Origin of the sequence: Curtobacterium sp. MCPF17_003, from assembly GCF_003224385.1 — a bacterium.
Lineage (GTDB): Bacteria > Actinomycetota > Actinomycetes > Actinomycetales > Microbacteriaceae > Curtobacterium > Curtobacterium flaccumfaciens.
Genome location: NZ_QKLC01000010.1, coordinates 57672 through 113976 on the forward strand (window position 1 = coordinate 57672; position 56305 = coordinate 113976).

Here is a 56305-nt window from a genome sequence, read left to right on the forward strand (position 1 = left end):
TCGATGAGCCGACCGGCCAGGAACACCTCCATGGTCGGCGCGAGCATGACCACGGCGGTCCCCACCGCGAAGAACGCCGCCGACACCCACGCCACGATCCGGCCACCGGCGCGATCGGTCCAGTTGCCCGCGAGCACCATCCCCGGCACCCCGGCGGCGAGCGGGGCGGCGAAGGCGAGCGCGTACAGGGTCTCGCCGTCGAGGTCACGGCTGATCACCGGCATGATCGTCGTCATCGCCAGGTTCTGGAACGCCGCGACGCCGACGATCGCGACCATGCCGATCGTCGCGAGGGCGTACGGCCCGCTCAGCAGACTGGTCCGCGACGCCGTTGTGCTCACCTGGGACATCGTAGGGGCGAGGGGTGACGCTGTGGCAGCGTCAGCAGGTCACGCGTCAGCGCGCCAGCGCCTGCTCCAGGTCCGCCACCAGGTCGCCGGCGTCCTCGATCCCCACCGACAGCCGGACGACGTTCTCCGGCACGGCCAGCTCGGTGCCCTTCACCGACGCGTGGGTCATCTCGCTCGGGTACCCGATGAGCGACTCCACGCCACCGAGCGACTCGGCCAGGGCGAACAGCTCCGTCGACTCCGCGAACCGCTTCGCCGCCTCCGCGCCGCCGGACAGCGCGACCGAGAGCATCCCGCCGAAGCCGCGCATCTGGCGGGCGGCGACGTCGTGCCCCGGGTGGTCGGGCAGGCCCGGGTAGTAGACCCGCTCGACGCCGGGCGCGACGACGAGCGCCTCCGCGACGGCCTGCGCGTTCCGCGAGTGCCGCTCCATCCGCACCGCGAGCGTCTTGATGCCACGGGTGGTCAGGTAGGCGTCGAACGGCGACGAGATCGCCCCCGCGCCGAACTGCAGGAACTGCACCTTCGCCGCGAGTTCCTCGTCCGCCAGCACGACGGCTCCGCCGACGACGTCGGAGTGTCCGCCGAGGTACTTCGTGGTCGAGTACACGACGACGTCGGCACCGAGCGACAGCGGCTGCTGCAGGTACGGCGACGCGAACGTGTTGTCGACGACCACCAGGGCGCCCGACTCGTGCCCGAGGGTCGCGAGCGCGGCGATGTCGGCGATCTTCATGAGCGGGTTCGTCGGCGTCTCGACCCACAGCACCGTGGTGGCCGGCGCGCCCTGCAGCGCCGCGCGGACCTGGTCGAGGTCGCTCATGTCGACGACGACGAGCTCGACGCCCCACGGCACGTGCAGCCGACTCACCAGGCGGTGGGTGCCGCCGTACACGTCGTTGCCCATCACGACACGGCCACCCGGGACCAGCGCGGCGCGGAGCAGGGCGTCCTCGGCGGCGAGCCCGGACGCGAACGACGACGCCGCGACGCCACCGTCGAGGTCGGCGAGGAGCACCTGCAGCGAGTCGCGCGTCGGGTTGCCGGCGCGCGAGTACTCGTAGCCGTTGCGCATGCCGCCGACGCCGTCCTGCACGTACGTCGACGTCAGGTGGATCGGCGGGATGACGGCGCCGGTGATCTCGTCGGGCTCCTGGCCGGCGTGGACGGCCCGGGTGCTGAACTCGGTCATGCTCGGTGGTTCCTTACTCGGAGAGGTAGGTGAGGAGGTCGTGCCGGGTCAGCACGGTGACGGGCTTGCCGTCCTCGACGACGAGGAGCGCGTCGGCCGACTCGAGCGCACGACGCGCCGCGGAGACCGACTCGCCGACGCCGATGAGCGGCAGCGGGTCGCCGACGAAACCGGTGAGCGCGTCCGACATCTTCGCGGCGCCGGTGAAGACCTGCTCGAGCAGCGCCTTCTCCTCGACGGCGCCGACGACCTCGCCGATGACGACGGGCGGTTCCGCGCTGAGCACGGGCATCTGCGAGACGCCGTACTTGGTCATGATGTCGACGACGTCGCGCACCGTGTCCGCCGGGTGCGCGTGCACCAGGTCGGGCAGGCGGCCGTCCTTGCCGGCGATGAGCGAGCCGACGGTGCGCTCGTCATCGGTCTCGGCGAAGCCGTAGGAGCGCATCCACCGGTCGTTGAAGATCTTGCCGAGGTAGCCGCGGCCGCCGTCCGGCAGCAGCACGACGACGACGTCGTCCTCGGTCAGGTCCCCGGCCGCGCGGAGCGCCGCGACGACGGCCATGCCGCTCGAACCGCCGACGAGCAGTCCTTCTTCGCGCGCCAGGCGCCGGGTCATCGCGAAGGAGTCGGCGTCGGACACGGCGATGATCTCGTCCGGCACGCCGGCGTCGTACGCACTCGGCCAGAAGTCTTCGCCGACGCCCTCGACCAGGTACGGGCGACCGGTGCCGCCGGAGTACACGGAGCCCTCGGGGTCGGCCCCGACGATGCGGACGCCGCCGTCGGACGCCTCCTTCAGGTACCGTCCGGTGCCCGAGATCGTGCCGCCGGTGCCGACGCCCGCGACGAAGTGGGTGATCTTCCCATCGGTGTCGCGCCAGATCTCCGGACCGGTGGTCTCGTAGTGGCTGCGGGGACCGTTCGGGTTCGCGTACTGGTTCGGCTTGTAGGCGCCGGGGATCTCCTGCACGAGCCGGTCCGACACCGAGTAGTAGGACTCGGGGTGCTCCGGCGCGACCGCGGTCGGGGTCACGACGATCTCGGCGCCGTACGCCGTGAGCACGTTGCGCTTGTCCTCGCCGACCTTGTCGGGCAGCACGAAGACGCACCGGTAGCCGCGCTGCTGTGCGACCAGGGCCAGACCGACGCCGGTGTTGCCGGAGGTCGGCTCGACGATGGTGCCGCCGGGGCGCAGGTCGCCGGAGGCCTCGGCCGCGTCGATGATCCGGGTGGCGATGCGGTCCTTGGACGACCCACCGGGGTTCAGGTACTCGACCTTCACCAGGATGGTCGCCCGCACCCCCTCGGTCACCCGGTTGAGCTTGACGAGCGGGGTGTCGCCGACGAGGTCGACGACGGAGTTCGCGTAACGCACGCCGTCGAGTCTAGGACGCGGTCACCGCGTCCCGCTGGGATGTGTCGTGTGCGGACAACGCACCGGGATCCCGCGGCGGGCGACGTGCCCTGGTCGCGCTGCGCGCCGGACGGGAGGCCCGTGCGGGCGCCGCCACGGGCCTCCTGTCCGGCGCCCGGTCGCGACCACGACCGTCAGGGGCGGACGACGTCCGCCGACGTGTTCTGCTGCCGGTGCAGCTGCGCGTACGTGCCGTCGAGGGCGAGGAGTTCGTCGTGCGTGCCCTGCTCGACGATCTGGCCGTGGTCGAGGACGAAGATGACGTCGGCGTCGCGGATCGTCGAGAGCCGGTGCGCGATCGAGATGGTGGTCCGGCCGGCCGCCGCCGTGTCGAGCGCCGTCTGCACGACGTGCTCCGAGATGGAGTCGAGCGCGCTGGTCGCCTCGTCGAGGACGAGCACCGGCGGGTCCTTCAGCATGACCCGGGCGATGGCGATGCGCTGCTTCTCACCACCGGACAAGCGGTAGCCGCGCTCCCCCACGACGGTGTCGTAGCCGTCCGGGAACGACGCGATCGTGTCGTGGATGTTCGCCGTACGGGCCGCACGCTCGAGCTCGTCGTCGGTGGCGTCGGGCTTGGCGTACCGCAGGTTCTCGCCGATCGTGGCGTGGAACAGGTACGTCTCCTGGCTGACGATGCCGACGTGCCGCATCAGGTCCTCGTGCACCAGGTCGCGGACGTCCTGCCCGGCGAACCGCACCGATCCCTCGGTCGCCTCGTACAGCCGGGGCACCAGGTAGGACACCGTCGTCTTGCCCGCGCCGGAGGGACCGACGAAGGCCGCGAACTGCCCGGGGCGGAGCTCGAACGACACCCCGCGCAGGGTCGGCTTGTCGGCTTCGCCGTCGGGGTAGGTGAAGACGACGTTGTCGAAGGCGACGTGGCCGACCTTCGACTCGTCCACGGGCCGGGCGGTCGGCGAGTCCGTGATGGCCGGCTCGAGGTCGAAGTACTCGAAGATGCGGGCGAAGAGCGCACCGGAGGTCTGCAGGTCGAGGACCACGCGCAGCAGCCCGACCGTCGGGAACAGCAGCCGGGACTGCACCGTCGTGAACGCGACGATCGTTCCGGCCGTGATCGGGACGTCACCGATGATCAGGTACGCGGCGACGACGTAGATGATCGCCGGGATGATCGACAGGAAGATCTGCACGATCGCGAAGAACCACTGCCCGGACATCTGCTGGCGCACCTGCAGGGTGATCTGGTTGCGGTTCTCGTCCCCGTAGCGGCGGGTCTCGCTGGCCTGCTGGTTGAAGCTCTTCGCGAGCAGGATGCCCGAGACGCTCAGCGCCTCCTGCGTGATGGCCGTCATGTCGGACAGCGACTCCTGCGTCTGCGCGGCGATGCGGGCCCGGACCTGGCCGACGCGGCGCTGCGCGATCACGAGCAGCGGCAGCAGGACCACGGCGACCAGCGTCATCTGCCAGCTCAGCAGGAGCATCGCGACCACGGCGGCGATCACGGTCACGGTGTTGCCGAGCACCGACGAGATCGTGTTGTTCAGCACGCTCGCCACGCCGCCGACGTCGTTCTGCAGGCGTGACTGGATGACGCCGGTCTTGGTGCGGGTGAAGAACGCGAGCTCCATCCGCTGCAGGTGCGCGAACAGGCGCATCCGCATCGCCCCCATGACCTTGTTGCCGACCGTCGCGGTCAGGTACGTCTGCCAGACGCCGACCCCGGCGCTCGCGATCCAGAGCAGGACCATCGCGGACACGAGCTCGACCAGCACCGGGACGTCGGGGCGACCCGACGGCGGGAACAGCCCCCGGTCGAACGCCTGCTGGGTGAGCAGTGGCGGCACGACCGAGATGGCCGCACCGACCAGCACGAGGACGACCGTGAGCATGATCGCCCGGCGGTGCGGCTCGAACAGCGCGGCGATGCGCCGGACCAGGTGCGGGATCTTCGGCGCCTCGGCGTTGGCGGCCTTCTGCGCGCGGAAGTCGCCGCTCGAGATGCGCCCACCCCCGCGCGGACCGCCGCCTCGCCCGCCGTGTCCCATGCTCATGGAGCCACCGTAGCCCCGCGCTCGGACATCGACCGCCACTCCACAGCACCGCAGTATTTGACCCCGTTCAGGGGGCGTGCGAGCATGTGCCGTCCCCGTCCCCGCACCACCGAGGTCCCATGTCGTCCGCGCCGTCACGTCCCACGTCCCTGGGGGCGCAGCTCGCCCGCCGCAAGCCGATCGAGCAGCTGCAGGCCGAAGCCTCCCGTGGTGTGAACGGTGAACCGCTCCGTCGGTCGCTCGGCGTCTGGCAGCTGACGATGATCAGCGTCGGGGCCACGCTCGGAACCGGCATCCTGGTCGTCCTCGGCACCGCGGTCCCGCTCGCCGGTCCCGCCGTCTGGATCTCGTTCGTCGTCGCGGGGATCGCCGCGCTGCTGTCCGCGCTGTCCTACGCCGAGATGGCGGGCGCCGTCCCGACGTCGGGGTCCAGCTACTCGTACACGTACGCCACGATGGGCGAGGGCATCGCCTGGATCTGCGGCTGGTGCCTCGTGCTCGAGTACGCCGTCTCGGTGGCCGCGGTCGCGGTGGGTGCGAGCGAGTACGTCGACGAGACCCTCCGCGTGTTCGGCCTGCACCTGCCCACCGCACTCTCCGCTCCCCCGGTCGACGGCGGCGTGGTCAACCTGCCCGCGGCGGTCCTGGTCCTGCTCGCCACCGTCGTGCTGCTGCCCGGTGCCCGCGAGAGCGCCTGGGTGAACACGGTCATGGTCATCGTCAAGATCGCCCTGCTGGTCTTCTTCGTCGTCGTGGCGTTCACGGCGTTCCGGGCGCAGAACTTCGAGCCGCTGGCCCCGATGGGCGCCGCCGGGGTCACCGCCGCCGCGTCACGGCTGTTCTTCTCGTACATCGGCTTCGACGCCGCCTCGACCGCCGGTGAAGAAGCCAAGAACCCCCGCCGTGACCTGCCCCGGGCGATCATCGGCTCGATCGCGCTCATCACGGCGCTGTACATCCTCGTCGCGATCGCCGCCGTCGGGGCCCGCTCGTGGACGGCGTTCTCGTCGTCCGAAGCGTCACTCGTCCGCATCGTCGTCGACGTCACGGGGCAGCCGCTCGTCGCCCTGGTGTTCTCGATCGGCGCCGTCGTCGCGATCGCGAGCGTCGTCCTCACCGTCCTGTACGGCCAGACCCGCATCCTGCTCACGATGTCCCGCGACGGCCTGGTACCGAAGGTCTTCGGGCGGGTCTCCCGTCGCACCGGCACCCCGATCGCGAACACGCTCATCACCGGGATCGCCGTGACGATCGTCGCCGCACTCGTGCCCCTCGGTGAGCTCGCCGACGCGACGAGCATCGGCACCCTCGTCGCCTTCGCCCTGGTGAACGTGTCCGTCATCGTGCTCCGCCGCTCGCAGCCCGACCTGGAGCGCTCGTACCGGGTGCCGCTGTTCCCCGTCGTGCCGATCCTCGGCACCCTGAGCTGCGTGCTGCTCGCGGTGTTCCTCGGCGCCACCACCTGGATCGCCTTCGGCATCTGGATGGCCGCCGGCGCCCTGCTCTACCTGGCCTACGGCCGCCGCCACAGCACGCTGCGCTGACGCGCCCGCCGCGCCGCGCCCACCCGCGCCGCGCCGCGCCGCGCCGCGCCGAGTCTCGGCCAGGCGGACTCTTCACTGCACACGAAGGCGCGAAAGTGTCTGCCCAGGCGAGACTCGGCACCTTTTTCGAGACAGTCGTGCACTCCCGCTCTCCACAGATCCCACCGGAGGGCACACGGCACAGATCCGAGTCTGCACACTCGCATCATGCAACTGCACCGGACACGGCCCGATCTCCTCCGCGCCGAGCCGTCGGATCCATCGCGAGCACGACAACTCCGACGGCTCCATGCCGCTGGGCGAGTCGTCCGGCTCCGTGCGGGTGTCTACCTGGACAAGCGGGTGTGGGATTCACTCGACACGTCGGACAAGCACCTCGCCATGGCTTGGGCTGTCGCTCCCGACCTGAGTCCGACCAGCGCGTTCTCCCACGTCACGGCTGCACTCATCCATGGCTGGCCGTTGATCGGGCCGGCTCCCGAGCGGATTCACGTCGTCGACTGGGAGCTGGTCGGTGTCGAACACCGGGTCGGGCTCATTCGACACGGCATCGACCCCGCTGGCCTGCGCCTCGGCCCCAGCCGATTCGACGGCGTCCCCGTGGTCGATGCGCTCGGAACGGCGATGGCCGTCGCGCGAACGTGCGACCCGGCGGTAGCCTCCGTGGCCATCGACCACGCGGTACGCATGAAGGCGATCGACAGGAAGGTGTTCGAGGAGCACCTGCCTCCGCCCGCATCGCGTGGTGGCCGGAGGGCTCGGCTCGTCGCCGCTGCGCTCGATCCGGCACACGAGTCACCCGGTGAGTCCTACTCTTCGATCCGACTCGTGCAACTGGGAGTGACGAACATCCACCCGCAGCATGAGTTCGTCACGAACGGGTTCCGCGACCGCGTCGACTTCTGGTTGCCCGACGCCGGAGTCGTCGTCGAGTTCGATGGCAAGCAGAAGTACGTCGACCGCGAGATGCTCGCAGGTCGGGATCCCGGCGACGTCCTATGGCAGGAGAAGCGCCGCGAGGACCGCATCCGTACCCGCCGAGAAGTTCGGTCCGTCATCCGAGTGACCTGGTGGCACCTCGAGAGCCTCGACCGGCTTCGTGCGCTGCTTCGATCGCACGCGGTGTTGATCACTCCGTGAGCGGCTCCTGCGCCGGGTCGAGTCTCGGCCCAACGGACAACTTCCCGCTTCAGAGGCCGGCAAGATGCCCGCTCAGCCGAGTCTCGGCGAAAGGCAAAGCGCCCCGCACACGACGAAGGCCGCCGCCCCGAGGGGCAGCGGCCTTCGTGACCGGAACGGTCGAGACTACGCGAGCTCGATCGTGGCGCCAGCGGCCTCGAGGGTCGCCTTCGCCTTGTCGGCGGTCTCCTTGTTCGCACCCTCGAGGATCTTGGCGTCGGCGGTCTCGACGAGCGCCTTGGCCTCACCGAGGCCGAGCGACGTCAGGCCACGGACCTCCTTGATGACCTGGATCTTCTTGTCACCAGCGGACTTGAGGATGACGTCGAACTCGGTCTTCTCCTCAGCGGCCTCGGCCGGAGCAGCTGCGCCGGCGGGGGCGGCAGCGGCGACCGGGGCGGCCGCGGTGACCTCGAAGACCTCTTCGAACTTCTTCACGAAGTCCGAGAGCTCGATGAGCGTGAGCTCCTTGAAGGCCTCGATGAGCTCGTCCTGCGAAAGCTTCGCCATGATTTTCTCCTACTACTAGCTAGTACGTGTGGTTGATGAACGCGAGCCTGATCAGGCCGCGGACTCCTGCTTCTCGCGAAGGGCGTCCACGGTGCGGACGGCCTGCGAGAGGGGTGCCTGGAACAGGTACGCAGCACCGAACAGCGAGGCCTTGAGTGCGCCGGCGAGCTTGCCGAGCAGCACTTCACGGGACTCGAGGTCGGCGAGCTTGTCCACCTCGGTCGCGGTGAGCGGGTTACCGTCGAAGTAACCGCCCTTCACCACGAGCTCGGGGTTCGCCTTGGCGAATGCACGCAGCGACTTCGCGACGGCGACGGTGTCACCGTGGACGAAGGCGAGAGCGGACGGACCGGCGAGCTCGTCGTCGAACGACGAGATGCCGGCGTTGTTCGCCGCGATCTTGGTCAGCGTGTTCTTCACCACGGCGTACGTGGCGTGCTCACGGATCGAGTTGCGGAGCTCCTTGAGCTGCGCGACCGTGAGACCGCGGTACTCGGTGAGCAGAACGGCGTTCGAGCTACGGAAGAACTCCGTGAGCTCGGCGACCGCAGCTTCCTTGTTCGCCATGGTTCTCCTTGGGGGTCTTGCCGGCAGCCCCAGGTCCACGAACGAAAAAAGCTCCGGCGCAGAGGCTCGGAGCTGCTCCCCCGAGAACGGGAGGAGTGGTTCGGAACACCTGCGCGGGATGCCTCACGAGTGAGGACCTTCGGTCACGATGTTCACAAACACGTTGCGAGCAGCACGACATCCGGCGGTCTTTGGCTTCGAGAACTGTACCAGACGCCGTGGGCGTCACCAAACACCCCCACTGGAGGCGCGGGGCGGCCCCGCCCCGCGCCTCCCGACCGTCAGTGGGTGCCGTCCACCGCAGCGGGTGTCGCCGACCAGTCCGCGGACCCGGCCGGGTCAGCCGACGACGACGCGACAGCCCCTGCCGCGGCGGCAGCCGCAGCCGGGTCGCGGGGCAGGTGCACCGTGAACACGGTGTCCCCCGGCTCGCTCGTGACCTCGACCCGGCCGCCGTGCGCCTGCACGACCGCGTCCACGATGGCGAGCCCCAGGCCGGTCGACCCGACCGTGCGGGACCGCGAGCTGTCTGCCCGGGCGAAGCGCTCGAACAGCTTCGGCAGGAACTCCGGGTCGATCCCCTGGCCGGTGTCGCGCACGGTGAGGTCCACGCCGCCGTCGACCGGGGCGAGGCCCACCGTGATGCGGGTGCCCTCGGGCGTGTGGGTCCGGGCGTTGGTGACGAGGTTCACGATGACCTGGTGCAGGCGTGCGGCGTCGCCCGTGATGGTCACCGGCTCCGGCGGGACGTCGACCTCGATGGGGTGTTCCGGTGAGGCGGCGTGTGCGTCGTTCACGGCGTCGAGCACCAGCCCGGTCAGGTCGACCTCGGCGAACTGGATCTCGCGGCCTTCGTCGAGCCGGGCCAGGAGCAGCAGGTCCTCCACCATCGAGGTCATCCGGATGGACTCGGACTCGATGCGGCTCATCGCGTAGACCACGTCCTTCGGCAGGTCGCCGCCCATGCGCCGGGTGAGCTCGGCGTACCCGCGCACCGAGGCGAGCGGGGTCCGGAGCTCGTGCGAGGCGTCGGCGACGAACTGCCGCACCTTCTGCTCCGAGCGTTCCCGCGCCTGCATCGCACTGCCGATGTGCCCCAGCATGCGGTTGAACGCGCTGCCGACCCGGCCGACCTCGGTCCGGGGGTCGGTGTCGGGCACGCGGACGCCGTCGAGGGCGTCGCTGCGGTCGAGCGGCATGCGGGCGACGGTGGACGCGGTCTCCGCGACGCGCTCGAGCGGTCGGAGCGACTGCCGGACCACGAACGCGGCGACGACCGAACCGGCGACCAGTGCGGTCGCCACGACGGAGAGGACGACCCCGAAGAGCTTCCAGACGCTGTCGTAGACGGGGGCCATCGGGAGCCCCACGACCAGGACGGCCGGGCCGACGTTGACGGCGGCGAGGCGGTACCGCCCGACGTCCGACCCGAGGTCGATCGTCTCCGGGTCGGCGTCCACCCGGACGGACCCCAGTGCCTCGGCGCTCGTCTGCGGGACCCCGCTCGGGCGGCCGTAGTCGTCGAGCACGTTCGCGATGACGACCTGCCCGTCGACGAAGTACGCGGTCAGGGTACCGGCGGCCTGGCCGGACGGTCGGGACAGGTCGATGCTCGGCTGCCCCGACTGGTTCTGCTGCAGGTACCGCTGCGCCCGGTGGGTGGCGCCGGTGATCTGCTTGTCGATCGCGCTGGTCTGGATCGAGGCGAGCGCGATGATGCTGGCCGCCCCGATCACCGCGCTGACGGCGACGACGAGGGCGACGATGCTCAGGACGAGCCGACGCCGCAGGGTCACGAGGTCGGCTTGATGACGTACCCGACGCCGCGCACCGTGTGGATCATCGGGGTCTCACCGGCGTCGATCTTCTTGCGCAGGTAGGAGATGTAGATCTCGACGACCGACGACTTGCCACCGAAGTCGTAGGACCACACGCGGTCCAGGATCTGCGCCTTCGAGAGCACCCGACGGGGGTTGCGCATCAGGAACCGGAGCAGCTCGAACTCGGTGGCGGTCAGTTCGATCGGCCGGCCGGCGCGGGAGACCTCGTACGACTCCTCGTCGAGCACCAGGTCGCCGACGACGATGCGGGAGTCGCCGGCCTCGGAGATCGAGATCTGCGAGCGGCGGATGAGCCCGCGCAGGCGCGCCACGACCTCCTCGAGGGAGAACGGCTTGGTGACGTAGTCGTCGCCGCCAGCGGTGAGCCCGGTCACGCGGTCCTCGACGGAGTCCTTCGCGGTGAGGAACAGCACCGGGGTGTCGTCGTTGTTCTGCCGCAGCCGGCTGAGCACCTGCAGGCCGTCGAGGTCCGGCATCATCACGTCGAGCACCATCGCGTCGGGCTTGAACTCCCGCGCGGTCGTCAGGGCGTCCTGCCCGCCGTTCGCGCTCTTGACGTCCCAGCCCTCGTAGCGGAGCGCCATGGACAACAGGTCGGTGAGGCTGGCTTCGTCGTCGACGACCAGGATGCGCAACGGGGTTCCGTCGGCACGCGTGAGGCGCGGGGCTGCTGCGGGCTGGGAGATGGTCACGTCTTCGAGTATCGAGAAGTTCCTATGAGTCGTCTGTGGCACGGCCCAGTGCGTTCTGTGGATCGAGGACACGTCCCCATCTACCGCTCCGTACGTTGGGAGCATGTTGCGATCTGCAGCCTGGCCCCCGTCGGCCCGGCACCTGGACACCGAGCGGATCGAACGGACGACCGGGAGGCCCGGCTCGTCACCGACGGAGCGCCTCGCGGTCGCGCGGGCGGTCGCCGTCACCACCCCACCCCTGTCCGCCGGTGCGGCCGGCGGGTTCTTCGGCACGCTCGCCGCGGTCGCCGCGGCGGACGTCGCCACCGCCCGCACCGTCGAACCGCACCTGGACGCGCTCGGGATCCTGGCACAGGCCGGGGTCGACGCCCCGGACGGCTCGACCTGGGGCGTCTTCGCCGCCGAGGGGCCGGGCCTCCGGCTCGACGCAGCGCCGCAGCACGACGGCACGGTCCTGCTGCACGGCACGAAGCCGTGGTGCTCGCTCGCCTCGACGCTCTCGCACGCCCTGGTCACCGCACACCTGGGCGACGAGCGGGTCCTCGTCGCCGTGGACCTGCGACAGCCCGGGGTCACCGTGCACGACGACGCCTGGGTCGCACGCGGCATGCCGGACGTGCCGAGCGGACCGGTCGACTTCGACGGCGTCCTGGCACGACCCGTCGGCACTCCCGGTTGGTACCTGCGCCGTCCGGGCTTCGCCTGGGGTGGCATCGGCGTCGCGGCCTGCTGGTGGGGCGGTGCGGTCGGGCTCGCCCGGGTGCTGCGTGACACCGCGTCGGCGCACCCGGAGTCCGAGCTGCTGCAGGCCGCCCTCGGAGCCACCGTGGCCGACCTCGCCGACGCCGAGGACGCCCTCGCCGACGCCGCCGCCCGGATCGACGGGTCCGACCCGGGTTCCGACGACACCGACTGGCGGCTGCTCGCCCAGACCGTCCGGTCGCGGGTGCGCCGTTCGGTCGACGCCGTGCGCGAGCGGGTGGTCGCCACGATCGGCCCGGCTCCGCTGACCGCCGACCCCGCCGTCGCCGCGCGGGTCGCCGACCTCGAGCTCTACGTCCTGCAGGACCACGGCGCCCGCGACCTCGCCCGCATCGGCCGGATGGTGCTCGAGCGCGGCGGCGTGGCGTGGTGAGCTTCGACCACCGCGAGCCGGGCACCGACCCGGCGGCGTGGACGGGGTTCCTCGACGGCCTGGACGCACCGGCGATCGACCTCGCCGGTACCGGATCGGTGGTGGTCGTCGCACCCCACCCCGACGACGAGACACTCGGCGCCGGTGGGCTGATCGCGGCCGCTGCAGAGGCCGGCGTCCCCGTGCACGTACTGCTCCTCACCCGCGGCGAGCGCTCCCACCCGGACTCCCCCACGACGACCCCGGAAGCACTCGCCGCCGCCCGTGACGACGAGTTCGTGGCGGCCCTGAGCGCCCTGCGCCCCGACGTGACGTCGGCCTCGGTGGGGATCCCGGACGGCGCGACCCGCGAACACCGAGACCGTGTCGTCGACGCCCTCGACACCGTGCTCGCAGGCGCCGCCCGCCCCGTGCTGCTCGTCGCGCCGTGGCGAGGGGACGGGCACCGCGACCACCGCATCGCCGGCGAGGTCGCCTAGGCCGCCGCGGCGAGCGCCCCCGACGTCGACCTGCTCGCGTACCCGATCTGGGCCTGGCACTGGGACGACCCGGACCACTCGGTCGCCCCGTGGGACGACGTTCGGGCACTGTCGCTGCCCGACGACCTCGTCGCCCGGAAGCGTGCCGCCCTCGTCGCCTACCCGTCGCAGACCCGGCCCCTCTCGCCCGCGCCGGGAGACGAGGCGATCGTCGACGACCGGCACGCCGCCCACCACCTCCGGACGACGGAGTGGTTCTTCGCGCCGGGTCCGGCCCCGTCGCGGTCTCGCGAGTCGTTCGACGCCCACTACGACCGGAAGCCCGAGGGGTGGGACTTCGACGGGTCCTGGTACGAGCAGCGCAAGCGGGCCGTGACGCTGGCGGCGCTCCCCCGCCCGCGCTACCGGTCGGCGCTCGAGCTCGGCTGTGCGACCGGCGTCCTGACCGCCGCCCTCGCCGAACGCGCGGACGACGTGCTCGGCACCGACATCTCGGCGGCGCCGCTGGAGCGTGCCGCCCGCCGCGCCCCGGCCGCGCGGTTCGTGCAGGCGGCCCTGCCGTCGGAGTGGCCGGACGGGCGCTGGGACCTGGTGGTGATGTCCGAGGTCGGGTACTACCTGTCGCCCGCCGACCTCGACGCGACGATCGACCGTGTGCTCGGATCGCTCGACGACGACGGCGTGCTCGTGGCCTGCCACTGGCGGCACCCCGACGACGAGGCCGTGTCGAGCGGTGACGCGGTGGACGCGCGGCTGACCGAACGGTGGCCGCGTCCCGCCCTGCTCCGACACGTGGAGGAGGACTTCGTCCTGAGCGTCCTGCCCGGCCCGGCGGTCACCTCGGTGGCCCGGGCCGAGGGGATCATCCGGTGACCCGACCGGAACCGCGTGCACGCGTCGACGTCGTCGTCCCCGCGCACGACGAGGCGGACCGGATCGCCGCGTGCCTCGACGCGCTCCTGGTGGCCGTCGACCGGCTCGCCGCGGAGCGACCCGGAGTCGACGCCGCCGTCACGGTGGTGCTCGACGGCTGCACGGACGGCACCGCTTCGGTGGTCGAGCGGTACCCGGTCGACGTCCTGACCACGGACCGTGTCGGGGTCGGTCGGGCACGGACCATCGGGGCGACGCACGCGCTCCGGACGCACGACGGCGACCCGGCGGCCCGGTGGCTCGCCCACACCGACGCCGATTCCCGGGTGCACGAACGGTGGCTCGTCCAGCAGTCCGACGCCTTGGCGTCCGGTGCGCAGGTGCTCGTCGGCGCCGTCGTCCCCGACCCGGACGACCTGGCGCCCGCGGTGCTCGACCGGTGGACGCAGGCGCACCCGCCCGGTGCTGCCCTCGGCCACGTGCACGGCGCGAACCTCGGCGTGCTCGCCGCGGCGTACGTCAGCCTCGGCGGGTTCGACCCCGTACCCGAGCACGAGGACGCACGGCTGGTGGCCCGGGCGCGGGCGCTGGGCCTCCGGGTGGACGCCACCGTCGACCTGCCGGTGGTGACGAGCGGGCGTTTCGCCGGCCGGACCCCCGGCGGGTACGCGGAGCACCTACGCCAGCGGTACGGCGACGTCGGCTGATGCGGCCTTGGTCGCTTCATAGGTGAGCGATGGGTCGGTCATCGACAGCGTGCCTAGGTTCTCCTCCGTCGGCCCCGCCGCGTGCTCTGCGCGGCCGGTGACCCCAGCCGGCCACCACCGAGGAGAACCATGTTCCTGACCTACCTCAGGCGCGAACTCACGAACCGCAAGAAGCAGACGGTCATCATCGCGATCGGGATGGCCCTGGCCATCGCCCTCGTGGTGATCGTGTCGTCGATCTCGGGTGGCGTGCAGGCAGCGCAGTCGAGCGTCCTGCAGTCCGTCTACGGCGTCGGCACCGACATCACCGTCACCAAGACCGCGACGGCGTCGACGAACGGCGGGCGTCCGAGCTTCGACTTCGGCAGCCAGGGCGACAGCGACGACGACGGCGGTTCGACCGACCTGTCGCAGTCGCGGCTCGCGGTCGCGCGCGGCACGAGCACCCTGGACGCCGCGAACGTGTCCACGATCACGAGCACCGACGGCGTCAAGGCCGCGACGGGTGTGCTGACCCTCGAGAACAGCACGTTCTCCGGCCAGGTCCAGCAGCAGTCGACCGACGACAGCAGCACGGACAGCAGCAGCGACTCCGGCGGCGACAGCACGACCCAGCAGGGCCCGCCGAGCGGGGACACCGGCGGTGGCGGCGGGTTCGGCGGTGGGTCGTTCAGCGTCGACTCGTTCACGGTGACCGGCATCCCGGTGTCCGGCGCGGCGGTCGGTCCGCTCACGAGCACCGAACTCACGAAGGGGCGCACCTTCGCCGCGAAGGACGCGGGCAAGGACGTCGTCGTGCTCGATGCGTCGTACGCGAAGAGCGAGTCCGAGGCGGTCGGCGACACCGTCGACATCGGCGGCACCGACTTCACCGTCATCGGCATCGTCAGCTCCACCGGCTCGGCCTCGACCACGGGCTCGAACACCTACATCCCGCTCGACACCGCGCAGGCGCTGGCCGACCTCGATGGCAAGGTCACGTCGATCTACGTCTCCGCGGAGTCCTCCTCCGACGTCAGCACGATCAAGTCCGCACTGCAGGCGAAGCTGACGAGCGCCACCGTCTCCACCGAGGCCGACCTGGCCTCGAGCGTGTCCGGGTCGCTCAGCACCGCGTCGAGCCTGGTCTCGAACCTCGGCAAGTGGCTGTCGATCGTCGTGCTCGCCGCGGCGTTCCTCATCGCGATCCTCTTCACGATCTCCGGCGTGACCCGCCGCACCCGCGAGTTCGGGACCCTCAAGGCGATCGGCTGGTCGAACGGCCGCATCACCCGACAGGTGGCCGGTGAGTCCCTGGTGCAGGGCCTGATCGGCGGCGTGCTCGGCGCCGCGGCCGGCCTGATCGGCATCCTCGTCGTGAACGTCATCAGTCCGACGATCTCGGCGAGCGCCTCGAGCACGACCGGCGGGGGCGCCGGTGGCGGTGGTGGCATGCCCGGAGGCGCAGCGACCGCGGCCGCGGGCAGCGGCACGACGGGTGGCGCACCGGCCGGAGGCTTCGGCGGTGGCGCGAGCACCGCGTCGACGACCGACGTGGTCCTGCACGCCCCGGTGACCGTCGAGATCATCCTGCTGGCCATCGGCCTGGCGATCCTCGGCGGCCTCATCGCCGGCGCGCTCGGCGGCTGGCGCGCGAGCCGGCTCCGTCCGGCCGAGGCGCTCCGGAGCGTCGCCTGATGCCCGGCCGCACCGACACGACCGAACCGACGACAGGAGCAACCGTGACCAGCACCGACACCGCGACCGGCGAGGCGGAGGCGAGCCGCGCCTCCAGTCCGATGTACCGGCTGACGAACGTGAGCAAGACCTACGAGCAGAAGAACCGGACCGTCACCGCCCTGACGAACGTCCACCTGGCGATCCCGCAGGGGCAACTCGTGGCCGTCCAGGGGCCGACCGGCGGCGGGAAGTCGACGCTGCTGCAGATGCTCGGAGCACTCGACCGGCCGAGTGCCGGCTCGATCCACCTCGGTGGCGACCGCGACGTGGCGAAGCTCGGCGACGGCGCGCTGACCGACCTGCGGGCGACCGAGATCGGCTTCGTGTTCCAGAGCTTCAACCTGATCCCGACGCTGACCGCTCTCGAGAACGTCGAGACGGCGTTCGCGGGGTCGCTCGCGAACCGGCCCCGGAGTGAGGTCCGCGAGCGTGCGGTCGCTGCCCTCCGCGAGGTCGGACTGGGCGAGCGGATGGAGCACCTGCCGGCCGAGCTGTCCGGCGGACAGCAGCAGCGCGTGGCGATCGCCCGGGCGCTGGTGAAGAACCCGAGCGTGCTGCTCGCCGACGAGCCGACGGGTGCGCTCGACGAGTCGACCCGCGACGAGATCATGGCGCTCATCGAGAAGCAGTGGCGGGAGCGCGGACTGACCGTCGTCATCGTCACGCACGACTCGTGGGTCGCGAAGCGTGCCGAGCGGCGCCTGCACATCAAGCAGGGGCAGGTCCGCGAGGTCTAGCTGAGGCGGGCGGCGGGCGGGGCGTCCTCCCGCGTTTCGCGCTGAGCGACAGTCCACGCGTCCGGCGGCGCGTGGACTGTCGCTCAGCGCGTGAGGACGCCGCAGGCCCCGGCGCCGCAGGCCCCGGCGCCGGCGCCGGCCGCTACCGGGCCACCGGGTAGTCGCAGTACGCGAACCACGACGAGTCGGAGGCCCACGGCGGCACGTTGACCGTCCCCTGCCCGCCGTCGAGTGCCACCAGGGTCTCGGGCTGGACCGCGATCCGTGCGCCGCGGACGAGCGAACCCGGCAGCAGCCGGAGCTCGACGCGGTGGTCGGCCGGGTGGCCCTGCACGCCGGGTTCGTACGACAGGTAGAGCAGGTGTGCACCGTCCGGCGACAGGTGCGGGAACCAGTTCACCCGGTCGTCGTTCGTCAGGCGGACCGGGCCGTCGTGCCCGGGCCAGCGCACGGCCAGCTGCGCGGTGCCGGGGGTGAACCGCTCCGTGTTCCAGAGCAGGATCCCGCCGGCCGGACTGATGGTGCAGCCGTCGTCGGGGTGCTCGTCCCGCGTGACGAACGTCGGCTCGCCGGTCTCCGGGTCGACCATCGCGACGTCGGTCGTCCAGACGCCGTCTTCGGACAGCTCCCCCACGATCGCGGCGAGGGCGCTGCCGTCGGGGGCGATGCCGTGCAGGTAGAACTTCCGCTTGGTGGGCAGGACGGACGTGACGTCGGTGATCCGGGTCGCGGCGCCGCCCTCGGGCAGCGGGACGCGGTAGAGCTCGCCGTCACGGGCGCTCACCACGACGGAGCTGCCGGACGGGTCGAGCACGTGGTCGTTGTTGATCTCGTCGACGCCGTCCATCGGCACCGGCACGAGCGCGGTCTCGTCGAGGACGGTGCCGCTGTCGGCCGACGGCAGCCGCAGCAGCCACAGGTCGCCGTCGCCGTTGAGCACCAGGGTCTCGGCGTCCAGCACGTTCGGCGCCTCCACGAGCACCGTGGCCGACTCGAACACGAGCCGCGAGGTGCGGGACTCGACGTCGTACACGTGCACGCGGCTGGTCTGTCCGGGCAGCAGCTGCCGCCCTCGGGTCTCGTCGCTCATGCTTCCATCCTGTCGGTCGTCGGGTCGTCGGGTGGGGAACGGCAAGACACCGGTGTTCACGCTGCGCACCGCGTCATGCGGGGGCGTCGAGCGCGAACACCGGTGTCTTGCGGAAGGGGGCCGTGCGGAAGGGCGACCTCCTACTTCACGGCACCCGCGGTCAGGCCGGCGACGAACTGGCGCTGGACCACGAGGAACGCGGCCACGACCGGGATCGACACGACGAGCGACGCCGCCATGACCTGGTTCCAGTACACGTTCGTCTGCGTCGAGTACTGCTGCAGACCGACCGCCAGGGTCGAACCGAGGCCGTTCGTCATGACCGAGGCGAAGAGGACCTCACCCCAGGCCGTCATGAACGAGTAGATCCCGACCGCCACCAGACCCGGGCGGGCCGACGGCAGGATGACCCGGAACAGGGCACCCATCGGACCCGAACCGTCGACCATCGCGGCCTCGTCGAGCTCGCGCGGGATGGTCTCGAAGTACCCGGCCAGCATCCAGATCGAGAACGGCAGCGTGAACGTCAGGTAGGTGATGATCAGGCCGAGCCACGATCCGACGAGCTGGATGCCCAGGGTGTTGCCGAGGTTCGTGAAGATCAGGAACAGCGGCAGCAGGAACAGCACGCCGGGGAACATCTGCGTGGAGAGCACCGCGGTGGTGAAGGTGCTCTTGCCCTTGAAGTTCCAGCGCGAGACACCGTAGGCGGCGAACGTCGCGATGATCAGCGAGAACACCGTCGCCACCGTGCAGACGACGAGCGAGTTGATGAAGTACCGGCCGAGCGGCACCGTCGACCACATGTCGATGAACGGCTGGAAGGTGATCCTCGACGGAATCCACGTAAAGTTGTCCTGCACGTCGCCGAGGGGCTTGATGGCCGTGGTGATCATCACGTAGAGCGGCACGACCGTGAACAGCGTCAGGACGACCAGGGTGATGATCTTGAAGGACTTGGCGCCAGTTGTCTCACGCACGGACGGACCTCCGGTTGGTCACGGCGAGGTAGATGCCGGTGACGACGAGCAGGAAGAGCAGGAGCAGGACGCTCATCGCGGCACCGGAACCGAAGTTCCAGGTGATGAACGACGCGTTGTAGATGTGGAAGCTCAGCAGGTCCGCGGCGGCCGGCTGGGCGGTCGAGCCGAACAGCACGAACGGCGTGTTGAAGTCGTTGAACGTCCACAGGAACATCACGAGCACGAGCGTCACGTTGACTGGGCGGACCATCGGCAGCGTGATCGAGCGCCACTGGCGGAACGGCTTGGCGCCGTCGACCGAGGCGGCCTCGTACACGTCGTTCGGGACGGACTGCAGACCGGCCATGAGCATCAGGAACGCGAACGGCCAGGTCTTCCAGATCGCCACGACGACGACGGCGACGAAGGCGTTGTTGCCGATGAGCCAGAACGGAGCGTCCCCGCCGAACAGCCCGAGTTGGTCGACGAGCAGGTGGTTCAGGGCCCCCGAGTCACGCTGGAACATGAACTTCCAGGTGATGACGCCGGCGTACATCGGCAGCGCGTAGGGCACGAGGAACAGGGTGCGGAAGAGCCCGCGTCCGGCGAACGGCTTCTGCAGCGCGACGGCTGCGGCCATGCCGAAGGTCCAGGAGAGCCCGACCACGAGAACCGTGAAGGCGCACGTGATGAGGAACGAGTTGAGGACCCCGCGGCCGATCGCCTGGTCGAAGTCGACGACGACCTGGTAGTTCCGGAACCCGGCGAAGGGCGCGGCACCCCAGTTCGCGATGAAGTACTTGGTGAGCTGGATGAACGAGATCCAGATGCCGGTGAGCATCGGGACGATGTGGATGAGCAGCTCGAACAGGATGGCCGGCGCGACGAGCGCGTAGGGCAGCCAGTGGGTCTTGCGCTTGCGACCTGGCGGACGGCCCGACATCGTCGGGCCCTTCGTGTGCGTCAGGTCGATGCGCTCCGAGTCGGGCAGGACCGTCGTGGACATCTGGTGGGGCCTTTCGGCAGGAGGGGCGTGCAGGTGCGGTCCGCGCGGGCCGTGGCAGCGGCCGGGAGGCGCGGGGTGCGTGGGGCGTGCGCCTCACGGCCGACGGGTGGTCGGCCCTGGGGCGTGCGCCTCACGGCCGACGGGTGGTCGGCCCTGGAACGTCAGGGGCGGAGGCCCGGGCGCGTCCGGCGGACGCGACCCGGGCCTCCGGGGTGGATCAACCGGCGGCCTGGGACACCTGGTCCTGGGCGGTCTGCAGCGCCGACTTGATGTCGGCCTCGGAGACCTTGGAACCGGTCGCGATCTTGGCGAACATGTCGTTCATCGCCTTGCCGACCGTGGACTCGAACTGGTCCTCGGCGGGCACCAGCGGGAGCGGCTTCGCCTTGTTGTTGTAGATGTCGAGGAACGTCTTCGTCTGCTCGTCCGTGACGGAGTCAGCAGCCTCGGCGAGCACCGGCAGGGCCGAGTACGGCTTGTCCAGCGTCGTCTGCGTGTCCATGCTCGTCATGTACTTGACGAACTTGAGCGCGCCGTCCTTGTTCTTCGTGTTCTTGAAGACGGACAGGTTGATGCCGGCCGGGAACGACGCGATCTGCTCGCCACCGCTGGGGGCGGGCAGTGCCACGACGCCGTACTCGGACGACTTCATGCCGAGGGACTCGATGGTCGCGTTCGCGTTGTTCTGGTTGAGGATGAACGCGGCCTTCTTCTTCGCGAAGTCCGTGGTGGACTGCGTCGCGTTGTCGTACTGCGCGTTCGACGGGTTCGCGACCTTCGAGTCCTGCATGAGGTCGAGGTAGCGCTTGATGCCGTCGACGTTGGCCTTCGAGGTGAAGGTCGGCTTGCCGTCCTCGTCGAACCACTCGCCACCGTTCTGCGCCGAGTTGATGAACGCGAAGTGCGAGTTCTCGGTGTACGAACCGCCCGCGAGGCTGAAGCCGTAGGTGTCACCCTTGGTCAGCTTCTCGGCGGCCGAGACCATCTCCTCCCACGTGGTGGGCGGGGTGATGCCGGCGTCCGACAGCATCTGCTTGTTGTAGTACAGGCCGTAGGCGAGGCCGTAGAGCGGGACGCTCGTGACCGTCTTGTCGGGCGCGCCACCGGTGGACAGGGCGACCTTGCCGAACTTGTCCTCGCCGCCGATCGCCTTCATCTCGGCGTCACCGAACTCCTGGAAGGCGCCGGTGGCCTGGAGCGAGGTCGCCCAGGTGTTGCCGATGTTGACGACGTCCGGGCCCTGGCCCGAGGTGACGGCGGTCTGGATCTTGTTCTGCAGGTCGTTCCAGCCGATGACCTGGAGGTCGACCTTGATCCCGGTCTCCTTGGTGAACTTCTTGAGGACGGGGGTCAGCACCTCCTTGTCGTTCTGCAGGGACGTGCCCTGGTTGGACGCCCAGTAGGTGAGCGTCTTGGAGTCGCCGGAGTCGCCGGACGATCCGGAGGAGCAGGCTGCGAGGCCGGACACGGTGAGTGCGGCGGCCGCGGTGATGGCCAGTGCGCGGATGGCAGTGCGCATGACTCTCTACTTTCTCGTCGTTGAGATGGTGCAGGGGATGGTGCAGAGGTGGAGCTGGTGCTGCGGATGGTGCTGGTCGGGTGCTGCTGTGTGTTGCGGGCAGCCCCCTGGCGGTCAGGCCAGGGTGCGTTCCGCGGGGTCCCAACCCTCCGGGAGGGTCGGGGAGGGCGACACGGTGCTCTCGACGAGCACCGCCTCGCCACGTTCTGCCGCCTCGGCGATGGAGACCATCACGTCGAGGACGTGGAAGGCGAGCGCACCGGGGACGCGGTTCTCGTCGCCGGCCCGCAGCGAGCGGGCCAGGTCGACCACGCCGGTGCCGCGCGAGTAGGTGGAGCCGACCGCGGGGATCGTCTCGGGCTCTTCGGAACCGAGGGCGTACAGCTCGGTGTCGCCGTCGAAGTTGTTCGGATCGGGGAACACGACGGTGCCGGTCTCCCCCGCGATCTCGACGAAGCCGGTGCGGCCACGGTCGGACTCGAACGAGAAGACACTCTGCGCGCTCCCGCCGTTCTCGAACTCGATCAGCGCGGAGTGGTTCGTCGGGACGTCCACCGGGAACTCGGTGCCGGCCTTCGGCCCGGAGCCGATGGTGCGGGTGGCGCGGGACTTCGATGCCGTCGCCGTGACCTTCTTCACCGGTCCGAACGTCTGGACGAGGGTGGTGATGTAGTACGGGCCGATGTCGAACAGCGGACCGGCGCCGTATGCGAAGAGGAACTCCGGGCTCGGGTGCCACGACTCGGGGCCGGGGCTCTGGAAGAGCGTCAGGCCGTTCAGGGGCGTGCCGATGCGGCCGTCGCGGATGGTGCGGAGCGCGGTCTGCAGGCCGGCGCCGAGGAACGTGTCCGGGGCGACGCTGACGGTCTTGCCGGCGGTGGCCGCGGCGTCGCGGAGCTCCGCGGCGCTGGCACGGTCGAGGGCGTAGGGCTTCTCGCCCCAGACGTGCTTGCCCGCGTCCAGGGCCTGCAGCGCGACCTCGACGTGAGCGGCCGGGATCGTCAGGTTCACGACGATCTCGATGTCGTCGTCGGCCAGGAGCTCCTCGACGGTGCCCGATCCGGGGACGCCCCACTTCTCGGCCTGGGCGGCGGCGCGTGGCAGGTCGATGTCGGCGATGAAGCGGACCGTCACGTCGGGGAAGACGGTGAGGTTCGACAGGTACTGGTCCGAGATGACCCCGGCGCCGATGACGCCGACGCCGACGGGGCCGGTGCGCGTGGCGCTGTCGGTTGCCGTTGCAGCAGCGGTCGTGGTGTCGGTCATGCGCGGGCCCCCTCGAGGAACGTGTAGGAGTCGGCGACGGCCTGGAAGACGTCACCCTCGTGGTCGTCGAGCTCGACGACGTGCAGTGCGTCGGGCGCGGCGGCGATGATGTCGCGGATCGGCATGATGCCGTTGCCGACGGCGACCTGCTGCTTGTCGTCGTGCGAGCCGTCGCCGTCCTTGACGTGCAGGAACTGGACCTTGTCGCCGTACTTGCCGATGACCGCGACCGGGTCGTCCCCGCCGACCTGCACCCAGTAGGTGTCGAGCTCGAGCACGACGTCGTCGGACAGGGCGTCGGCGAAGACCTCGTAGGCGCTGACGCCGTCGATGCGGTTCGAGAACTCGAACGCGTGGTTGTGGTAGCCGAGCACCAGCCCGTGGTCGGCGGCGCGGGGGGCGAGGGCGCTGAGTTCGCGGGCGATCGCCTCGACGTCCTCGCGGGTGGTCCAGCGGGACTCGTCGATGTGCGGGTCGATGAGGGTCCCGAAGCCGAGGGTGGTGGAGGCGTGGAAGATGCGCTCGAGGTCCTGCTCGCCGGCGTCCAGCAGACGGGCGTGGCCGCTCGGGGCGGCGAGGCCGGCGTCGCGGAGGGCGGCGGCGAGTTCGTCGGCGTTGTCGACGAAGCCGAAGGCCTCGACGTTCGTGTAGCCGATGTCGGCGATGCGCTGCAGGGTACCGGGCAGATCGGCACTGAGGGCATCGCGGACCGTGTAGAGCTGGACCGAGAGCGGTTGGGTCACCAGGGGTTCTCCTCGTCGAGATGGTGCGGTCGTCACTGACCGATCGTCACACTACGAGCACTTTTGTCGGCGGTCAAGCAGAAGTCCGAGGAATGTCGACGGACTTCATTGCGTGGCGCGAACGATGTGTGCTTCACTCCCCACATGGTCGACTTGAACCGGACGGCAGCGTCGCCTCCGGTCGGGACGAGCGAGCTCTTCCAGATCCTCCGCGACGGCGTGCCGCGCACCAGGGCCGAGCTCGCCGCACTGACAGGACTCGCACGCTCCACCATCGGCGTGCGCCTCGACTCCCTGATCGACATCGGGCTGGTCGGCGCCGTGGACACCGCCGTCTCCACCGGCGGCCGTCCGCCCGCCCAGGTGGCGCTGAAGCCCCGTGCCCGGCTCGTGATCGCCGCCGACCTCGGCGCGTCGCACGGTCGCGTCGCCGTCACCGACCTGGTCGCGGCACCGCTCGCCACCCGCGAGGCCCGGATCGACATCGCCGCCGGTCCGGTGCCGACGCTGTCCTGGCTCGTCGAGACGATCGACGACCTGCTCGCCGAGGTCGGGCGCAGCCGGCAGGACGTCATCGCGATCGGGATCGGCGTCCCCGGGCCGGTCGAGTTCTCCACCGGCCGCCCGGCCAACCCGCCGATCATGCCCGGCTGGGACGGCTTCGACGTGCCCTCGTGGCTCCGTCAGCACATCGCCGCCCACGTGCTCCTCGACAACGACGTCAACATCGCGGCCCTCGGTGAGCGGGAGCACGGCTGGCCGGACGTCGACCACCTGCTGTTCGTGAAGGTCGCCACCGGCATCGGGTCCGGCATCGTCTCCGAGGGCCGGCTGCAGCGCGGCGCCCAGGGAACCGCGGGTGACATCGGACACGTGCGGGTCTCCCGCGCCGGGGACGTCCCCTGCCACTGCGGCAACACCGGCTGCCTCGAGGCCGTGGCCTCCGGTCCGGCCATCGCCCGCGCGCTCCGCGCGAAGGGGCACGACGTGCACACCGGTGCGGACGTGATCGACCTGGTGAACCGGTCGGACCTCGACGCGATCTACGCCGTCCGACAGGCCGGTCGGGACATCGGCGAGGTCCTGGCGACCTGCATCTCGCTCATCAACCCGTCCGTCATCGCACTCGGCGGATCGATCACGCAGGCCGGTGAGCACCTGCTCGCCGGCGTCCGCGAGGTCGTCTACTCCCGTTCGATGCCCCTGGCCAGTGAGCACCTCGTCATCGTGCAGTCCCGCGCCGGGTCCCTCGCCGCGCTGCAGGGAGCTGCGGCCCTCGCCATCGGCTACGCCCTCTCCCCCGTCGGGGTCGACGAGCTGGTCGCCTTCGCCGAAGGTCGCGAACTGGTCTCCTGACGCACACCGCCGGCCGTGTGAGCGCGTCGGTTTCGGTCTTGCCGGTGGTCGGGGGGACAATCGTCGGGTGACGATCGTGCAGCCCACCCTGTGGGGCGACCTGGACCCCGGTCTGGAGGCCCTTCCCGGGTCGTCCGCGCCGGTCCCGGCTGCGCGTGATGCGTTCACCGCCCTGCGCGGCCACACCGAGCGCATCGTCGCGCACTCCTCGGACCGCGTCGCCTGGCTCCGCGCCCGCGCCATGGGCATCACCGCCACCGACGTCGCCCGGCTCGCCTCGCTGCGCGCCGTCGAGGCCGTCGTCACCGAGAAACGCTACGGCTCCCGGTTCTCCGGCAACGCGTTCACCGAGCACGGCAAGGACCGCGAACCGGTCATCGCCGCCTGGGTGGCCGCCACCCACGGCATCCAGCCCTCGGCGCACCTGTTCCACGCCGCCGCGAACCGCGCCCACCTCGCCACCCCGGACGGCGTCGGGGTCGACGAGTCGTCCCGCGTGGTGCTCGCCGAGATCAAGACCACCGGCAAGGCCTGGCGGAGCATCCCCCGGCACTACCTCCGGCAGATCTGGTGGCAGCAGTACGTGCTCGGTGCCGACCGCACCCTGTTCGTCTGGGAACGCCACGACGGGTTCGTGCCGGTCGCCGACGAGCCCGAGTGCCGCTGGGTCGACCGCGACGACGACCAGATCCGCGGGCTCGTCCAGCTCGCCGATCTGGTGCTCGACAAGCTCCGCGGCTTCCGCTCCTAGACAGTCCGCTGGACCGCCACCAGCTAGACCTTCACCAGTCGCAGCCGGCTCATCCCCACGACGAGGATGCCGAGCAGCGTGATCGAGACCGCGATGCCGACGACGTAGATCGCGACGACGCCGTAGCCCTGCGCCGGGTCGAGGAACGGGTACGGCACCCACCCGTCGGTCGCACCGCGGACGAGCACCACGGTGGTCCAGACCGCCGGGTAGAGCAGGAACCACCACACGTGGCGGAGCAGCAGCCGTGCGCGATCCGAGAACAGCAGCCAGTCGAGCACCGCGTACACCGGGATGATCTTGTGCACGATGTCGTTCGACCACGGCACCGAGGCCGACACGTTCGCACCCGTGAGCAGTGTGTTGTAGACGATGCCGGTCGTCGCGATGTACACCGTCGCGGCACCACGGAGCACCGAGACGGCGAGGTCCCCCCGCTTGCGACGGGCCGCGGCCACGAGCGTCACCGCGAGCGCCACGGCGACGATCAGGTTCGACTGGATCGTGAAGTAGCCGAAGAAGTTCCAGAACGAGTAGGTCGGGGTCTGCGAGCTCTCGAGCCACTGCGCCACGACCGCGACGACGATGGCGATGACGGCGATCAGTCGGAGCGAGTTCACGAGGGTGCGCACGGTTCCACGCTATCGGGACACGACCCCGACGTGCAGGAAGGGCCCGCACCGTTGCCGGTGCGGGCCCTTCCACGAGTCAGGGGACTCAGATGCTGTTGACGTCCAGCGGGATGGCACTGGGAGAACGCAGTGCCGAAGGTCGTCAGATGCTGTTGACGTCCAGCGGGATGCCGGGGCCGAAGGTCGTCGAGACGGCGCCCTTCATGACGTAACGGCCCTTCGAGGACGACGGCTTGAGGCGGTTGATCTCCTCGAGCGCGGTCGAGATGTTCTCGTCGAGCTGCTCCGGCGTGAACGAGGCCTTGCCGACGACGAAGTGCACGTTGGCGTGCTTGTCGACGCGGAACTCGATCTTGCCGCCCTTGATGTCGTTGACGGCCTGCGCCACGTTCGGGGTCACGGTGCCGGTCTTCGGGTTCGGCATGAGGCCACGCGGGCCGAGCACCTTACCGAGACGACCGACCTTGCCCATGAGCTCCGGGGTCGAGACGGCGGAGTCGAAGGAGGTGTAACCCTCGGCGACCTTCGCGATGAGCTCGTCGCCACCGACCTCGTCGGCGCCGGCGGCGATGGCGGCCTCAGCAGCCGCACCCGTCGCGAAGACGATGACGCGGGCGGTCTTGCCCGTGCCGTGCGGCAGGATGACCGTGCCGCGGACCATCTGGTCGGCCTTGCGGGGGTCGACGCCGAGCTTCAGCGCGACCTCGACCGTGGAGTCGGTCTTCGAGGAACCGGTCTCCTTGGCCAGGGCGACCGCCTCGGTCGGGGTGTAGAACTTGTCGGCCTCGATCTTCGCGGCCGCGGCCTGGTAGGCCTTGGACTTCTTCGCCATGGTGGTCTCCTTGCGAGATACGTGGTTGGCGAGCCGGCGAGGCTCTCCCACGGAAAGGTGTCTGGTGGTGGGCCGGAGCCCGATCGGTGCTTAGGCCTCGACCGTGATGCCCATCGAGCGTGCGGTGCCGGCGATGATCTTCGCGGCCTGCTCGATGTCGTTGGCGTTCAGGTCGGCCTGCTTGGTCTCGGCGATCTGACGGACCTGGTCCATCGAGATCTTCGCGACCTTGACCGTGTGCGGGGTCGAGGACCCCTTCTGCACTCCAGCAGCCTTCTTGATGAGCTCGGCGGCCGGCGGGGTCTTGAGGACGAACGTGAACGAACGGTCCTCGTAGACGGTGATCTCGACCGGCACGACGTTGCCACGCTGCGACTCGGTCGCCGCGTTGTACGCCTTGCAGAACTCCATGATGTTGACGCCGTGCTGACCGAGCGCCGGACCGATCGGGGGGGCCGGGTTGGCGGCTCCCGCGTTGATCTGCAGCTTGATCAGGCCCGTGACCTTCTTCTTCGGTGCCATGACTTGTCTTCCTCCTGGAATCGAACACACGGGGATCCGTGCACTCTCCCGCTGGTCCGGCCGTTCCGGACAGCGGTGAAGGCCCGCTCGCACGAGGCGCGCGGGCCCAAACCCGTTCAGTGTAGTCGATCTCGGTGATCGCTACAGCTTGGTGGTCGCTAGAGCTTCGTGACCTGGTCGAAGCTGAGCTCGACCGGGGTCTCGCGCTCGAACAGCGAGACGAGGACGGTGAGCTTGCCGCTCTCCGGCTTGATCTCGGAGATCGAACCCGGCAGGCCCGCGAACGAGCCTTCCTTGATGGTGATCGTCTCGCCGATCTCGAAGTCGACCTCGGCTGCGGGCTGTGCCTGCAAGCCGCTGCCCTTCGCGCCACCCTTGGTCGGGGCGGCCTCGGCGACCTGCACGAGGGACTTGAGCATGCCGAACGCCTCGTCGAAACGGAGCGGGGTCGGGTTGTGCGCGTTGCCGACGAAGCCGGTGACGCCCGGGGTGTGCCGGACGACGGACCACGAGTCCTCGTTGAGGTCCATGCGGACGAGCACGTACGAGGGGATCCGGACGCGGGTGACCAACTTGCGCTGCCCGTTCTTGATCTCGACGACGTCCTCCATCGGGACCTCGACCTGGTAGATGTAGTCCTCCATCGACATCGAGACCATGCGGTTCTCGATGTTCGACTTCACGCGGCGCTCGAAGCCCGCGTAGGAGTGGATGACGTACCACTTGCCCGGCTTCATCCGCAGCTCGGCCTTGAAGGCCTCGTACGGGTCGACCTCGGCGGGCTCGTCGTCCTCGTCCTCGGCGTCGAGTGCCTCGTCGGCGGCGAGGGTCTCGTTCGCCTCGGCGGCGGTCTCGGACTCGAGCTCGACTTCTTCCTCGTCCTCGACGGCCTCGACGGCGGCCTCGGCCTCGTCGGCGGAGTCGATCTCGAGGGCGTCGTCCACGACGGCGTCGGCCTCGGGGTCGCGGGCTTCCTGCAGGGCCGTCAGTGCTTCGTCGAGGCCGGCGTCGACGGTGCCGTCGTCGGGCTCGGAGCTGAGGCCGAGGGACTCGTCGTCGTCGCCCTCGATCGAGATCGCACGCTCTTCAGCGGACTCGACGGAGCGTCCTTCGCCGGTCTCGACGTCGCCTTCCTGGTTCTCCTCGACCTCGGAGGACTGCTCGGCAGCCGTCGCGAGGTCGATGTCATCGCGGGAGTTGTCAGACACAGTCGATTCTTTCCGTTCGGTGGTTCGGGTCGGGGTGGCGTTCGTTCATGGTCACGAGCGACGCCGTCACGATCGACGCCGTCTCGGGCGACCGTACTCCTCGGAACGACCGCACACGGCAGTCGACGTCGGGGTCAGGCCGTGGGCCCGTTGCCGAAGACGTACCCGACGCCGAGACCGAACACGAAGTCGAGGATCGACACCAGGATCATCATGACGACGACGAACACGAGCACGACGCCCGTGTAGCTGAAGAGTTCCTTGCGGGTCGGCGTCACGACCTTGCGCAGTTCGCCGATCACCTGGCGGATGAAGAGCACGATGGCAGCGATGGGCCCGCGGCGCTCGGCCCGGTCCTGCTTCGCCTTGGCGACAACGTCGTCCGCCGTCGTCTCCATGTCTTTGCTCGCCAACTTCTACCCTTCCAGAGTTGCAGGGCGGACAGGACTCGAACCTGCAACCTGCGGTTTTGGAGACCGCTGCTCTACCAATTGAGCCACCGCCCTTCGCAACACGGTTCGTCACCGATCCGCGTTCCGGTGGACGAGTCTACGGGAGTCCGTCACACGGTGTCCACTTGGCCCCTTCCACGGCGTGCCGCGCCGGTAGGCTGGGCCCCGTGAGCACCGCAGCCCCAGGCCCCGAGTCCACCGCCCACGTGTCCGTCGACACCCTCGCCACCGCGCCGGCCGATCGCCCGCGCATCGCGTCCCGCATCGCGGCCATCGCCGAGTCCGCGACGCTCAAGGTCGACGCGAAGGCCAAGGCGCTCAAGGCCGCCGGGCGTCCGGTGATCTCGTTCGCCGCCGGCGAGCCCGACTTCGCGACCCCGCAGCACGTGGTCGACGCGGCCGTCGCTGCCGCGCAGGACCCGAAGAACCACCGCTACACGCCCGCGACCGGCCTGCCCGAACTCAAGCAGGCCATCGCCGACAAGACCGCCAGGGTGTCCGGCGTCACCGTCGAGCCGTCGCAGGTCATCGTCACGAACGGTGGCAAGCAGGCGGTCTACCAGGCGTTCCAGACCATCGTCGACGCCGGCGACGAGGTCCTGCTGCCCGCGCCGTACTGGACCACCTACCCCGAGGCCATCCGGCTGGCCGGCGGCGAGCCCGTCGAGGTCTTCGCCGGCAGCGACCAGGACTACCTGGTGACGGTCGACCAGCTCGAGGCCGCCCGCACCCCGGCGACCAAGGCGCTGCTGTTCTGCTCGCCGTCGAACCCCACGGGTGCCGTGTACTCCGCCGAGCAGACCCGGGCCATCGGCGAGTGGGCGCTCGAGCACGGCATCTGGGTGATCAGCGACGAGATCTACCAGGACCTGGTGTACGACGGGGTCCGCTTCGCCGGCATCCTGGCCGAGGTCCCCGCCCTCGCCGACACCACGATCCTGGTGAACGGCGTCGCGAAGACCTACGCGATGACCGGCTGGCGCGTCGGGTGGTTCATCGGCCCGACCGACGCCGTCAAGGCCGCGTCGAACCTGCAGTCGCACCTGTCGTCGAACGTCTCCAACGTGTCGCAGCGCGCCGCGATCGCCGCCCTCACCGGTCCGCAGGAGCCCGTCGCCGCCATGCGCGAGGCCTTCGACCGCCGACGGAAGGCCATCGTGGACGGCCTCAACGCGATCCCGGGCTTCCGCACGCCGACCCCGCAGGGCGCCTTCTACGTCTACCCGGACGTCACCGCACTGCTCGGTCGCGAGTGGGCCGGCACCACACCGACGACCACGCTCGAGCTGGCCGACCTGATCCTCGAGCACGCCGAGGTCGCGGTCGTGCCGGGTGAGGCCTTCGGCCCCTCCGGCTACCTGCGCCTGTCGTACGCGCTGGGCGACGACGACATCGCCGAGGGCGTCGCCCGGCTGGCGGAGTTCTTCGCGTAGCCCCTTCGGATCCGCAGAACGGGCCACCTCGCCGAGGTGGCCCGTTCGCACGTTCCGGGAGGCCCGTGGTGCGCGGTGCGCATCCGTCCCGTCGCGCGGACGATCAGCCGAGCAGGTCCCCCACCACGACGGGTTCCGGGACGAGCGAGACACCGAACCGGTTCAGGACGGTCACCTGCACGAACCGTGCGAGCTCGGCCACCTGCGCGGCCGTCGCCCCGCCGCGGTTCGTCAGCGCGAGGGTGTGCTTCGACGAGATCGCCGCACGGGAGCCCGGCACCGCGTAGCCACGGTGGACGCCGGCGTGCTCGATGAGCCACGCGGCACTGAGCTTGACGTCGTCGCCCGCGGGCCAACGGGGCGCATCCGCCGGCAGGGTCTCGGCGAACGCCGGCGAGACGATCGGGTTGGTGAAGAACGACCCGGCGCTCCAGGTGTCGTGGTCGTCCCCGTCGAGCACCATGCCCTTCGAGCCGCGCAGCCGCAGCACCTCGTCGCGGACGGTCGTGGGCGGCACGAGCGCACCGAGCTCGACCCCGAGCGAACCGGCGAGCTGCGCGTACCGCACGGGCACACCGTGCTCCCCCGCGAGCCCCAGCCGGAACTCGACCGTCAGCACGACACCGCGCCGACCGTGCTTGAGGGTCGACGTGCGGTAGCCGAGCGCCAGCTCGGCTGCCGGGACCCACGTGCGCTCCCCCGTGACCGCATCGAGGAACTCGACGCGGGTGAGCACGTCGGCGAGTTCGACCCCGTAGGCGCCGATGTTCTGCACCGGGGACGCACCGACCGTGCCCGGGATGCCGCTGAGGGCCTCCAGGCCGGTCCAGCCGTTCGCGACGGTCGTGGCGACGAACGGGTCCCACGGTTCCCCCGCGGCGACGCGCACGGTGACGCCCTCGGCGTCGCGGTCGGCGTCGACGCCCGTCGTCCGGACCAGCACGACGGTGCCGTCGAAGCCCTGGTCGGCGACCAGCAGGTTGCTGCCGCCCCCGAGGACGAGCCACTCGTCGTCGTCGAAGGCGTCGAGCGCGTGGGCGACGAGCTCGTCGGTCGTCGTGGCCGTGAGCAGCCGGGTGGCGGCCCCGCCGACGCGGAGCGTCGTCAGGTCGGCCAGCACCGGCTCGGACACGGTCAGCGGAACACCACCGTGACCTGCGCCTTGCCGAGCACGGTCTGCCCGGCGGCGGTCACGGTGAGGTCGATGCGCTTCGGCCGGCCGTCCTCGTCGACGGTGCCGACCTTCGCGACGATGCCGACGGTGGCACCCTGCTCCGGGTCGACGACGACGGGGCGCGTGAAGCGGACGCCGTAGCCCGTGACCCAGCCGCTGTCGCCGAGCCACTCGGCGACCGGCTGCACGGCGATGCCCATCGTGAGCATGCCGTGGGCGAGGACACCGGGCAGGCCGACCGAGGCGGCGACGTCGTCGCGGTAGTGGATCGGGTTGAAGTCGCCCGAGGCGCCGGCGTACCGGACGAGCGAGTCGCGCGTGATGTGCACGTCACGCTCGGCGACGACGGTGCCGACCTCGAGCGCGGTGGCGGGTGCGGCGGTCATGCGTCGTCTCCTCGGACCACGAGGGTGGAGGTCGCCGTGACGACGTGCTCCCCCTCGGCGTCGTTCATTGTGCTCTGGGCGGTGACCATCGCGTTGCCGCCGAGGGTCTTCACGCTGGTGACCGTCAGGGTCGCGGTGAGCTCGTCACCGGCGACGATCGGCCGGTCGTAGGTGAAGGACTGCTCGCCGTGGACGACGCGGGAGAAGTCGATGCCGGCGTCGGGCTCGTTCAGGAGCTGCGCGAGCGTGGCCTCCTGCACGACGACGGCGAACGTCGGGGGCGCGACCACGTCGGCGTACCCGGCGGCACGTGCGGCGCCCGGATCGTGGTGGACGGGGTTGGTCGCGAAGACCGCACGCGAGAACTCGCGCACCTTCTCGCGGCCGACCAGGTAGGGCTGGGCCGGCGGGAACGTCCTGCCGACGAGCTCGGGGTTCACTGACACCACGGCAGTCTACCGAGGCCTGTCCGGGGGCCTGCGATCCATGAGAACGCATCAGCTAGGCTGTCTGAGACCGGTTCGGGGGAATCGGGGCGTGCCGTGCGGCACGGGTTCGTTCGGGACGGGGAGGGCCGATGGACACCACGACGGAGTTCGCGGTGCACACGGGAGACCGGTGCACCGCGATGGAGGTCGCGGCCGCTGCGCTGCGCCGCACGGGCCACCACGTCGAGTCGACGGGTGGCACGATGACCGCGACGGCGGGCAGCCGGACCCTCACCATCCTGCTCGGTGCGCTCGTGCAGCCGGCCCGGGAGTACCGCCGGTACGAGCTGTCGACCGTCGTGGACGGTGCCACCACCACGATCACCCTGCGCCGGGCCGGGCACGGCACGGCCGTGTCCGGCGGCAGCATCGGGGCGAACCGTCGACGGGCCGCCTGGCAGCAGGTCACCGCCGCGGTCGAGGACGCGTTCCGTGCGGCCGGGGTGCTCGCGACGCGCACGGACACCGGCTCCCACCGCACGCAGTAGGCGGGCCCGACGGCCTCCGGCGGGTGGCCGTGCGGCGCACCGTCCCGGGAGCGGTCACCGAGCACCCGGCCAGCCATCTAGGTTGGGCCAGGGGCCCCGGAAAGGAACCGCCATGAGCATGGAGAGCGCAGCCTGGAGCTCGCTGTACAAGATCTCGTCCGCGCAGGGCGGCAAGCACGGGTTCTCCCGCGCGTCCGTCCGGCGGATCCTGACGTTCGCGGTGCCGTACCGGGCGAAGCTGCTGGTCTTCATCGGTCTCTCCGTCGTCGGCGCCTTCCTCGCGGTCGCGACGCCGGTCCTCGCCGGTCAGGTGGTCGACGTCATCGTCGCCCGCGGTGAGGTCGCGACGATCGTCCGGCTGGCCGTGGTCATCGCCCTGGTGGCCGTGGCCGACGCCGCCGTGTCGCTGACGACGCGGTGGTACTCGGCGCGGATCGGCGAGGGCGTGATCCTGGACCTCCGCACCGCCGTCTTCGACCACGTGCAGAAGATGCCCATCGCGTTCTTCACCCGCACCCGGACCGGTGCGCTCGTGAGCCGCCTCAACAACGACGTGATCGGCGCCCAGCAGGCCTTCAGCGGCACGCTGTCCGGCGTGGTCACGAACCTCGTGGCGCTGATCCTCACCCTGATCGTCATGCTCAGCACCTCGTGGCTCGTGACGGTCCTCGCCGTCGTCATGCTCCCGGTCTTCCTGGTCCCCGCGCGCCGGATGGGCAGCCGCCTCGCCGCCCTGCGCCGCGAGGCCGCCGACCACAACTCCGCGATGAGCACCCAGATGACCGAGCGCTTCTCGGCTCCCGGCGCCACCCTCGTCAAGCTGTTCGGCCGACCCGACGAAGAGGCCGAGGAGTTCCGCGTCCGTGCCGCCCGGGTCCGCGACATCGGTGTCCGGACCGCGATGCTGCAGTTCGTCTTCTTCACCGCGCTGATGCTCGTCTCCGCGCTCGCCCTGGCGCTCGTCTACGGGCTCGGCGGCTTCCTCGCGCTCGCCGGCCGGCTGGACACCGGCGAGGTCGTCACCCTGGCACTCCTCCTCACGCGGCTGTACGCCCCGCTGACGAGCCTGGCGAACGCGCGGGTGGAGATCATGAGCGCCGTGGTCAGCTTCGAGCGCGTCTTCGAGGTGCTCGACCTCGAACCGCTCATCCGGGAGCAGCCCGACGCGGTGACCATCGCCGACGGCCCCGTCTCCGTCGAGTTCGACGACGTCCGGTTCGCCTACCCGTCTGCCGACAAGGTGTCCCTCGCCTCGCTCGAGGAGGTCGCCACGCTCGACACCCGCGGCGGCGAGGAGGTGCTGCACGGACTGTCCTTCCGGATCGAGCCGGGGCAGACCGTCGCCCTGGTCGGCTCGTCCGGGGCCGGCAAGTCCACGGTCGCGCAGCTGCTCGCGCGCCTGTACGACGTCGACAGCGGCGCGGTGCGCCTGGCCGGGAAGGACGTCCGCGACGTCACCTCCGCCTCGATGCGGCACACCCTCGGCATGGTGACGCAGGACGGCCACCTGTTCCACGAGACCATCCGTTCCAACCTGCGCTTCGCACGGCCCGAGGCGTCCGACGACGAGGTGTGGGACGCCGTCCGCCGTGCGCGGCTCGAGCCGCTCATCCGGTCCCTCCCCGACCAGCTGGACACGATGGTGGGCGAACGCGGCTACCGGCTGTCCGGGGGCGAGCGCCAGCGGATGACGATCGCCCGGCTCCTGCTCGCCCAGCCACGCGTCGTCATCCTCGACGAGGCGACGGCGGCACTCGACTCGACGTCCGAGGCAGCGGTGCAGGCTGCGCTCGGCGAGGCGCTCGAGGGGCGGACGGCGATGGTGATCGCGCACCGGCTCTCCACGATCCGCAGCGCGGACATGATCCTGGTGGTCGAGGACGGCTCGATCGTGGAGCGCGGCACGCACGACGAACTGCTGGCCGCGGGTGGCCGGTACGAGGAGCTGCACCGCACCCAGTTCGCCGCGCAGGAGAACGTCGCGGCCGATGTGCAGGCGGCAGACTGAGCGCGCGGTGGGCGGAACCAGCAACCGAGGCGGAACCGGCAACCGAGGTGGAGCCGGCAACCGAGGTGGAGCCGGCGACAGAGAAGGCCCCCTGACCCAGGGATCCTGGACGAGAGGGCCTTGCGTGTAGCGAGGGCGGGACTTGAACCCGCGACCCCACGATTATGAGTCGTGTGCTCTAACCAACTGAGCTACCCCGCCAGAGATCCGGAGCGGCACGCGCACCGGGTCGGAGCCCCGAGTCAGGATTGAACTGACGACCCCCTCCTTACCATGGAGGTGCTCTACCACTGAGCTATCGGGGCGATGTGCCGCGAACGGCACCACACGAGGATAGCAGACCTCCGACGCTGCTCCGGAACCGGGCGAGACGCCCGGGCGTGCCGCGCCGTCGGCCGCTAGTTCGCGTTGGTCTGGAGCCACGCCAGCGGGTCCACCGGGACCCCGTCGACGTGCACCTCGAGGTGCAGGTGCGGACCCGTGGAGTTGCCCGTGCTGCCGACGAGACCGAGGATGTCCCCGACCTCGACGTGCTGGCCGGTGACGACCTTGAAGGAGTTGTCCTCCATGTGGCCGTAGACGCTGACGAACTGCTTGCCGTCCACGTCGTGCTCGACCCAGACGTCGTTGCCGAAACCGCCGTCGTTCGCCTGCACCTTGATGACGGTGCCGGCGGCGATGACGCCGATCGGGGTGCCCTCGCCCGGGGCGAAGTCGATGCCCATGTGGTTCGTCGAGCAGAACGAGCACCCGGCGACCTGGCGCCCACCGAACCCCGAGGTGATCGGGACACCGGTCAGGAACGGCCACTGGATCGTGCCGGTCGGGTCGTTCGTGAAGGTCGAGGAGTCGACGTTCGCGTACTGCGTGGCGTCGGACACGGTGTACTGGTCGCGGGCGGTCGAACCGTCGGCCGAGGCACCGACCTGCATCGACTGGGTGGCACCGTCGACGGTGGCACGGGCCGCCGTCGAGCCGGAGGCCGGGACCCAGAGCGCCTGGGCCGGCAGTGAGGTCGAGACGACCAGGCCTGCTGCGAACAGCAGTGCGCCGACCGCGGTCACACGGGATGCAGCACGGCGGAACGACGCGCCCTGCTTCGGGGACCGCGCTGCTGCAGGGGTCGTGGTGGCGGTGGACCGGATGTGACGGGTCGCGCGGTCGACCGGGGTCTTCGTGGTCGGACGGCCGCGGCGGCGCGATGCGGGGACCTGCCCCACGACACGACGCGGCTGCGACGCCGAGGCGGCGGAGGCAACGGGAGCGACCCGCTGGGCCTGCACGACGGGCGAGGTGGGTGCGGGCGGCGTCGCGATGCGGGAGGCCGGGCGTACGGGCGATGCCGGTGCGAGGTCGATCGGCGACACGGGGGCGGCCGGGGTCCCCGGGGTGGCCGCGCCGATCACGTCGTCGAAGCTCGGACGCGTCGAGCCCTGTCCCTCTTGCACCACGACCGCGCCCTTCGCCGCTGCTCGCTCCGCCTCGATCCGAGCGCGTCGGGTCAGGTGGACGACCGGGGTGGCGGCGTCGACGGAACCGTCGGTGGGAGCGGGGGACAGAGGAGTACGGGGCATGCGTGCGGTGGCGATCCTGATCGGGGAAGGGCTCGCTCGATGGTAACGAGCAGATAACGGGACCAGAGCACGCTAGCAAACGTCGTGGCACGTCGCCAGTCGTGGTCATGTCCACCCGGCACCCCCCAGACCTGGGGACCGGCGCGTCGTCAGGCCCGCACGGCTCCGAGCACACCCGCCTCGAGCCCGCGCACCAGGGCCTCGAGCTCGTCGACGACCGCCGGGCTCGCGAACAGGAAGGAGCGGGTCCCTCCGGCCTCCCAGATGCGGATCGCCGCGCCGGCCTCCTGCGCGACGAGGGCACCACCGGCCATGTCCCACGGGTTGATCCCGCGCTCGTAGTACGCGTCCACCACTCCCGCCCCGACGGCGCAGCAGTCGAGCGACGCCGCTCCCCCACGGCGGATGTCCCGCACCTCGCCGATGAGTCCGGCGAGCACCGCGACCTGCTCACGGCGACGGTCGGCCGTGTACCCGAACCCGGTGGCGACGAGCGTCTCGGCGAGCGAACGGGGCGCGGCGACGGACAACGGTTCCCCGTCGCGGTTCGCACCCTGGCCGACGGCCGCGCGGAAGACGGTGCCCGTCGCCGGAGCCACGACGACGCCCGCGATCGGTTCCCAGGTCATCGGGTCGGGCGCGCCGCGCACGACGCCGATGCTCACGCCGTACTCGGCGCTGCCGTACAGGTAGTTGACCGTGCCGTCGATCGGGTCCACCACCCAGGTGATGCCCGAGGCACCCGAGGCCGACCCGGACTCCTCGCCGTGGAAGGCGTCGTCGGGGCGGGCCTCGGCGATGCGGGCGCGGATGAGTGCCTCGACCTCCCGGTCGGCGGCCGTGACCACGTCGACGATGCTCGACTTCCGGTCCGCGACCTCGACCCCCTCGGCGCGGCGGCGTGCAGCCAGCGCCGCTGCGTCACGGGCGATCGACTCGGCGAGGTCGGCGAACTGGGACGGTGTGGGGTCGGATGCCATGCACCCATCCTCCCGGAAACACCATCGGCCCCGTCCGCAGTGGACGGGGCCGATCAGATGGTGGCAAGTGAGGGATTCGAACCCCCGAAGGCTACGCCGGCTGATTTACAGTCAGATCCCTTTGGCCGCTTGGGTAACTTGCCATGCGCACCCAGCCGGTGTGATCACCAACCGAAGGCGCGCACAAGAGCATAGCCGATCCGGAACGGTGCTCGTGACCATCGGCCCTGGACGCGACCACGCACCCACCAGGGCCCGCGCACGGGGGCCGGACCGGGCCTCCCGTCCGCCGTTAGGCTGTCGGCATGGCAGACAGTTCCTTCGACGTGGTCAGCAAGGTCGACAAGATGGAGGCGGAGAACGCCCTCAACCAGGCGGCCAAGGAGATCGAGCAGCGGTACGACTTCAAGGGCGCCGACGCCTCGGTCGCGTTCAGCGGCGAGGACGTCCTGATCAAGGCGAACTCGGAAGAGCGCGCCAAGGCGGTCCTCGACGTGCTGCAGAGCAAGGCGATCAAGCGGAACATCAGCCTGAAGAGCCTCGACGCCGGCGACCCGTACCCCTCGGGCAAGGAGTACCGCATCGAGGTGAAGTTCAAGAACGGCATCGAGCAGGACGTGGCGAAGAAGATCGGCGCGTTCCTGCGGGCCAACGCCCCGAAGACGGTGAAGAGCCAGATCCAGGGTGACGAGCTCCGCGTCTCGTCGAAGAGCCGTGACGACCTGCAGAACACGATCCAGCTCCTCAAGGGTGAAGAGTTCGACGTCCCGTTGCAGTTCATCAACTTCCGCTGACCCGCGGCCCCTGCGAACGACACCCGACACCCCGTGGAGCACTGGCTCAGCGTCGTCATCACCGTCCTGCTCGTCCTGCTGGACCTGGCGATCCGCGTCTTCTCGATCATCTACGTCCCGATCAACCGGAAGCCGCAGACCGCGACGGCGTGGCTGCTCGCGATCTTCCTCATCCCCTACATCGGCTTCATCGTCTTCCTGGTCATCGGGTCGACGAAGCTCCCCCGCGCCCGTCGCGAGAAGCAGACCGAGATCAACGCGTACATCCTCGAGCAGACCGAGGGCATCGAGCGGGTCCGCCGTGACCACCCGTGGCCCGCGTGGCTCGAGAGCGTCACGCGGCTGAACCGCGAACTCGGCGCGATGCCGTTGGTCGGCGGCAACTCCGCGGAGCTCTACCCCGACTCCGAGGAGTCCATCGCCGAGATGACCCGCGCGATCGACCAGTCCCGACGGTTCGTGCACGTCGAGTTCTACATCGCGACGCTCGACGACACGACGCGCCCGTTCTTCGAGGCGCTCGCGCGGGCGCAGGGCCGTGGCGTCACCGTGCGGTTCCTGCTCGACCACTGGGCGAGCCGCGGCTACCCGGGCTACAAGGACACCCTGGCGTTCATGGACCAGGCGGGCATCGAGTGGCACCTGATGCTGCCGCTCCTGCCGCTGCAGGGGAAGTTCCAGCGGCCCGATCTCCGCAACCACCGGAAGATCATGGTGATCGACGGCTCGGTCGCGTTCACCGGCTCGCAGAACCTGATCGACGCGTCGTACGACATCAAGTCCCACGTCGAGAAGGGCATGGTCTACAAGGACCTGTTCGCCCGGTTCGAGGGGCCGGTCGTCGCCGGGCTCAACGCCCTGTTCGTCACCGACTGGTACAGCGAGACCGATGAACTGCTGCTGCGCGAGAGCGACCCCGTCCAGCGGGCAGACCGCGGCGATGCGCTCGACTGCCAGGTGGTGCCGTCCGGCCCGGGCTTCGACGGCGAGAACAACCTGCGCCTGTTCAACGCGCTGCTCTACTCGGCGCAGCAGAAGGTCTCGATCACGTCGCCGTACTTCGTGCCGGACGACTCGATGCTCTACGCCATCACCACGACGGCGCAGCGCGGGGTCGACGTGGAGCTGTTCGTCGGTGAGATGGGCGACCACGCGATGACCTGGCACGCGCAGCGCTCGTACTACGAGGAACTCCTGCGGGCCGGCGTCCGGATCTGGCTGTACCGCGCGCCGACGATCCTGCACGCGAAGCACTTCACGATCGACGACGAGGTGTCGGTGATCGGGTCGAGCAACATGGACATGCGCTCGTTCAGCCTGAACCTCGAGGTCTCCGTGATGGTGCGCGGTCACCGCTTCGTCGACGCCCTGCGCGAGGTGCAGGACTCCTACAAGGAGCACAGCTTCGAGCTCACGCTCGACGAGTGGGTCGACCGTCCGCGCCGGTCCAAGGTGCTCGACAACGTCGCGCGGCTCACGGCGGCGCTGCAGTAGCCGCCTGGAGGCCCGGTGCGGCTCCGCCAGGTGCGCTCAGCGCATCGGGACGAGGGACGCCAGGGCCCCCACCACCCGCTCGAGCGGGCCGCGGCCGAGGAACCGCCGCCACAGCATCGCGAAGACCACCGAGCCGAGGGCGAACCAGCCCCAGGCCTCGGCCGACTCGGGGGAGGTCGGCAGCATCGCGATGACCACGAGGTGCCCCGAGTACACCGTCAGCGGCATCGAGCCGACCGCGGCCAGGGGGAACGCGATCCGCTCGGCGACACGCCCGCGGCCGTCGAACACGAGCAGGCAGAGAGCGATGACGGCGACCGCCACCCCGGCCGTCCCCACCACGTCGACGACCGACGACGAGTGGTCACGCGGGGACAGGAACAGCTGCGCGAGGGCCTGGCCGGGGGTCGAGGCCCCGCCCGCGTACGGGACCCCGGGGAACGCCAGGGCCGCGTCGTGGGGCAGCGGGGCGAGGACCGACCCGGCGACGTACGCGGTGGCGGCGACCAGTGCGCCGGACGCCAGGAGCACGACCTGCTCGCCACGGTCCTCTCCCCACCGGCACGGCCCGTACGCCGCTGGCGCGTCGTCCGGGAACCGGCGGCGTGGGCCCAGGCCGGCCCGGGCGACCGCGAGCCCCACCAGGACGTACGCCAGGAAGGTGACCACGGGGTAGACCAGGCCGAGCTGGACGCCGATCATGCCGGCGTCCGCGTAGACCGGCGCGATCGTCAGCGCGGCGAGCGGCGACAGCACCGCGCAGAGCGCGGCGATGCCGAGCAGCGCCGCCGGTCGGAGGCGGAGCACCGGGACCACCAGCAGGAACAGCACCCCGTAGGTCGGCAGGATCACGTACACGGGGGTGTCGAGCGCCATGAGGGCGAACCCGATGACGACGACCACCACGGCGCGGATGGCGAGCCGGGCACGGATGCGGCCGATGGCGGGCGGGCCGGGCGGGTCGGTGCGGCCGCTCGTCAGGCCGATCGAGACCCCGGCGAGGACCGCGAACAGCGTGGACGGGCGACCGTGGGCGACGGCGGTCCAGGTGGCGGGGTCGGTCCAGTCGAGCTGATCCGCGATCCCGCCGACGTGTGCGGCCATCATGCCGAGCAGCGCGACCGCACGGGCCACGTCCACGCCCTGCAGCCGTGACCCCGACGCGGACGCGCCCCGCACCGCGGTGGGCGGGACGGGGCGCGTGTCGGTCATGGTCGTCAGCTGGTCGGGGTGTCGACGCGGCCGAGCGAGACGTCGATCATCTCGTCGCGCGGCACCACCTTGATGCGCTCGCGCCCGTCGACCGCACCGAGCGCCTGCTCGTGGGTGTCGAGGTGGTGCCAGCCCTCGAGGTCGGTGTACTCGACGCCGCGCTCGCGGAGCAGGGCCGGGATGGCCTCGTCGGACGGGTCCTCCGGGGTCCACCAGCTCGCCTGGTCGTTGACGATGTGCTGCACGGTCTCCATCGCGTCGGACTTCGTGTGTCCGATGAGCCCGACCGGACCGCGCTTGATCCAGCCGGTGGCGTACACCCCGGGGATCTGCTGGTTGTCGTCGTCGAGGACCTGGCCCTCGTGGTTCGGGATGACACCGTGCCGCTCGTCGAACGGCACCCCGGGCAGCGGGGAACCGAAGTACCCGACCGCGCGGTACGCGGCCTGGATCGGGATCTCGCGGATCTCGCCGGTGCCCTCGACGCCGCCCTCGCCGTTCGGACGGGTGCGCTCGTAGCGGATGGCGGTCAGCTTGCCCTGCTCGTCGCCGACGAACTCGATCGGCTTCGCGTAGAAGTGCAGGTGGAGCCGGCGGCTGGCCTGGCCGACCTCGCGCGTGCGCCACTGCTCGAGGACACGGTTGATCACCATGACCTGCTTGTTCGTCGCGATCGCGGTCTTCGACGCCTCGTCGTGGTCGAAGTCCTCGTCGTAGACCACCATGTCGACGTCGCGGACCTCGCCGAGCTCGCGGAGCTCGAGCGGCGTGAACTTCACCTGCGCCGGGCCGCGGCGGCCGAAGACGTGCACGTCCGTGACCGGCGATGCCTTGAGGCCCTCGTACACGTTCGCGGGGATCTCGGTCGGCAGCAGGTCGTCGGCGTGCTTCGCCAGGATGCGCGAGACGTCGAGGGCGACGTTGCCGACGCCGATGACCGCGACGCTCTCGGCGTGCAGCGGCCAGGTGCGCGGGACGTCGGGGTGGCCGTCGAACCAGCTCACGAACTCGGCTGCGCCGTACGAGCCGTCGAGGTCGACGCCGGGGATGTCGAGGTCGGCGTCCTTGATCGCACCGGTCGAGAACACGACCGCGTTGTAGTGCTTCTTGAGGTCCTCGAGGGTGATGTCCTCGCCGTAGCGGACGTTGCCGAACAGCCGGACGACACCGCGGTCGAGGACGTCACGCAGGGCGTTGATGATGCCCTTGATGCGCGGGTGGTCGGGGGCGACGCCGTACCGGACCAGACCGTAGGGCGCGGGGAGCTGCTCGAACAGGTCGATCGACACGTCGTAGCCGTGCGCCTCGCGCAGCAGGATGTCCGCGGCGTAGATGCCGGCCGGGCCGGCGCCGACGATGGCGAGTCGGAGGGTGGGCACTGATCGTCTCCAGTTCGTTCGGGTGGGGGTTCCCGGGGGCCTCCCGACCGGGCCGCCGTGGGCGTGCGCGTCGGGAGGGGTGTTCAGCGGCTTCGGTCGACGACGGAGTCCGCGAAGCGGGTGAGTGCCCGTTTCACGGTGCCGTCGGGGAGCGGGGCGAGGGCGGCGACGGCTTCGCGGGCCCAGGCGACGGCGACGGCGCGGGTCGCCGCGGTCGCCTCGTGTTCGCGGAGCGCGGCGACGGCCGACTGGTACGGCGCGGAGTCGACCACGTCGTCGGGCGCACCGTTGACGTCGCGCTCGATGCGCTCGACCAGGTGCTGCGCGGACGGATCGGTCGCGGCCATCCGGCGCAGCTGCAGGACCGGCAGGGTGTCCACGCCTGCGCGCAGGTCGTTGCCGGCGATCTTGCCCGTCTTGTCCGTCGCGGGGGCGAGGTCGATGACGTCGTCGACGAGCTGGAAGGCCACGCCGACCTTCTCGCCGAAGGTACCGACGGCGTCGAGGTAGGCGCGGTCGGCACCGGAGAACATCACGCCGGCGCGTGCCGCGGTGGCGATGAGCGAACCGGTCTTGTCGCTGAGCACCTGGATGTAGTGCTCGAGCGGGTCGTCGTCCGGCTGCGGCCCCGTCGTCTCGTGCAGCTGCCCCATGCAGAGGCGCTGGAAGGTCTCGGCCTGCATCCGGATGCCCTCGGTGCCGAGGTCGGCCGTGATCAGGCTGGCGCGGGCGAAGAGCAGGTCACCGGTCAGGATCGCCACGTTGTTGCCGTAGGTGATCTGCGCGGCGGGGACCCCGCGGCGGACGGGTGCCTCGTCCATGACGTCGTCGTGGTACAGCGACGCCAGGTGCGTGGTCTCGATGCTCACCGCGGCCTTGACCACGGCGTCGGTCACGCCGTCACCGAGCTGGGCGATGAGGAGGGTCAGGGTCGGGCGGATGCGCTTGCCACCGGCGGACAGCAGGTACCGGCTGGTGGTGTCGGCGAGGGTGTCGGTGGAACGCATGGCGTCCTCGAGCCCCTGCTCGACGAGTTCGAGCCCGTCGTCGACCGCGGAGATGAAGCGTCGGTCGGCGGGCGTGGCGAACAACCGCTCGCCGATGCCCAGCGATGCGCGCAGGCTCGGCGCGCGACGTGCGACCGGGACGCTCGGATTCAAGTGCTGCTCCGTCTTCGGGGGTGGTGACCGGTCAGTCGGCGGCCGGGTCGACGCGCGGCTGCTCGCCGGTGTTCTGGTGGTCACGGCGGGCCTTCGCACGCCGTGCCGCGGACTCGCGCACCGTGTCGGCGACGGGCTTGCGGCCACGGTGCAGTGCGACGATACCGGCCGTCAGGTTGCGGTAGGCGACCACCGAGAAGCCGACACCGCGGAGCCACTGGGTGAGCACCTGCTGGTCGGGCCACGCGTCGATCGACTCGGCGAGGTAGCGGTAGGCGGCCGGGTTGCTGCTCGAGAGCCGCGCGATGCCCGGGAGCACGCGCTTCAGGTAGGTGCCGTAGCCGAAGCGCAGCAGGGCGCGGGGCGGCGTCGAGAACTCACAGATGACGACGCGGCCACCGGGCTTCAGGACGCGCAGCATCTCGGCGAGCGCCTGCTTCGGGTCGTTCACGTTGCGCAGCCCGAACGAGATCGTGACGGCGTCGAACGTGTCGTCGTCGAAGGGCAGCTGCTCGGCGTCGCCCTCGACGAAGGTGATCTCGGGGTGGCGTTCACGGCCGACGGCGATCATGCCGGCGGACAGGTCGAGCGCGGTGACCTCGGCGCCCTTCTTGGCGAAGGCCGCCGCGCTGGTCCCGGTGCCCGCGGCGATGTCGAGGACCTTCTCGCCGGGCTGCGGGTCGACCGCGCGGACCGTGGCGACACGCCACAGCGGGGCGTTGCCCGCCGACAGGATGTCGTTCGTGAGGTCGTACTTGGCCGCGACGTCGTCGAACATCGCCGCCACCTCGTCCGGGCGCTTGTTCAGGTCCGCTCTGCTCACACGATCAATCCTAGAGGTCCCGACCGAGCGTTCACCGGACTCGCAGCCACCCGGGCGGTGCGGGATCGGCGCGTAGCATCGGAGCCGTGACCCGAACCACCACGGCGGCGCCCCCGCTGACGGTCTCGACCCGGATCCTCGACGACCCGGGCGCCGTCCTCCGCCACACGCTCCGCGACCGTCCCCTCGCCTTCGTCCGGAACGGCGACGGCATCGTCGGCATCGGCGAGGCGCTCCGGTTCACCTTCACCGGCCCCGACCGGATGCGTGACGCCGCGGCCCTCTGGCGCAGCGTCGTCGAGACCGCCGTCGTCGACGACCCGGTGCAGCTGCGCGGTTCGGGGCTCGTCGCGTTCGGGTCGTTCGCCTTCGCCGACGACTCCGCCGACGAGAGCGTGCTCATCGTGCCCCGGGTGGTCCTGGGTCGGCGGCGCGGCAAGGCCTGGCTGACCGCGATCGACACGACGCTCGGCGCGGAACCCCTGGCCTTCACCCGGACCTCGGTCCCGGTCCCCCACGTCGGGCCGCACGTCTCCGTGGCGCTGCGTCCCGGGCACATCGACGAGGACACCTACGCCGCCAACGTGTCCGAGGCCGTCCGCCGCATCGTGTCAGGGAGCGCCCGCAAGGTGGTGCTCGCCCGCGACCTCGTCGGCACGCTGCCGCCGGGAGCCGATCGACGGGCGGTCCTGCTCGACCTCGCGGCCGCGTACCCGCAGTGCGTGACCTTCGCGGTGGACGGGCTGATCGGCGCCACCCCCGAGACGCTCGCCCGCACCGACGGCACGCGGTTGACCGCACGGGTGCTCGCCGGCAGCGCCGCCCGGGGCACCGACGAGGTGTCCGACCGGGCCGCCGCCGAGGCCCTGGCCAGCAGCGCCAAGGACGTCGAGGAGCACACCTTCGCGATCGACAGCCTGCTCGCGGCCCTCGCCCCGCTCGCGACGGACCTGCGCGCCGACGCCGAACCGTTCCGGCTGCAGCTGCCGAACCTGTGGCACCTGGCGACGGACGTGCAGGCCACGCTGCCGCCCGACACCACGTCACTGGACGTCGCCGACGCCCTGCACCCGACGGCCGCGGTCGCCGGCACCCCGACCGACGTGGCCGTGCGGTTGGTCGCCGAGCTCGAGGGCGTCGACCGCGGCCGCTACGCCGGGCCGGTCGGCTGGATGAGCGCGACGGGTGACGGCGAGTGGATGCTCGCGCTCCGCAGCGCCCGGATCGACGACGACGGCACCGTCCGGGCCTGGGCGGGAGCCGGGATCGTCGCCGGTTCGGAGCCCGCGCGCGAGGTCGCCGAGACGGCCCTGAAGTTCCGGCCGATCACCGACGCGCTGGCCTGAGGCAGCCGCCGCGACGGCGGTCCGCGCAGTCGCGCAGTCGCGCAGCCGCGCAGCCGCGCGTTCGCCGGTCGCCGATCGCCGCTCGCCGGTCAGTCCGCCAGCGGGACCTCGATCACGACCCGCTCGGCGGGGTCGGTGAGCACCCGCTCGAGGTCACCCCACGTCGCCGCCCGGCGGTACTCCCACCCGAGGCCCGTGACGACCCGCTCGACGTCGACGTGCTGCGGGGTCGACATCATCCGCCGCATGTCGGCTTCCGGCGTGGTCTTCGCCACCTCGAGTCCGCGGAAGATCGCGCCGCCGTGGTCGTTGCCGACGACGACCTGCACCCGGTGGGTGCGTTCCTCGGTGCCGGTGACGAACGCTCCGAGATCGTGCAGCAGCGTCAGGTCGCCGAGGAGCACGCGTGTGGTGCCCACCGAGGCGGAGGACTGCTCGAGCGCCGCGGCGATGCCGAGTGCGGTCGAGACGGTGCCGTCGATGCCCGCGAGCCCACGGTTCGCGTGCACCCGGATCTTCTTGCCGAGCACCCGGGCGTCGGCTTCACGGATGAGCTGCGACGCCCCGAGGACGAGCCGGTCGTGCGGCCAGGTCACCCCCCAGACGGCGTCGGCGAGCATGGCCCGGTCGACGGGTCGGCGACGGAGCGCGACCTCGTCACGCAGGAACTTGTTCCGCTCGGCGCGGTCGGCGGAGCGCTTGGCGTCGAGGTCCGGGCCGGCGTCGCCGTCCCCCAGGATCCGCCGGCTGGAGCCGACCCAGCGGCCGACCCACGCGCGGTGCTCCGGCCGGGTGCGGCCCGTCACGCGGACGTCGGACACGAAGGTGGTCGCGGCGTCCGGTCGGGAGGCGCGGGCCGGGTCGAAGGGGTCGGCCGCCGGTCCGCGGACCACGATCGTCTCGACCCCGTCGCGCTGCAGGAGCGCGGGGATCTCCCTGCTGAGGGTCGGGTGGCCGAGCACGACGGCCCGGCGGACCGCGCCGCCGTGGTCCGGGTCGCGCAGCAGTTCGCGGTAGGCCACGACCAGGTTCCGGCCGAAGCGCGCGCCGCTCGAGACCTCGGCGAGGAGCGGCGCCCCGAGTTCCCAGGCGATCCGCTCGGCGTCCTCGCCGGCGTCGTGCCCGGCGATGACGACGGTGCCCGGTTCGTCGTCCGGGGTGAGTTCCGCGACCGGCAGACCGGTGTGCGCCCGGCGGGTGGCGAACGCCAGGTCGACCTCGTCGTCGGGGACGGGAGTGACGTGCTCCGGGGCGAGCCCGGCGGACAGCGGCTCACGGAACGCGACGTTGAGCTGCGCCGGCCCGGGCTGCCCGGTGTGTCCGGCTGCGGCGGCGACGGCCTGTCGGGCGAGGGTGCGCAGGGTGTCGCGGACCGAGGCGTCGACGCCGTGCGCCGACGGGGCCTCCACGTCGCGGACGAAGGCGACGGCCTGGCCGAAGATCCCCGGCTGGACGGTGGTCTGGTTGCTGCCGATGCCGCGCAGTTCGTCGGGGCGGTCGGCGCTCAGCACGATCATCGGCACGCCGGAGTGGTGCGCCTCGAGCACGGCGGGGTGCAGGTTCGCCACCGCGGTGCCCGACGTCGTCACCACCGCTGCGGGTCGGTGCGTCTCGACCGCGAGCCCGAGTGCGAAGAACCCTGCGGTCCGTTCGTCCAACCGCACGTGCACGGTCAGCCCACCGGCGCGTTCCAGGGCGACCGCCGCGAGTGCGAGCGCCTGGGAACGCGAACCGGGGCTCACCACGACGTCGGTGACGCCGGCACGCACGAGTTCCTGCAGGAGGGCGAGCGCGGTGTCCGTCGCCGGGCTGCCCGAACCGACGGGGCCGTCAGCGATCGGTGCGGCCGTCGTCGTCGCGCTCGTGGAACTGGTCTTCGAGGTCTCGGAGGGTCGCGTCGTCCTGGTCCTTGTCCGTGAGGGTGGCGCCCGGCTCCGGCGTGGTGCCGAGGAAGTCCGGGTCGTCTTCGGGTCCACGGTACCGGGCCGAGGCACCGGGGTCGGCCGCCGGGGTGCGACCGAGCAGGAACCAGAGGACGCCGCCGACGACGGGCAGGATGATGACGAGCAGGAGCCACACGCCGCGACGCAGGGAACGGACGCGTTGACGGGGCATCGTGCCGCAGTCGATGGCCGCGTACACCGTGAAGGCGACGGCGGCCACGGCGACGATCAACCACAAGCGGACCATGCGGTGAAGTCTAGGTCGCGACCCTGTGATGCCCCTGCCGGTCGGCGCTCCGTAGACTCACCGTGTGAAAGCGTGGCTCCTGTACACCCTGGCTCGGCTCGGCATCTTCGTGGTGGCGCTCGTGCTCCTCCTGCTCCTGACGCCGATGCCGTGGTACTGGGCGACGATCGTGGCCGCCCTGGTGGGCCTGCTCATCTCGTACATCGCCCTGTCCGGACTGCGCACGCAGGTGGCCCTGAGCCTGGCGAACCGCCGCGGCGCCCCGGAGCGCGACGCCGACTCGGACTTCGAGGACGACTTCGTCGACGCCGCCGACTCCGACGCCTCGGCCACCCCGGTCGTCCGTCCGGTGTCCGACGCCGACCGGCACGGAACGCGCCGGGACACCGACGCCGACTGATCAGACGGGGCCGGGCCGGGGGCGGGCCGGCCCGTGTGACTACGGCTGGACGGCCAGGGTGATCCCGAGCACCACGCCGAAGGCGAGCGAGGCGAACGACGACAGCTGCAGGGCCGTGATGAGCTCGCGGGGCTTCCGTGACGACACCCCGATCGCCAGTGCCGGCAGGGCCAGCAGCAGCGAGAAGTACGTGAAGCCCGTGCGGAAGTACAGCAGCACGAACCAGAGCAGCACGACGTACGGCAGCATCAGGAACAGGCCGTAGAGGACGCGGGCCACCGGACGACCGACGACCACGGCGAGCGTGCGCTTGCCCGCCAGCTGGTCCTCGTCGATGTCGCGGATGTTGTTGACCATCAGGACCGCGCAGGCGAAGAACCCGGCGGCCACCGCGGCTGCCCAGCCGCTGACCGTGACCTCGCGGATCTGCACGAACTGGGTGCCGAGCACGGCGACCAATCCGAAGAAGACGAAGACGAAGACCTCGCCGAGGGCGTTGTACCCGTACGGCTTCTTGCCGCCGGTGTAGAACCAGGCGGCGACGATGGCGGCAGCGCCCACGAGCAGCAGCCACCACAGCTGGGTGAGCAGCACGATGACCAGGCCGGCGACCGCGGCCAGGCCGAAGAACGTCAGGGCGACGGTGAGCACGGTCCGGGGCTTGGCCAGGCCGGCTCCGGTGAGTCGTGCCGGGCCGACGCGGTACTCGTCGGTGCCGCGGACGCCGTCGGAGTAGTCGTTGCTGTAGTTCACGCCGATCTGCAGGAACAGCGCCACGGCCAGGGCGAGCAGCGCGACCGCGAGGTGGCCGTCCTTCGCCAGGTAGTCGCCGAAGTCGCCGGACTCCCCGCTGTCGACGAACGCGACGGCGGTGCCGAGCACGACCGGGACGACACCGAGGGTCAGGGTGCGCAGGCGTGCGCCGCCGATCCAGTCGCGCGCGGTCGCCTTCCGCTTGGTGCGGGCGGGGGCAGCGGCCTTCGCCGGGTTGCCGGACCGGCCCTGCTTCTGCGTCGAGTTCTTCGTTCGTGCCACGAGCACCGATCTTATTGCCGATGCGAACGCCCGGCCGCTCGCGGTCCTACGAGCGGACCGGGTCGACGAGCGCCTGCACGGCCCGACGGTCGGGTTTGCCCGACGGCAGCATCGGGATCCGGTCCACCAGGACCACGTCGGCCGGGCGGGCGGCACGCCCCAGGGTGGCTCCGACGTGGGTACGCACGGTGTCGAGGTCGAGCGGCTGCTCGGTGACGACGACCGGGACCTCGCCCCACTCCCCCGCCGAGCGCCGCACGACGACGGCGCTCTCCTGCCCGGGGAGTCCGCGGACGAGCCGTTCGACCGCACCGAGCTGGACCTTCTCGCCGCCGGAGATCACCACGTCGTCGAGGCGTCCGAGCACGCGGACCACCCCGTCGGACAGGGTCGCGGTGTCCCCGGTCCGGTACCAGCGCAGCCCGTCCCGTTCGACGAAGGCCGACGCCGTGCGGGCGTCGTCGTCGAGGTACCCCTCGGCGAGCATCGGCCCGGCCAGGTGCAGCTCGCCGTCGACCAGCGCGGTGCGCACCGTGCCGAACGGGACGCCGTCGTACACGCATCCACCGCTCGTCTCGCTCGCACCGTACGTCGTCACGATCCGGACCCCGGCGTCGAGCGCCCGCTGCCGGAGCGGCGCCGGGGTGGCCTGCCCGCCGACCAGGACCGCGTCGAACCGGGCGAGCGCACGCGTGGCGTCCGGGTCGTCGAGGACACGGGCGAGCTGCACCGGCACCAGCGAGGTGTAGCGACGCGGCGCAGCCGGACCGGCGACGAGCCGTTCGGCCGCCTCGGAGAACGCGGCGGCCGCGAAGTGCCCGGGTGGCACGACGACGGGTTCGGTGCCCGCGGTGATCGAGCGGGTCAGGACGTTGATGCCGGCGATGTAGTGCGTCGGCAGTCCGAGCACCCAGCGCCCGGGCCCACCGAGTGCCGCGTCCGCCGCGGCGGCACCGGCGAGGAGCGCCTCGGACGAGAGCGCCACGCGCTTGCCGGTGCCGGTGGACCCGCTCGTCTCGACCACCAGGGCGACCGCCTGACGGACCTCCGCCGGCGGTGGCGTCGGCAGTGCCGGAGCCCCCTCGGCGACGGGGAGCAGTGCGGGGCCGCCGGCGAGTGCTGCCTCCAGAGCGCGCAGCACGCCGGTCGGGTCCGACGTGACGGTCGCGACCAGCGGACGGGGCATCAGTAGTGCCAGGGGAACGCGGTCCACTCGGGAGCGCGCTTCTCGAGGAACGAGTCGCGACCCTCGACCGCCTCGTCGGTGCCGTAGGCCAGCCGCGTCGCCTCGCCCGCGAACACCTGCTGGCCGACCATGCCGTCGTCCGCGGCGTTGAACGCGTACTTGAGCATCCGGATCGCCGTCGGGGACTTGCCGAGCACGATCTCGCCCCAGCGGATCGCCTCACGCTCCAGGTCGGCGTGCGGGACCACGGCGTTCACCGCACCCATCTCGTACGCGCGCTGGGCGGAGTACTCCTGGGCGAGGAAGAAGACCTCGCGGGCGAACTTCTGCCCGATCTGCTTGGCGTAGTAGGCGCTGCCGTAGCCGCCGTCGAACGAGCCGACGTCGGCATCGGTCTGCTTGAACTTCCCGTGCTCGGCGCTCGCGATGGTGAGGTCGCAGATCGCGTGGAGGGAGTGCCCACCGCCCGCAGCCCAGCCGGGGACGACCGCGATGACGACCTTGGGCATCATCCGGATCAGGCGCTGGACCTCGAGGATGTGCAGCCGCCCCATCGACGCCTGCGCGGCCGCGGGGTCGACGCCCTCCGGCGGTGCGCCCTCGTCGCCGACGTACTGGTAGCCGCTCCGCCCGCGGATGCGCTGGTCGCCGCCGGAGCAGAACGCCCACCCGCCGTCCTTCGGGCTCGGGCCGTTGCCGGTGAGCAGCACGACGCCGACACGCGGGTCCTGCCGGGCGTCGTCGAGAGCGCGGTAGAGCTCGTCGACCGTGCGCGGGCGGAAGGCGTTGCGGACCTCGGGACGGTCGAAGGCGACCCGGACGATGCCCTTGGAGACGTGCTTGTGGTACGTGATGTCGGTGAACTGCTCCGCGATCGGAGCGGTGGTCCAGACGTCGGGGTCGAACAGGTCGGAGACGGGAGCAGCCATGCTCCCAACGTACCGCCGGGCGTCTGGCGGGTCAGGCGCCCATGTCGGTCAGGATCTCCGGCGCGACGAACACCATGATCACGATGAGGATCACTGGGTTCGCGAAGAACGCCAGGACGACCCCGACGGCGCCGTACCAGCGTCCGAACGAGCCGACGGCGGCGACGAACCCGAGCACGGCGGCGACGAGCGTCAGGAACACGACGACGAAGCAGATCCCGAAGGCGAAGTTCGTGTCACCGCCCATGAAGACGGCGAAGGCACTGGCGTCGACCGCGGCGGAGACGACGGCGAGGCCGAGTGCGATCTTGCCGACGACGGGGTTGCGGCGCTTCGTGGCACCCGTCTGCCGCACGTCGACGGTGTTGCGCTGCATGAGGCGGGCGAAGTCGTCGGAGTCGCGCCCGGGGGCCGCCGCGGGTCGAGCGCCCGCTGCCGGACGGCCTGCGGTTGCCGCTGCCGGTCGGGCTCCGGCCACCGGTCGGGCTGCCGCGCTCGACGGGTCGGACGGGCGCTGCGATGCGCGCTGCTGTGCTGCGCGCTGCCGCGGATCCACCGCCACCGAGCCTCCATCGTTCCGGGTCGTTCCCCTCGCCGACCGAGGCCGACCGATGCATGCTAGTGCCCCGCCCTGGCGGTCCCCTCCGAGGAACCGGCAGGCCCCCTGGGTGCGGTGGGAGGATGGCGGACGTGCTCCCCGAACTCGCCGAACTCCTCGCCGACGCCCACGTGGTGGCCCTGCCGATGCGGGTGCGGTTCCGCGGCATCACCACGCGCGAGGCGGTCGTGCTGCGCGGCCCCGCAGGCTGGACCGAGTTCTCGCCGTTCGTCGAGTACGACGACGCCGAGGCCGCCGCCTGGCTGCGGGCCACCGTCGACTTCGGGTGGACGGACCACGAACCGGCCGCCGACTCCGTGCCGGTCAACGCCACCGTCCCGGCGATCGCCGCCGACGACGTCGCCGACCTGCTCGCTCGGTACCCCGGCTGCACCACCGCCAAGGTCAAGGTCGCGGAGCCCGGCACGACCGTCGACGACGACGTCGCCCGTGTCGCCGCAGTCCGCCGGGTGATGGGGCCCGAGGCCGCGGTCCGGGTCGACGCGAACGGGCTGTGGAGCGTCGAGCAGGCCGCCGCGGCACTGGAGCGGCTCGCACCGTTCGACCTGCAGTACGCCGAGCAGCCCTGTGCGACGGTGCCCGAACTCGCCGAGCTCCGGTCGCGCGTCAGCGGCCTCGGGGTCCGGGTCGCCGCGGACGAGAGCGTCCGGAAGGCGAGCGACCCCCTCGCCGTCGCACGGGCCGGTGCCGCCGACGTCCTGGTCGTGAAGGCCCAGCCGCTCGGTGGGATCACCGCGGCCCGTGGCGTCATCGCCGACGCCGGGTTGCCGTGCGTCGTCTCCAGCGCGCTCGACACCTCGGTCGGGCTCGGGATGGGGGCGTTCCTGGCCGCCGCAGCGATGACCCCCGGGTACGCAGCAGGGCTCGGGACGGCTGCGATGTTCGCCGGGGACGTCACGGCCGATCCGCTGCTGCCGGTCGGCGGTCGGGTGCCGGTGCGCCGGGTCGACGTCGCGCGGGAGCTGGTGGACCGGCACGCCGCGTCGCCGGAGCGCACGGCGTGGTGGCGTGAGCGGGTGGCGAGCGTGCACGCCCTGCTCGCCGCCGCCGGGTAGCGCAGGCGCCGCGTCCTCACGAGACGCCGGCGTCTCCGCAAGACGCCGGCGTCTCCTCTCGACGCCGCCGAGTCATCGAGACGCCGCCGAGATCAGCGGCGTGTCGCCGACAACGCGGCGTCCCACCAACACGACGGCGTCTTCCTGGCCTTGCACGCGGCCCAACGACGGACGGGAGGCACGGTGCCAGCTGGCACCGTGCCTCCCGTCCGGTCGTGGGCGCGACCAGGGCCGCGTCAGCGACTCGTGGTGCTCACAGACCCGAGTAGCTGTGCAGGCCCTTGAAGAAGACGTTCACGACCGAGAAGTTGAACATCACCGCGGCGAAGCCGATGAGGGCCAGCCAGGACGACCGCGCCCCGCGCCATCCGCGGGTCGCACGGGCGTGGATGTAGCCCGCGTAGACGACCCAGATGATGAAGGTCCAGACCTCTTTCGTGTCCCAGCCCCAGTACCGACCCCAGGCGCGTTCGGCCCAGATCGCACCGGCGATGAGGGTGAAGGTCCAGAGGACGAAACCGACGAGCAGGACGCGGTAGGTCAGGACCTCGAGCCGGTCGGCGTCGGGCAGCGTCGCCATGAAGCGGAGCTTGCCGGAGGCCGTGCGGCCCTGGCGGTACGTCTGCACGAGCTGTGCCACCGCGAGCCCCGCGCCGAGCGCGAAGAACCCGGTGCCGGCGATCGCCACGAAGACGTGGATGACGAGCCAGTACGACTGCAGGGCCGGCTGCAGCGGGACGACGGGGACCCAGTAGTTCACCGTCGCGATGCCGAGCAGGATGATCGTCAGGCCGGTGATGAAGACACCGAGGAACTTCAGGTTCTGCCAGAACTGCACGAGCAGGAAGATCAGGGTGATCAGCGCCGTGCCGGTCAGCGAGAACTCGAACATGTTGCCCCACGGCACACGGTCGGCAGCGATGCCGCGCAGGACGACCGAGGCCACGTGCAGGACGAGCGCGAGGATCGTCATCGCCATGCCGACGCGCTCGAACTTCGTGCCGCGGCCGGCCGAGCCACCCGACGGCGGTGCGGCGACCTGCTCGAGCACGACGGTGCCGCCGCGGACGGTCGCGACCGTCTTCGCTCCGCGTGCCGACGCGGTGCCGGCCGTGTCGGCCGAGCTGTCGTCGGCGCCCGCGTCCTTCGCGGCGGCCGTGACCTCGCCGGAACGTTTGGCCATGTCGAGGGCGAACGAGATGAACGCGACCACGTACACCGCCATCGCGGAGTACGTGAGCACGACCGAGTAGGTCGCGAGGTTCGTGGTCATGTCGTTCACTGGGGCATCCTAACTCCGAGGTCCGACGTGTGGCGCTGTGCGATGTCCGCGACGGCCCGTTCGAGGTTCGGGTCTTCGCCGCGCGCGAGTCCGGCGTACTCGAGGTCGTACTCGCCGTCCTGCGCGTCGCGACGCGGGACGACCTTCACCCAGACGCGGCGGCGCGGGACGAACAGCGAGGTGAGCAGACCGAGGGTGGAGAGCAGGGCGAACCCGCCCACCCAGAGCTGCGAGGGGTCGTGGTGGACGTCGAGGGAGACGTACCGCTTGACGCCGTCGAAGGTGATCGACCCGGCGCCCTCCGGCAGCTTCTTCGTCTGACCGGGCTCGAGCGCGATGCTCGCGGTGTCCGACTGCCGTCCGGCGATCTGGTCGAGACCCTTGGTGCTGAGCGTGTACACGCTCTGCGGCACACCGCTGTCGAGCCCGAGGTCGCCCGTGTAGACCTGCAGCGTCAACAGCGGGTTCTGGGTGTCCGGGTAGGCACTCGAGTACGCGCCGCTCGCGAGCTTCGACGCGGTGGGGTAGAAGAACCCGACCATGCCGAGCTGGTCCGGCTTCGCGTCCGGCACCTTGATGACGCCGGTGGAGGTGTAGTTCGCGTCCTCCGGCAGGAACGGCACGACGTCCTTGAACGCCACGTCGCCGTCGCCGTCGCGCACCGTGACCTGCATCGCGTAGCCGTTGCCGAGCAGGTAGACGTTCGTACCCCCGACGTGCAGCGGTTCGTTCACACCGAGGCGGCTCGTCTTCGGCTCGCCGCCCTTCTCGGTGCTCGTGACGGTGGCCGAGTAGTCGAGCGCCTGGCCGAGGGCGTCGAGGTTGCGCTCCTCGTACTTCGTCACGAACTTGTCGAGCCGGAGGTTGTAGCCCTTCAGGTCGGTCTGCTGGAACCAGCGGCCGGGGTTGAACGAGTCGTACGAGCCGAGCACGTTCGAGAACGTCTGACCCTCGACCAGCAGGCGCTGTCCGGTGAAGCCGAAACCGCCGCCGACACCGACCGCCAGGAGCACCCCGACGAGGGCGGCGTGGAACACCAGGTTGCCGGTCTCGCGCAGGTAGCCGCGCTCCGCGCTCACCGAGTCGCCGAACCGCTCGACGCGGTACCCGGACCGCTTCAGGATCGCCATCGCGCGCGTCACCGCATGCTCGGCGGACGGGAGGCCCGTGGTCGCGTCGATCCCGGTCGTCCCGTCGATCATCGCGTCCGGCTGCACCGCCACGGTGCGGAAGCCCGCCAGTCGCGCCAGGCGCGCCGGGGTCCTCGGCGGCCGTGTCCGCAGTGCCTGCCAGTGGTGCTTCGTGCGGGGCACGATGCAGCCGATGAGCGAGATGAAGAGCAGCAGGTAGATCGCGGAGAACCACACCGAGGTGTAGGTGTCGAAGACCTGGAGCTTGTCGAGGACCGGGTAGAGCTGCGGGTGGTCCGCCTTGTACTGCACGACGCCGTTCGGGTCGGCGGTGCGCTGCGGGACGAGCGAGCCCGGGATCGCCGCGAGGGCGAGCAGCATGAGCAGGAACAGCGCCGTGCGCATGCTCGTCAGCTGCCGCCAGAAGAACCGGAGGTACCC

At 71.0% G+C, this 56305-nt stretch carries 54 protein-coding genes and 4 tRNA genes (2 of these 58 only partly in view); 18 read left to right on the top strand and 40 right to left on the bottom strand.

The window, feature by feature from the left end; translation table 11 throughout:
• The 4 genes from DEJ30_RS11330 to DEJ30_RS11345 form a co-directional block, all read right to left on the bottom strand.
• A protein-coding gene (locus DEJ30_RS11330) for an MFS transporter (protein WP_181420111.1) crosses the window boundary here: on the bottom strand, positions 1-341 show its start. The gene continues 1102 nt to the left of window position 1, outside the view; only the first 341 of its 1443 coding nucleotides appear in the window; it begins with the start codon at positions 339-341; the stop codon falls past the left edge of the window.
• 55 nt (positions 342-396) lie between these two features.
• Positions 397-1542 carry a cystathionine gamma-synthase gene (locus tag DEJ30_RS11335; RefSeq protein ID WP_110861500.1) on the bottom strand — a complete coding sequence of 382 codons (1146 nt, stop codon included), beginning with the start codon at positions 1540-1542 and terminating at the stop codon, positions 397-399.
• A 13-nt stretch (positions 1543-1555) separates the two neighbouring features.
• The gene (locus DEJ30_RS11340) at positions 1556-2920 is read right to left on the bottom strand and encodes a cystathionine beta-synthase (protein ID WP_110861502.1); all 1365 of its coding nucleotides are present in this window, start codon (positions 2918-2920) and stop codon (positions 1556-1558) included.
• 173 nt (positions 2921-3093) lie between these two features.
• On the bottom strand, positions 3094-4968 hold the full coding sequence (locus tag DEJ30_RS11345; RefSeq protein WP_110861504.1) for an ABC transporter ATP-binding protein: 1875 nt from the start codon (positions 4966-4968) through the stop codon (positions 3094-3096).
• A 125-nt stretch (positions 4969-5093) separates the two neighbouring features.
• Here DEJ30_RS11345 and DEJ30_RS11350 point away from each other — a divergent pair, with 125 nt between their 5' ends.
• The gene (locus tag DEJ30_RS11350) at positions 5094-6518 is read left to right on the top strand and encodes an amino acid permease (protein WP_110861507.1); all 1425 of its coding nucleotides are present in this window, start codon (positions 5094-5096) and stop codon (positions 6516-6518) included.
• Between the two features lie 381 nt (positions 6519-6899).
• Positions 6900-7658, top strand: a complete 759-nt coding sequence (locus DEJ30_RS11355; protein ID WP_146238571.1) for a hypothetical protein — start codon at positions 6900-6902, stop codon at positions 7656-7658.
• Positions 7659-7823: 165 nt separating this feature from the next.
• On the opposite strand, the gene rplL is transcribed toward DEJ30_RS11355, so the two are convergent.
• The 4 genes from rplL to DEJ30_RS11375 form a co-directional block, all read right to left on the bottom strand.
• The gene (gene rplL / locus DEJ30_RS11360) at positions 7824-8207 is read right to left on the bottom strand and encodes a 50S ribosomal protein L7/L12 (protein WP_027466380.1); all 384 of its coding nucleotides are present in this window, start codon (positions 8205-8207) and stop codon (positions 7824-7826) included.
• A gap of 51 nt (positions 8208-8258) precedes the next feature.
• Entirely contained in the window at positions 8259-8774 is a 516-nt protein-coding gene (gene rplJ / locus DEJ30_RS11365; RefSeq protein ID WP_110861511.1) for a 50S ribosomal protein L10, read from the bottom strand.
• A 281-nt stretch (positions 8775-9055) separates the two neighbouring features.
• Complete coding sequence (locus DEJ30_RS11370) at positions 9056-10570, bottom strand: cell wall metabolism sensor histidine kinase WalK (protein WP_181420112.1); 1515 nt, start codon at positions 10568-10570, stop codon at positions 9056-9058.
• The gene (locus tag DEJ30_RS11375; RefSeq protein ID WP_110861513.1) at positions 10567-11307 is read right to left on the bottom strand and encodes a response regulator transcription factor; all 741 of its coding nucleotides are present in this window, start codon (positions 11305-11307) and stop codon (positions 10567-10569) included. The genes DEJ30_RS11370 and DEJ30_RS11375 overlap by 4 nt, the downstream gene beginning before the upstream one ends.
• 103 nt (positions 11308-11410) lie before the next feature.
• On the opposite strand from DEJ30_RS11375, the gene DEJ30_RS11380 reads away from it, so the two are divergent.
• The 6 genes from DEJ30_RS11380 (at position 11411) to DEJ30_RS11400 (ending at position 16960) form a co-directional block, all read left to right on the top strand.
• The gene (locus tag DEJ30_RS11380) at positions 11411-12445 is read left to right on the top strand and encodes an acyl-CoA dehydrogenase family protein (protein ID WP_110861515.1); all 1035 of its coding nucleotides are present in this window, start codon (positions 11411-11413) and stop codon (positions 12443-12445) included.
• Entirely contained in the window at positions 12442-12924 is a 483-nt protein-coding gene (locus DEJ30_RS18540) for a PIG-L deacetylase family protein (protein ID WP_258369904.1), read from the top strand. Before DEJ30_RS11380 ends, DEJ30_RS18540 begins: the two co-directional genes overlap by 4 nt.
• Before the next feature lie 207 nt (positions 12925-13131).
• Entirely contained in the window at positions 13132-13797 is a 666-nt protein-coding gene (locus tag DEJ30_RS18545; protein WP_258369907.1) for a class I SAM-dependent methyltransferase, read from the top strand.
• On the top strand, positions 13794-14504 hold the full coding sequence (locus tag DEJ30_RS11390; RefSeq protein ID WP_110861517.1) for a glycosyltransferase family 2 protein: 711 nt from the start codon (positions 13794-13796) through the stop codon (positions 14502-14504). The genes DEJ30_RS18545 and DEJ30_RS11390 overlap by 4 nt, the downstream gene beginning before the upstream one ends.
• A gap of 129 nt (positions 14505-14633) precedes the next feature.
• On the top strand, positions 14634-16181 hold the full coding sequence (locus DEJ30_RS11395) for an ABC transporter permease (RefSeq protein ID WP_110861519.1): 1548 nt from the start codon (positions 14634-14636) through the stop codon (positions 16179-16181).
• 101 nt (positions 16182-16282) lie between these two features.
• Positions 16283-16960, top strand: a complete 678-nt coding sequence (locus DEJ30_RS11400) for an ABC transporter ATP-binding protein (protein WP_110861620.1) — start codon at positions 16283-16285, stop codon at positions 16958-16960.
• A 142-nt stretch (positions 16961-17102) separates the two neighbouring features.
• On the opposite strand, the gene DEJ30_RS11405 is transcribed toward DEJ30_RS11400, so the two are convergent.
• The 6 genes from DEJ30_RS11405 to DEJ30_RS11430 all read right to left on the bottom strand — a co-directional run bounded on the left by DEJ30_RS11405 (position 17103) and on the right by DEJ30_RS11430 (position 23546).
• Positions 17103-18050 carry a biopolymer transporter Tol gene (locus tag DEJ30_RS11405; protein WP_110861522.1) on the bottom strand — a complete coding sequence of 316 codons (948 nt, stop codon included), beginning with the start codon at positions 18048-18050 and terminating at the stop codon, positions 17103-17105.
• 140 nt (positions 18051-18190) lie between these two features.
• The gene (locus DEJ30_RS11410; RefSeq protein ID WP_017888647.1) at positions 18191-19030 is read right to left on the bottom strand and encodes a carbohydrate ABC transporter permease; all 840 of its coding nucleotides are present in this window, start codon (positions 19028-19030) and stop codon (positions 18191-18193) included.
• Positions 19023-20018 (bottom strand): carbohydrate ABC transporter permease, encoded by a 996-nt coding sequence (locus DEJ30_RS11415; RefSeq protein ID WP_110861524.1) that lies wholly within the window; start codon positions 20016-20018, stop codon positions 19023-19025. The genes DEJ30_RS11410 and DEJ30_RS11415 overlap by 8 nt, the downstream gene beginning before the upstream one ends.
• 217 nt (positions 20019-20235) lie before the next feature.
• Positions 20236-21537: a sugar ABC transporter substrate-binding protein gene (locus DEJ30_RS11420; protein ID WP_110861527.1), complete on the bottom strand. Its 1302-nt coding sequence runs from the start codon at positions 21535-21537 to the stop codon at positions 20236-20238.
• Between the two features lie 114 nt (positions 21538-21651).
• Positions 21652-22803, bottom strand: coding sequence for a Gfo/Idh/MocA family protein (locus DEJ30_RS11425; RefSeq protein ID WP_110861529.1), 1152 nt, complete (start codon positions 22801-22803; stop codon positions 21652-21654).
• Positions 22800-23546, bottom strand: a complete 747-nt coding sequence (locus tag DEJ30_RS11430; RefSeq protein ID WP_071406322.1) for a sugar phosphate isomerase/epimerase — start codon at positions 23544-23546, stop codon at positions 22800-22802. The genes DEJ30_RS11425 and DEJ30_RS11430 overlap by 4 nt, the downstream gene beginning before the upstream one ends.
• 144 nt (positions 23547-23690) lie before the next feature.
• On the opposite strand from DEJ30_RS11430, the gene DEJ30_RS11435 reads away from it, so the two are divergent.
• Positions 23691-24902 (top strand): ROK family transcriptional regulator, encoded by a 1212-nt coding sequence (locus tag DEJ30_RS11435; protein ID WP_110861531.1) that lies wholly within the window; start codon positions 23691-23693, stop codon positions 24900-24902.
• Between the two features lie 67 nt (positions 24903-24969).
• The gene (locus DEJ30_RS11440) at positions 24970-25653 is read left to right on the top strand and encodes a YqaJ viral recombinase family protein (protein ID WP_110861533.1); all 684 of its coding nucleotides are present in this window, start codon (positions 24970-24972) and stop codon (positions 25651-25653) included.
• Between the two features lie 23 nt (positions 25654-25676).
• On the opposite strand, the gene DEJ30_RS11445 is transcribed toward DEJ30_RS11440, so the two are convergent.
• The 6 genes from DEJ30_RS11445 to DEJ30_RS11470 form a co-directional block, all read right to left on the bottom strand.
• Positions 25677-26285, bottom strand: coding sequence for a Pr6Pr family membrane protein (locus DEJ30_RS11445; RefSeq protein ID WP_110861535.1), 609 nt, complete (start codon positions 26283-26285; stop codon positions 25677-25679).
• Between the two features lie 142 nt (positions 26286-26427).
• The gene (rplA, locus tag DEJ30_RS11450) at positions 26428-27117 is read right to left on the bottom strand and encodes a 50S ribosomal protein L1 (RefSeq protein WP_017888639.1); all 690 of its coding nucleotides are present in this window, start codon (positions 27115-27117) and stop codon (positions 26428-26430) included.
• A 90-nt stretch (positions 27118-27207) separates the two neighbouring features.
• Complete coding sequence (gene rplK, locus DEJ30_RS11455) at positions 27208-27639, bottom strand: 50S ribosomal protein L11 (protein ID WP_017888638.1); 432 nt, start codon at positions 27637-27639, stop codon at positions 27208-27210.
• Between the two features lie 158 nt (positions 27640-27797).
• Positions 27798-28847: a transcription termination/antitermination protein NusG gene (gene nusG, locus DEJ30_RS11460; protein WP_110861538.1), complete on the bottom strand. Its 1050-nt coding sequence runs from the start codon at positions 28845-28847 to the stop codon at positions 27798-27800.
• Between the two features lie 134 nt (positions 28848-28981).
• On the bottom strand, positions 28982-29245 hold the full coding sequence (secE, locus tag DEJ30_RS11465) for a preprotein translocase subunit SecE (RefSeq protein ID WP_371830607.1): 264 nt from the start codon (positions 29243-29245) through the stop codon (positions 28982-28984).
• Positions 29246-29280: 35 nt separating this feature from the next.
• Positions 29281-29353: transfer RNA gene (locus tag DEJ30_RS11470), tRNA-Trp, on the bottom strand.
• A 152-nt stretch (positions 29354-29505) separates the two neighbouring features.
• On the opposite strand from DEJ30_RS11470, the gene DEJ30_RS11475 reads away from it, so the two are divergent.
• Positions 29506-30732, top strand: a complete 1227-nt coding sequence (locus DEJ30_RS11475; RefSeq protein WP_110861540.1) for a pyridoxal phosphate-dependent aminotransferase — start codon at positions 29506-29508, stop codon at positions 30730-30732.
• A gap of 103 nt (positions 30733-30835) precedes the next feature.
• Here DEJ30_RS11475 and DEJ30_RS11480 read toward each other — a convergent pair whose 3' ends face one another.
• Genes DEJ30_RS11480 through DEJ30_RS11490 form a run of 3 tightly spaced genes read right to left on the bottom strand, consistent with a single transcriptional unit; the run spans position 30836 to position 32738 of the window.
• On the bottom strand, positions 30836-31864 hold the full coding sequence (locus DEJ30_RS11480) for a UDP-N-acetylmuramate dehydrogenase (RefSeq protein ID WP_110861542.1): 1029 nt from the start codon (positions 31862-31864) through the stop codon (positions 30836-30838).
• Between the two features lie 2 nt (positions 31865-31866).
• Positions 31867-32292 (bottom strand): MaoC/PaaZ C-terminal domain-containing protein, encoded by a 426-nt coding sequence (locus tag DEJ30_RS11485; RefSeq protein ID WP_110861544.1) that lies wholly within the window; start codon positions 32290-32292, stop codon positions 31867-31869.
• The gene (locus DEJ30_RS11490; protein WP_083404408.1) at positions 32289-32738 is read right to left on the bottom strand and encodes a MaoC family dehydratase N-terminal domain-containing protein; all 450 of its coding nucleotides are present in this window, start codon (positions 32736-32738) and stop codon (positions 32289-32291) included. The genes DEJ30_RS11485 and DEJ30_RS11490 overlap by 4 nt, the downstream gene beginning before the upstream one ends.
• A gap of 131 nt (positions 32739-32869) precedes the next feature.
• Between DEJ30_RS11490 and DEJ30_RS11495 the strand changes: the two genes are divergently transcribed.
• Both DEJ30_RS11495 and DEJ30_RS11500 read left to right on the top strand, forming a co-directional pair.
• Positions 32870-33268, top strand: a complete 399-nt coding sequence (locus DEJ30_RS11495) for a hypothetical protein (RefSeq protein WP_071406316.1) — start codon at positions 32870-32872, stop codon at positions 33266-33268.
• Positions 33269-33380: 112 nt separating this feature from the next.
• A complete protein-coding gene (locus DEJ30_RS11500; protein ID WP_110861546.1) occupies positions 33381-35276 on the top strand; it encodes an ABC transporter ATP-binding protein in 1896 nt (631 codons plus the stop codon).
• 127 nt (positions 35277-35403) lie between these two features.
• Here DEJ30_RS11500 and DEJ30_RS11505 read toward each other — a convergent pair.
• The 5 genes from DEJ30_RS11505 to DEJ30_RS11525 form a co-directional block, all read right to left on the bottom strand.
• Positions 35404-35477: transfer RNA gene (locus tag DEJ30_RS11505), tRNA-Met, on the bottom strand.
• Between the two features lie 32 nt (positions 35478-35509).
• A tRNA-Thr gene (locus tag DEJ30_RS11510) sits at positions 35510-35581 on the bottom strand.
• 93 nt (positions 35582-35674) lie between these two features.
• A complete protein-coding gene (locus DEJ30_RS11515) occupies positions 35675-36850 on the bottom strand; it encodes a M23 family metallopeptidase (RefSeq protein ID WP_110861548.1) in 1176 nt (391 codons plus the stop codon).
• Positions 36851-36999: 149 nt separating this feature from the next.
• Positions 37000-37830, bottom strand: a complete 831-nt coding sequence (locus DEJ30_RS11520; protein ID WP_110861550.1) for an inositol monophosphatase family protein — start codon at positions 37828-37830, stop codon at positions 37000-37002.
• A 58-nt stretch (positions 37831-37888) separates the two neighbouring features.
• Positions 37889-37973, bottom strand: a tRNA-Tyr gene (locus tag DEJ30_RS11525).
• 162 nt (positions 37974-38135) lie between these two features.
• Between DEJ30_RS11525 and DEJ30_RS11530 the strand changes: the two genes are divergently transcribed.
• Together DEJ30_RS11530 and cls are read left to right on the top strand one after the other, a co-directional pair.
• The gene (locus DEJ30_RS11530) at positions 38136-38624 is read left to right on the top strand and encodes a YajQ family cyclic di-GMP-binding protein (protein WP_017888627.1); all 489 of its coding nucleotides are present in this window, start codon (positions 38136-38138) and stop codon (positions 38622-38624) included.
• A 33-nt stretch (positions 38625-38657) separates the two neighbouring features.
• Positions 38658-40118, top strand: a complete 1461-nt coding sequence (cls, locus tag DEJ30_RS11535) for a cardiolipin synthase (RefSeq protein WP_110861552.1) — start codon at positions 38658-38660, stop codon at positions 40116-40118.
• A 36-nt stretch (positions 40119-40154) separates the two neighbouring features.
• Here cls and DEJ30_RS11540 read toward each other — a convergent pair whose 3' ends face one another.
• The 4 genes from DEJ30_RS11540 to DEJ30_RS11555 form a co-directional block, all read right to left on the bottom strand.
• Complete coding sequence (locus tag DEJ30_RS11540; protein ID WP_110861554.1) at positions 40155-41330, bottom strand: heparan-alpha-glucosaminide N-acetyltransferase domain-containing protein; 1176 nt, start codon at positions 41328-41330, stop codon at positions 40155-40157.
• Positions 41331-41335: 5 nt separating this feature from the next.
• Positions 41336-42709 (bottom strand): FAD-dependent oxidoreductase, encoded by a 1374-nt coding sequence (locus DEJ30_RS11545; RefSeq protein WP_071247400.1) that lies wholly within the window; start codon positions 42707-42709, stop codon positions 41336-41338.
• Between the two features lie 83 nt (positions 42710-42792).
• Positions 42793-43869 (bottom strand): polyprenyl synthetase family protein, encoded by a 1077-nt coding sequence (locus DEJ30_RS11550; protein ID WP_027466355.1) that lies wholly within the window; start codon positions 43867-43869, stop codon positions 42793-42795.
• A gap of 31 nt (positions 43870-43900) precedes the next feature.
• Complete coding sequence (locus DEJ30_RS11555; RefSeq protein WP_017888622.1) at positions 43901-44692, bottom strand: demethylmenaquinone methyltransferase; 792 nt, start codon at positions 44690-44692, stop codon at positions 43901-43903.
• 86 nt (positions 44693-44778) lie between these two features.
• Between DEJ30_RS11555 and DEJ30_RS11560 the strand changes: the two genes are divergently transcribed.
• A complete protein-coding gene (locus DEJ30_RS11560; protein WP_071247401.1) occupies positions 44779-46038 on the top strand; it encodes an isochorismate synthase MenF in 1260 nt (419 codons plus the stop codon).
• A gap of 89 nt (positions 46039-46127) precedes the next feature.
• Here the strand turns inward: DEJ30_RS11560 and menD are convergent, their stop codons facing one another.
• Together menD and DEJ30_RS11570 are read right to left on the bottom strand one after the other, a co-directional pair.
• Complete coding sequence (menD, locus tag DEJ30_RS11565) at positions 46128-47876, bottom strand: 2-succinyl-5-enolpyruvyl-6-hydroxy-3-cyclohexene-1-carboxylic-acid synthase (RefSeq protein WP_110861624.1); 1749 nt, start codon at positions 47874-47876, stop codon at positions 46128-46130.
• Positions 47869-48228 carry a PLD nuclease N-terminal domain-containing protein gene (locus DEJ30_RS11570; protein ID WP_110861556.1) on the bottom strand — a complete coding sequence of 120 codons (360 nt, stop codon included), beginning with the start codon at positions 48226-48228 and terminating at the stop codon, positions 47869-47871. The genes menD and DEJ30_RS11570 overlap by 8 nt, the downstream gene beginning before the upstream one ends.
• A gap of 64 nt (positions 48229-48292) precedes the next feature.
• On the opposite strand from DEJ30_RS11570, the gene DEJ30_RS11575 reads away from it, so the two are divergent.
• Positions 48293-48628, top strand: a complete 336-nt coding sequence (locus DEJ30_RS11575; RefSeq protein WP_110861558.1) for a DUF4229 domain-containing protein — start codon at positions 48293-48295, stop codon at positions 48626-48628.
• 39 nt (positions 48629-48667) lie between these two features.
• Here the strand turns inward: DEJ30_RS11575 and DEJ30_RS11580 are convergent, their stop codons facing one another.
• Genes DEJ30_RS11580 through DEJ30_RS11595 form a run of 4 tightly spaced genes read right to left on the bottom strand, consistent with a single transcriptional unit; the run spans position 48668 to position 52334 of the window.
• Complete coding sequence (locus DEJ30_RS11580; RefSeq protein WP_110861560.1) at positions 48668-49669, bottom strand: 1,4-dihydroxy-2-naphthoate polyprenyltransferase; 1002 nt, start codon at positions 49667-49669, stop codon at positions 48668-48670.
• Positions 49670-49709: 40 nt separating this feature from the next.
• Positions 49710-50849: an AMP-binding protein gene (locus tag DEJ30_RS11585; protein ID WP_110861562.1), complete on the bottom strand. Its 1140-nt coding sequence runs from the start codon at positions 50847-50849 to the stop codon at positions 49710-49712.
• A complete protein-coding gene (locus tag DEJ30_RS11590; protein ID WP_110861563.1) occupies positions 50849-51778 on the bottom strand; it encodes a 1,4-dihydroxy-2-naphthoyl-CoA synthase in 930 nt (309 codons plus the stop codon). Before DEJ30_RS11590 ends, DEJ30_RS11585 begins: the two co-directional genes overlap by 1 nt.
• A gap of 31 nt (positions 51779-51809) precedes the next feature.
• On the bottom strand, positions 51810-52334 hold the full coding sequence (locus DEJ30_RS11595; protein ID WP_146238572.1) for a hypothetical protein: 525 nt from the start codon (positions 52332-52334) through the stop codon (positions 51810-51812).
• A 125-nt stretch (positions 52335-52459) separates the two neighbouring features.
• On the opposite strand from DEJ30_RS11595, the gene DEJ30_RS11600 reads away from it, so the two are divergent.
• Positions 52460-53452, top strand: a complete 993-nt coding sequence (locus DEJ30_RS11600; RefSeq protein WP_110861567.1) for an o-succinylbenzoate synthase — start codon at positions 52460-52462, stop codon at positions 53450-53452.
• Between the two features lie 253 nt (positions 53453-53705).
• Here the strand turns inward: DEJ30_RS11600 and ccsB are convergent, their stop codons facing one another.
• Both ccsB and DEJ30_RS11610 read right to left on the bottom strand, forming a co-directional pair.
• A complete protein-coding gene (gene ccsB / locus DEJ30_RS11605; RefSeq protein WP_110861626.1) occupies positions 53706-54725 on the bottom strand; it encodes a c-type cytochrome biogenesis protein CcsB in 1020 nt (339 codons plus the stop codon).
• A gap of 5 nt (positions 54726-54730) precedes the next feature.
• On the bottom strand, positions 54731-56305 hold the 3' portion of the coding sequence (locus tag DEJ30_RS11610; protein WP_258369905.1) for a cytochrome c biogenesis protein ResB. Its footprint extends 150 nt past the window's final position; the window shows 1575 of its 1725 coding nt (coding positions 151-1725); its start codon lies off the right edge, out of view; its stop codon occupies positions 54731-54733.

What these genes read in the sequence shown, in the direction of transcription:
- DEJ30_RS11335 (WP_110861500.1), bottom strand. Translation starts at nt 1,542, where the DNA reads ATGACCGAGTTCAGCACCCGGGCCGTCCACGCCGGCCAGGAGCCCGAC.
- DEJ30_RS11345 (WP_110861504.1), bottom strand. Translation starts at nt 4,968, where the DNA reads ATGGGACACGGCGGGCGAGGCGGCGGTCCGCGCGGGGGTGGGCGCATC.
- DEJ30_RS11350 (WP_110861507.1), top strand. Translation starts at nt 5,094, where the DNA reads ATGTCGTCCGCGCCGTCACGTCCCACGTCCCTGGGGGCGCAGCTCGCC.
- DEJ30_RS11355 (WP_146238571.1), top strand. Translation starts at nt 6,900, where the DNA reads ATGGCTTGGGCTGTCGCTCCCGACCTGAGTCCGACCAGCGCGTTCTCC.
- rplL (WP_027466380.1), bottom strand. Translation starts at nt 8,207, where the DNA reads ATGGCGAAGCTTTCGCAGGACGAGCTCATCGAGGCCTTCAAGGAGCTC.
- rplJ (WP_110861511.1), bottom strand. Translation starts at nt 8,774, where the DNA reads ATGGCGAACAAGGAAGCTGCGGTCGCCGAGCTCACGGAGTTCTTCCGT.
- DEJ30_RS11380 (WP_110861515.1), top strand. Translation starts at nt 11,411, where the DNA reads ATGTTGCGATCTGCAGCCTGGCCCCCGTCGGCCCGGCACCTGGACACC.
- DEJ30_RS11395 (WP_110861519.1), top strand. Translation starts at nt 14,634, where the DNA reads ATGTTCCTGACCTACCTCAGGCGCGAACTCACGAACCGCAAGAAGCAG.
- DEJ30_RS11400 (WP_110861620.1), top strand. Translation starts at nt 16,283, where the DNA reads ATGTACCGGCTGACGAACGTGAGCAAGACCTACGAGCAGAAGAACCGG.
- DEJ30_RS11405 (WP_110861522.1), bottom strand. Translation starts at nt 18,050, where the DNA reads ATGAGCGACGAGACCCGAGGGCGGCAGCTGCTGCCCGGACAGACCAGC.
- DEJ30_RS11415 (WP_110861524.1), bottom strand. Translation starts at nt 20,018, where the DNA reads ATGTCCACGACGGTCCTGCCCGACTCGGAGCGCATCGACCTGACGCAC.
- DEJ30_RS11420 (WP_110861527.1), bottom strand. Translation starts at nt 21,537, where the DNA reads ATGCGCACTGCCATCCGCGCACTGGCCATCACCGCGGCCGCCGCACTC.
- DEJ30_RS11425 (WP_110861529.1), bottom strand. Translation starts at nt 22,803, where the DNA reads ATGACCGACACCACGACCGCTGCTGCAACGGCAACCGACAGCGCCACG.
- DEJ30_RS11435 (WP_110861531.1), top strand. Translation starts at nt 23,691, where the DNA reads ATGGTCGACTTGAACCGGACGGCAGCGTCGCCTCCGGTCGGGACGAGC.
- rplA (WP_017888639.1), bottom strand. Translation starts at nt 27,117, where the DNA reads ATGGCGAAGAAGTCCAAGGCCTACCAGGCCGCGGCCGCGAAGATCGAG.
- rplK (WP_017888638.1), bottom strand. Translation starts at nt 27,639, where the DNA reads ATGGCACCGAAGAAGAAGGTCACGGGCCTGATCAAGCTGCAGATCAAC.
- secE (WP_371830607.1), bottom strand. Translation starts at nt 29,245, where the DNA reads ATGGAGACGACGGCGGACGACGTTGTCGCCAAGGCGAAGCAGGACCGG.
- DEJ30_RS11485 (WP_110861544.1), bottom strand. Translation starts at nt 32,292, where the DNA reads ATGACCGCCGCACCCGCCACCGCGCTCGAGGTCGGCACCGTCGTCGCC.
- DEJ30_RS11495 (WP_071406316.1), top strand. Translation starts at nt 32,870, where the DNA reads ATGGACACCACGACGGAGTTCGCGGTGCACACGGGAGACCGGTGCACC.
- DEJ30_RS11500 (WP_110861546.1), top strand. Translation starts at nt 33,381, where the DNA reads ATGAGCATGGAGAGCGCAGCCTGGAGCTCGCTGTACAAGATCTCGTCC.
- DEJ30_RS11515 (WP_110861548.1), bottom strand. Translation starts at nt 36,850, where the DNA reads ATGCCCCGTACTCCTCTGTCCCCCGCTCCCACCGACGGTTCCGTCGAC.
- DEJ30_RS11520 (WP_110861550.1), bottom strand. Translation starts at nt 37,830, where the DNA reads ATGGCATCCGACCCCACACCGTCCCAGTTCGCCGACCTCGCCGAGTCG.
- DEJ30_RS11530 (WP_017888627.1), top strand. Translation starts at nt 38,136, where the DNA reads ATGGCAGACAGTTCCTTCGACGTGGTCAGCAAGGTCGACAAGATGGAG.
- DEJ30_RS11540 (WP_110861554.1), bottom strand. Translation starts at nt 41,330, where the DNA reads ATGACCGACACGCGCCCCGTCCCGCCCACCGCGGTGCGGGGCGCGTCC.
- DEJ30_RS11570 (WP_110861556.1), bottom strand. Translation starts at nt 48,228, where the DNA reads ATGGTCCGCTTGTGGTTGATCGTCGCCGTGGCCGCCGTCGCCTTCACG.
- DEJ30_RS11585 (WP_110861562.1), bottom strand. Translation starts at nt 50,849, where the DNA reads ATGCCCCGTCCGCTGGTCGCGACCGTCACGTCGGACCCGACCGGCGTG.
- DEJ30_RS11590 (WP_110861563.1), bottom strand. Translation starts at nt 51,778, where the DNA reads ATGGCTGCTCCCGTCTCCGACCTGTTCGACCCCGACGTCTGGACCACC.
- DEJ30_RS11600 (WP_110861567.1), top strand. Translation starts at nt 52,460, where the DNA reads ATGGCGGACGTGCTCCCCGAACTCGCCGAACTCCTCGCCGACGCCCAC.
- ccsB (WP_110861626.1), bottom strand. Translation starts at nt 54,725, where the DNA reads ATGACCACGAACCTCGCGACCTACTCGGTCGTGCTCACGTACTCCGCG.